At 70.5% G+C, this 52515-nt stretch carries 69 protein-coding genes (2 of these 69 running past the window's edge); 9 read left to right on the top strand and 60 right to left on the bottom strand.

Features of this window, described 5'->3' with window-relative positions; all coding sequences use genetic code 11:
• The 3 genes from ABT048_RS05295 to groES form a co-directional block, all read right to left on the bottom strand.
• Nucleotides 1-152: the start of a LysR family transcriptional regulator gene (locus ABT048_RS05295; RefSeq protein WP_350519939.1), read on the bottom strand. Its footprint begins 847 nt before the window's first position; 152 of the gene's 999 nt are visible here — the first part of the coding sequence; the start codon lies at nucleotides 150-152; the stop codon falls past the left edge of the window.
• Between the two features lie 154 nt (nucleotides 153-306).
• Nucleotides 307-1938, bottom strand: coding sequence for a chaperonin GroEL (gene groL, locus ABT048_RS05290; RefSeq protein ID WP_350519938.1), 1632 nt, complete (start codon nucleotides 1936-1938; stop codon nucleotides 307-309).
• A gap of 135 nt (nucleotides 1939-2073) precedes the next feature.
• A complete protein-coding gene (gene groES, locus ABT048_RS05285; protein WP_014136232.1) occupies nucleotides 2074-2379 on the bottom strand; it encodes a co-chaperone GroES in 306 nt (101 codons plus the stop codon).
• Between the two features lie 249 nt (nucleotides 2380-2628).
• Between groES and ABT048_RS05280 the strand changes: the two genes are divergently transcribed.
• Both ABT048_RS05280 and ABT048_RS05275 read left to right on the top strand, forming a co-directional pair.
• Complete coding sequence (locus tag ABT048_RS05280) at nucleotides 2629-2940, top strand: hypothetical protein (RefSeq protein ID WP_350519937.1); 312 nt, start codon at nucleotides 2629-2631, stop codon at nucleotides 2938-2940.
• Nucleotides 2941-3034: 94 nt separating this feature from the next.
• On the top strand, nucleotides 3035-4216 hold the full coding sequence (locus ABT048_RS05275; RefSeq protein ID WP_350519936.1) for a THUMP-like domain-containing protein: 1182 nt from the start codon (nucleotides 3035-3037) through the stop codon (nucleotides 4214-4216).
• Here ABT048_RS05275 and ABT048_RS05270 read toward each other — a convergent pair.
• The 5 genes from ABT048_RS05270 to tsaB form a co-directional block, all read right to left on the bottom strand.
• Nucleotides 4213-5121, bottom strand: a complete 909-nt coding sequence (locus tag ABT048_RS05270) for a polysaccharide deacetylase family protein (RefSeq protein WP_350519935.1) — start codon at nucleotides 5119-5121, stop codon at nucleotides 4213-4215. The two genes, ABT048_RS05275 and ABT048_RS05270, sit on opposite strands and share 4 nt — an antisense overlap.
• 81 nt (nucleotides 5122-5202) lie before the next feature.
• Entirely contained in the window at nucleotides 5203-5481 is a 279-nt protein-coding gene (locus tag ABT048_RS05265) for a hypothetical protein (protein WP_350519934.1), read from the bottom strand.
• Entirely contained in the window at nucleotides 5478-6584 is a 1107-nt protein-coding gene (gene tsaD, locus ABT048_RS05260; protein WP_350519933.1) for a tRNA (adenosine(37)-N6)-threonylcarbamoyltransferase complex transferase subunit TsaD, read from the bottom strand. The genes ABT048_RS05265 and tsaD overlap by 4 nt, the downstream gene beginning before the upstream one ends.
• Nucleotides 6577-7065, bottom strand: a complete 489-nt coding sequence (gene rimI, locus ABT048_RS05255; RefSeq protein ID WP_350520093.1) for a ribosomal protein S18-alanine N-acetyltransferase — start codon at nucleotides 7063-7065, stop codon at nucleotides 6577-6579. The genes tsaD and rimI overlap by 8 nt, the downstream gene beginning before the upstream one ends.
• A 23-nt stretch (nucleotides 7066-7088) precedes the next feature.
• Complete coding sequence (tsaB, locus tag ABT048_RS05250) at nucleotides 7089-7745, bottom strand: tRNA (adenosine(37)-N6)-threonylcarbamoyltransferase complex dimerization subunit type 1 TsaB (protein WP_350519932.1); 657 nt, start codon at nucleotides 7743-7745, stop codon at nucleotides 7089-7091.
• Between the two features lie 153 nt (nucleotides 7746-7898).
• Here tsaB and ABT048_RS05245 point away from each other — a divergent pair, with 153 nt between their 5' ends.
• Entirely contained in the window at nucleotides 7899-8465 is a 567-nt protein-coding gene (locus tag ABT048_RS05245; RefSeq protein ID WP_350520092.1) for a hypothetical protein, read from the top strand.
• Between the two features lie 7 nt (nucleotides 8466-8472).
• Here ABT048_RS05245 and ABT048_RS05240 read toward each other — a convergent pair whose 3' ends face one another.
• The 5 genes from ABT048_RS05240 to ABT048_RS05220 all read right to left on the bottom strand — a co-directional run bounded on the left by ABT048_RS05240 (nucleotide 8473) and on the right by ABT048_RS05220 (nucleotide 13521).
• Nucleotides 8473-8667 carry a hypothetical protein gene (locus ABT048_RS05240; RefSeq protein WP_350519931.1) on the bottom strand — a complete coding sequence of 65 codons (195 nt, stop codon included), beginning with the start codon at nucleotides 8665-8667 and terminating at the stop codon, nucleotides 8473-8475.
• A gap of 110 nt (nucleotides 8668-8777) precedes the next feature.
• Entirely contained in the window at nucleotides 8778-9284 is a 507-nt protein-coding gene (gene tsaE / locus ABT048_RS05235) for a tRNA (adenosine(37)-N6)-threonylcarbamoyltransferase complex ATPase subunit type 1 TsaE (RefSeq protein WP_350519930.1), read from the bottom strand.
• Nucleotides 9285-9413: 129 nt separating this feature from the next.
• A complete protein-coding gene (locus ABT048_RS05230) occupies nucleotides 9414-10685 on the bottom strand; it encodes an alpha/beta fold hydrolase (protein WP_350519929.1) in 1272 nt (423 codons plus the stop codon).
• The gene (gene alr / locus ABT048_RS05225) at nucleotides 10682-11881 is read right to left on the bottom strand and encodes an alanine racemase (protein WP_350519928.1); all 1200 of its coding nucleotides are present in this window, start codon (nucleotides 11879-11881) and stop codon (nucleotides 10682-10684) included. The genes ABT048_RS05230 and alr overlap by 4 nt, the downstream gene beginning before the upstream one ends.
• 164 nt (nucleotides 11882-12045) lie before the next feature.
• Complete coding sequence (locus ABT048_RS05220) at nucleotides 12046-13521, bottom strand: NAD(P)H-hydrate dehydratase (protein ID WP_350519927.1); 1476 nt, start codon at nucleotides 13519-13521, stop codon at nucleotides 12046-12048.
• Nucleotides 13522-13693: 172 nt separating this feature from the next.
• Here ABT048_RS05220 and ABT048_RS05215 point away from each other — a divergent pair, with 172 nt between their 5' ends.
• A complete protein-coding gene (locus ABT048_RS05215) occupies nucleotides 13694-14251 on the top strand; it encodes a Uma2 family endonuclease (RefSeq protein WP_350519926.1) in 558 nt (185 codons plus the stop codon).
• A gap of 42 nt (nucleotides 14252-14293) precedes the next feature.
• On the opposite strand, the gene glmS is transcribed toward ABT048_RS05215, so the two are convergent.
• The gene (gene glmS, locus ABT048_RS05210) at nucleotides 14294-16150 is read right to left on the bottom strand and encodes a glutamine--fructose-6-phosphate transaminase (isomerizing) (protein ID WP_350519925.1); all 1857 of its coding nucleotides are present in this window, start codon (nucleotides 16148-16150) and stop codon (nucleotides 14294-14296) included.
• Between the two features lie 99 nt (nucleotides 16151-16249).
• Between glmS and coaA the strand changes: the two genes are divergently transcribed.
• Complete coding sequence (gene coaA, locus ABT048_RS05205) at nucleotides 16250-17245, top strand: type I pantothenate kinase (RefSeq protein ID WP_350519924.1); 996 nt, start codon at nucleotides 16250-16252, stop codon at nucleotides 17243-17245.
• 72 nt (nucleotides 17246-17317) lie between these two features.
• On the opposite strand, the gene glmM is transcribed toward coaA, so the two are convergent.
• The 37 genes from glmM to ABT048_RS05020 all read right to left on the bottom strand — a co-directional run bounded on the left by glmM (nucleotide 17318) and on the right by ABT048_RS05020 (nucleotide 41914).
• Nucleotides 17318-18682 (bottom strand): phosphoglucosamine mutase, encoded by a 1365-nt coding sequence (gene glmM / locus ABT048_RS05200; RefSeq protein ID WP_350519923.1) that lies wholly within the window; start codon nucleotides 18680-18682, stop codon nucleotides 17318-17320.
• 163 nt (nucleotides 18683-18845) lie between these two features.
• Nucleotides 18846-19349, bottom strand: coding sequence for a 30S ribosomal protein S9 (gene rpsI, locus ABT048_RS05195; protein ID WP_350519922.1), 504 nt, complete (start codon nucleotides 19347-19349; stop codon nucleotides 18846-18848).
• A gap of 45 nt (nucleotides 19350-19394) precedes the next feature.
• Nucleotides 19395-19838, bottom strand: coding sequence for a 50S ribosomal protein L13 (gene rplM, locus ABT048_RS05190; RefSeq protein ID WP_030055846.1), 444 nt, complete (start codon nucleotides 19836-19838; stop codon nucleotides 19395-19397).
• A gap of 232 nt (nucleotides 19839-20070) precedes the next feature.
• On the bottom strand, nucleotides 20071-21729 hold the full coding sequence (locus ABT048_RS05185; RefSeq protein WP_350519921.1) for an ABC-F family ATP-binding cassette domain-containing protein: 1659 nt from the start codon (nucleotides 21727-21729) through the stop codon (nucleotides 20071-20073).
• A gap of 41 nt (nucleotides 21730-21770) precedes the next feature.
• Nucleotides 21771-22682 (bottom strand): tRNA pseudouridine(38-40) synthase TruA, encoded by a 912-nt coding sequence (gene truA / locus ABT048_RS05180; RefSeq protein ID WP_350519920.1) that lies wholly within the window; start codon nucleotides 22680-22682, stop codon nucleotides 21771-21773.
• A gap of 91 nt (nucleotides 22683-22773) precedes the next feature.
• On the bottom strand, nucleotides 22774-23253 hold the full coding sequence (gene rplQ / locus ABT048_RS05175; RefSeq protein ID WP_350519919.1) for a 50S ribosomal protein L17: 480 nt from the start codon (nucleotides 23251-23253) through the stop codon (nucleotides 22774-22776).
• Between the two features lie 127 nt (nucleotides 23254-23380).
• A complete protein-coding gene (locus tag ABT048_RS05170) occupies nucleotides 23381-24403 on the bottom strand; it encodes a DNA-directed RNA polymerase subunit alpha (RefSeq protein WP_030055844.1) in 1023 nt (340 codons plus the stop codon).
• 149 nt (nucleotides 24404-24552) lie between these two features.
• Nucleotides 24553-24960: a 30S ribosomal protein S11 gene (gene rpsK / locus ABT048_RS05165; protein WP_030232513.1), complete on the bottom strand. Its 408-nt coding sequence runs from the start codon at nucleotides 24958-24960 to the stop codon at nucleotides 24553-24555.
• 72 nt (nucleotides 24961-25032) lie between these two features.
• Nucleotides 25033-25413, bottom strand: coding sequence for a 30S ribosomal protein S13 (gene rpsM, locus ABT048_RS05160; RefSeq protein WP_030259703.1), 381 nt, complete (start codon nucleotides 25411-25413; stop codon nucleotides 25033-25035).
• A 176-nt stretch (nucleotides 25414-25589) separates the two neighbouring features.
• Nucleotides 25590-25703, bottom strand: a complete 114-nt coding sequence (gene rpmJ / locus ABT048_RS05155) for a 50S ribosomal protein L36 (protein WP_003956441.1) — start codon at nucleotides 25701-25703, stop codon at nucleotides 25590-25592.
• 33 nt (nucleotides 25704-25736) lie between these two features.
• Nucleotides 25737-25958 (bottom strand): translation initiation factor IF-1, encoded by a 222-nt coding sequence (gene infA, locus ABT048_RS05150; protein ID WP_003956442.1) that lies wholly within the window; start codon nucleotides 25956-25958, stop codon nucleotides 25737-25739.
• Between the two features lie 194 nt (nucleotides 25959-26152).
• A complete protein-coding gene (gene mscL, locus ABT048_RS05145) occupies nucleotides 26153-26578 on the bottom strand; it encodes a large conductance mechanosensitive channel protein MscL (protein WP_350519918.1) in 426 nt (141 codons plus the stop codon).
• Between the two features lie 134 nt (nucleotides 26579-26712).
• Nucleotides 26713-27552: a type I methionyl aminopeptidase gene (gene map, locus ABT048_RS05140; RefSeq protein ID WP_350519917.1), complete on the bottom strand. Its 840-nt coding sequence runs from the start codon at nucleotides 27550-27552 to the stop codon at nucleotides 26713-26715.
• A gap of 116 nt (nucleotides 27553-27668) precedes the next feature.
• Nucleotides 27669-28322, bottom strand: a complete 654-nt coding sequence (locus ABT048_RS05135; protein ID WP_350519916.1) for an adenylate kinase — start codon at nucleotides 28320-28322, stop codon at nucleotides 27669-27671.
• The gene (gene secY / locus ABT048_RS05130; RefSeq protein WP_350519915.1) at nucleotides 28322-29632 is read right to left on the bottom strand and encodes a preprotein translocase subunit SecY; all 1311 of its coding nucleotides are present in this window, start codon (nucleotides 29630-29632) and stop codon (nucleotides 28322-28324) included. The genes ABT048_RS05135 and secY overlap by 1 nt, the downstream gene beginning before the upstream one ends.
• A 288-nt stretch (nucleotides 29633-29920) precedes the next feature.
• Nucleotides 29921-30373, bottom strand: a complete 453-nt coding sequence (gene rplO, locus ABT048_RS05125) for a 50S ribosomal protein L15 (RefSeq protein WP_030280790.1) — start codon at nucleotides 30371-30373, stop codon at nucleotides 29921-29923.
• Nucleotides 30374-30375: 2 nt separating this feature from the next.
• Complete coding sequence (gene rpmD, locus ABT048_RS05120) at nucleotides 30376-30558, bottom strand: 50S ribosomal protein L30 (RefSeq protein WP_030055835.1); 183 nt, start codon at nucleotides 30556-30558, stop codon at nucleotides 30376-30378.
• A complete protein-coding gene (rpsE, locus tag ABT048_RS05115; RefSeq protein WP_030393306.1) occupies nucleotides 30558-31178 on the bottom strand; it encodes a 30S ribosomal protein S5 in 621 nt (206 codons plus the stop codon). The genes rpmD and rpsE overlap by 1 nt, the downstream gene beginning before the upstream one ends.
• Nucleotides 31179-31226: 48 nt before the next feature.
• Nucleotides 31227-31610: a 50S ribosomal protein L18 gene (gene rplR / locus ABT048_RS05110; RefSeq protein ID WP_030280785.1), complete on the bottom strand. Its 384-nt coding sequence runs from the start codon at nucleotides 31608-31610 to the stop codon at nucleotides 31227-31229.
• A 3-nt stretch (nucleotides 31611-31613) separates the two neighbouring features.
• A complete protein-coding gene (gene rplF, locus ABT048_RS05105; protein WP_350519914.1) occupies nucleotides 31614-32153 on the bottom strand; it encodes a 50S ribosomal protein L6 in 540 nt (179 codons plus the stop codon).
• A gap of 22 nt (nucleotides 32154-32175) precedes the next feature.
• Complete coding sequence (gene rpsH, locus ABT048_RS05100; protein ID WP_033213994.1) at nucleotides 32176-32583, bottom strand: 30S ribosomal protein S8; 408 nt, start codon at nucleotides 32581-32583, stop codon at nucleotides 32176-32178.
• 265 nt (nucleotides 32584-32848) lie between these two features.
• On the bottom strand, nucleotides 32849-33034 hold the full coding sequence (locus tag ABT048_RS05095) for a type Z 30S ribosomal protein S14 (protein WP_030055830.1): 186 nt from the start codon (nucleotides 33032-33034) through the stop codon (nucleotides 32849-32851).
• 4 nt (nucleotides 33035-33038) lie between these two features.
• Complete coding sequence (gene rplE / locus ABT048_RS05090; RefSeq protein WP_350519913.1) at nucleotides 33039-33608, bottom strand: 50S ribosomal protein L5; 570 nt, start codon at nucleotides 33606-33608, stop codon at nucleotides 33039-33041.
• Entirely contained in the window at nucleotides 33608-33919 is a 312-nt protein-coding gene (gene rplX, locus ABT048_RS05085) for a 50S ribosomal protein L24 (protein WP_030232484.1), read from the bottom strand. Before rplX ends, rplE begins: the two co-directional genes overlap by 1 nt.
• 15 nt (nucleotides 33920-33934) lie before the next feature.
• Nucleotides 33935-34306 (bottom strand): 50S ribosomal protein L14, encoded by a 372-nt coding sequence (gene rplN / locus ABT048_RS05080; protein ID WP_030232481.1) that lies wholly within the window; start codon nucleotides 34304-34306, stop codon nucleotides 33935-33937.
• Between the two features lie 102 nt (nucleotides 34307-34408).
• Nucleotides 34409-34681, bottom strand: coding sequence for a 30S ribosomal protein S17 (rpsQ, locus tag ABT048_RS05075; protein WP_030280777.1), 273 nt, complete (start codon nucleotides 34679-34681; stop codon nucleotides 34409-34411).
• Nucleotides 34681-34905, bottom strand: coding sequence for a 50S ribosomal protein L29 (gene rpmC / locus ABT048_RS05070; RefSeq protein WP_030232478.1), 225 nt, complete (start codon nucleotides 34903-34905; stop codon nucleotides 34681-34683). The genes rpsQ and rpmC overlap by 1 nt, the downstream gene beginning before the upstream one ends.
• The gene (rplP, locus tag ABT048_RS05065; RefSeq protein WP_030232476.1) at nucleotides 34905-35324 is read right to left on the bottom strand and encodes a 50S ribosomal protein L16; all 420 of its coding nucleotides are present in this window, start codon (nucleotides 35322-35324) and stop codon (nucleotides 34905-34907) included. The genes rpmC and rplP overlap by 1 nt, the downstream gene beginning before the upstream one ends.
• Before the next feature lie 5 nt (nucleotides 35325-35329).
• Nucleotides 35330-36154 (bottom strand): 30S ribosomal protein S3, encoded by an 825-nt coding sequence (gene rpsC, locus ABT048_RS05060; protein WP_030055823.1) that lies wholly within the window; start codon nucleotides 36152-36154, stop codon nucleotides 35330-35332.
• The gene (gene rplV, locus ABT048_RS05055) at nucleotides 36154-36501 is read right to left on the bottom strand and encodes a 50S ribosomal protein L22 (protein WP_030280773.1); all 348 of its coding nucleotides are present in this window, start codon (nucleotides 36499-36501) and stop codon (nucleotides 36154-36156) included. The genes rpsC and rplV overlap by 1 nt, the downstream gene beginning before the upstream one ends.
• Nucleotides 36502-36559: 58 nt before the next feature.
• The gene (gene rpsS, locus ABT048_RS05050) at nucleotides 36560-36841 is read right to left on the bottom strand and encodes a 30S ribosomal protein S19 (RefSeq protein ID WP_030280772.1); all 282 of its coding nucleotides are present in this window, start codon (nucleotides 36839-36841) and stop codon (nucleotides 36560-36562) included.
• An 11-nt stretch (nucleotides 36842-36852) separates the two neighbouring features.
• Complete coding sequence (gene rplB / locus ABT048_RS05045; protein WP_030232466.1) at nucleotides 36853-37689, bottom strand: 50S ribosomal protein L2; 837 nt, start codon at nucleotides 37687-37689, stop codon at nucleotides 36853-36855.
• A 46-nt stretch (nucleotides 37690-37735) separates the two neighbouring features.
• On the bottom strand, nucleotides 37736-38053 hold the full coding sequence (gene rplW, locus ABT048_RS05040) for a 50S ribosomal protein L23 (RefSeq protein ID WP_030280768.1): 318 nt from the start codon (nucleotides 38051-38053) through the stop codon (nucleotides 37736-37738).
• The gene (rplD, locus tag ABT048_RS05035; protein ID WP_350519912.1) at nucleotides 38053-38730 is read right to left on the bottom strand and encodes a 50S ribosomal protein L4; all 678 of its coding nucleotides are present in this window, start codon (nucleotides 38728-38730) and stop codon (nucleotides 38053-38055) included. The genes rplW and rplD overlap by 1 nt, the downstream gene beginning before the upstream one ends.
• Before the next feature lie 4 nt (nucleotides 38731-38734).
• Nucleotides 38735-39382: a 50S ribosomal protein L3 gene (rplC, locus tag ABT048_RS05030; RefSeq protein WP_207810335.1), complete on the bottom strand. Its 648-nt coding sequence runs from the start codon at nucleotides 39380-39382 to the stop codon at nucleotides 38735-38737.
• A gap of 14 nt (nucleotides 39383-39396) precedes the next feature.
• Nucleotides 39397-39705 carry a 30S ribosomal protein S10 gene (gene rpsJ, locus ABT048_RS05025; RefSeq protein WP_012785157.1) on the bottom strand — a complete coding sequence of 103 codons (309 nt, stop codon included), beginning with the start codon at nucleotides 39703-39705 and terminating at the stop codon, nucleotides 39397-39399.
• Nucleotides 39706-40099: 394 nt separating this feature from the next.
• The gene (locus ABT048_RS05020; protein ID WP_350519911.1) at nucleotides 40100-41914 is read right to left on the bottom strand and encodes a hypothetical protein; all 1815 of its coding nucleotides are present in this window, start codon (nucleotides 41912-41914) and stop codon (nucleotides 40100-40102) included.
• Nucleotides 41915-42248: 334 nt separating this feature from the next.
• On the opposite strand from ABT048_RS05020, the gene ABT048_RS05015 reads away from it, so the two are divergent.
• Nucleotides 42249-43460 (top strand): acyltransferase family protein, encoded by a 1212-nt coding sequence (locus ABT048_RS05015; protein ID WP_350519910.1) that lies wholly within the window; start codon nucleotides 42249-42251, stop codon nucleotides 43458-43460.
• Between the two features lie 83 nt (nucleotides 43461-43543).
• On the opposite strand, the gene ABT048_RS05010 is transcribed toward ABT048_RS05015, so the two are convergent.
• The 8 genes from ABT048_RS05010 to rfbB all read right to left on the bottom strand — a co-directional run bounded on the left by ABT048_RS05010 (nucleotide 43544) and on the right by rfbB (nucleotide 50033).
• Nucleotides 43544-43915, bottom strand: coding sequence for a DUF2304 domain-containing protein (locus ABT048_RS05010; protein WP_350519909.1), 372 nt, complete (start codon nucleotides 43913-43915; stop codon nucleotides 43544-43546).
• Nucleotides 43912-44601 carry a glycosyltransferase family 2 protein gene (locus ABT048_RS05005; RefSeq protein ID WP_350519908.1) on the bottom strand — a complete coding sequence of 230 codons (690 nt, stop codon included), beginning with the start codon at nucleotides 44599-44601 and terminating at the stop codon, nucleotides 43912-43914. Before ABT048_RS05005 ends, ABT048_RS05010 begins: the two co-directional genes overlap by 4 nt.
• Nucleotides 44602-44649: 48 nt before the next feature.
• Complete coding sequence (locus ABT048_RS05000) at nucleotides 44650-45543, bottom strand: glycosyltransferase family 2 protein (protein ID WP_350519907.1); 894 nt, start codon at nucleotides 45541-45543, stop codon at nucleotides 44650-44652.
• Between the two features lie 7 nt (nucleotides 45544-45550).
• Nucleotides 45551-46330 (bottom strand): glycosyltransferase family 2 protein, encoded by a 780-nt coding sequence (locus ABT048_RS04995; protein WP_350519906.1) that lies wholly within the window; start codon nucleotides 46328-46330, stop codon nucleotides 45551-45553.
• Complete coding sequence (locus ABT048_RS04990) at nucleotides 46327-46707, bottom strand: DUF2304 family protein (protein WP_350519905.1); 381 nt, start codon at nucleotides 46705-46707, stop codon at nucleotides 46327-46329. Before ABT048_RS04990 ends, ABT048_RS04995 begins: the two co-directional genes overlap by 4 nt.
• A 121-nt stretch (nucleotides 46708-46828) precedes the next feature.
• Complete coding sequence (locus ABT048_RS04985) at nucleotides 46829-48148, bottom strand: hypothetical protein (RefSeq protein ID WP_350519904.1); 1320 nt, start codon at nucleotides 48146-48148, stop codon at nucleotides 46829-46831.
• Nucleotides 48145-49059: a dTDP-4-dehydrorhamnose reductase gene (gene rfbD, locus ABT048_RS04980; RefSeq protein WP_350519903.1), complete on the bottom strand. Its 915-nt coding sequence runs from the start codon at nucleotides 49057-49059 to the stop codon at nucleotides 48145-48147. Before rfbD ends, ABT048_RS04985 begins: the two co-directional genes overlap by 4 nt.
• Nucleotides 49056-50033 (bottom strand): dTDP-glucose 4,6-dehydratase, encoded by a 978-nt coding sequence (gene rfbB / locus ABT048_RS04975; RefSeq protein ID WP_350519902.1) that lies wholly within the window; start codon nucleotides 50031-50033, stop codon nucleotides 49056-49058. Before rfbB ends, rfbD begins: the two co-directional genes overlap by 4 nt.
• A gap of 83 nt (nucleotides 50034-50116) precedes the next feature.
• Between rfbB and rfbA the strand changes: the two genes are divergently transcribed.
• Both rfbA and rfbC read left to right on the top strand, forming a co-directional pair.
• Nucleotides 50117-50992, top strand: a complete 876-nt coding sequence (gene rfbA / locus ABT048_RS04970) for a glucose-1-phosphate thymidylyltransferase RfbA (RefSeq protein ID WP_350519901.1) — start codon at nucleotides 50117-50119, stop codon at nucleotides 50990-50992.
• The gene (gene rfbC, locus ABT048_RS04965) at nucleotides 50989-51594 is read left to right on the top strand and encodes a dTDP-4-dehydrorhamnose 3,5-epimerase (RefSeq protein ID WP_350519900.1); all 606 of its coding nucleotides are present in this window, start codon (nucleotides 50989-50991) and stop codon (nucleotides 51592-51594) included. The genes rfbA and rfbC overlap by 4 nt, the downstream gene beginning before the upstream one ends.
• Nucleotides 51595-51655: 61 nt before the next feature.
• Here the strand turns inward: rfbC and ABT048_RS04960 are convergent, their stop codons facing one another.
• Nucleotides 51656-52093: a GtrA family protein gene (locus ABT048_RS04960; protein WP_350519899.1), complete on the bottom strand. Its 438-nt coding sequence runs from the start codon at nucleotides 52091-52093 to the stop codon at nucleotides 51656-51658.
• A 101-nt stretch (nucleotides 52094-52194) separates the two neighbouring features.
• Here ABT048_RS04960 and ABT048_RS04955 point away from each other — a divergent pair, with 101 nt between their 5' ends.
• A protein-coding gene (locus ABT048_RS04955; protein ID WP_350519898.1) for a DUF2142 domain-containing protein crosses the window boundary here: on the top strand, nucleotides 52195-52515 show its 5' portion. Its footprint extends 1248 nt past the window's final position; 321 of the gene's 1569 nt are visible here — the first part of the coding sequence; the start codon lies at nucleotides 52195-52197; its stop codon lies off the right edge, out of view.

The raw sequence follows: 52515 nt of genomic DNA, 5'->3' as shown, positions 1-52515 counted from the left end.
CGGACCACCAGCGGGGTGTCCACGGACTTCTCCAGGGCCTTCATCTGCTGGCTGATGGCGGGCTGGGTGCACCCCAGCTCACGAGCGGCGGCGGAGAAGGAGCCGGTGCGGGCGACGGCACGCAGGACGCGCAGGTGGCGGGCCTCGATCATGCCTTAGTTATAAGGCAATCTTTGCGTTCTGCAAAATTCTACTGATGGTTGAAGCGGCCACGACCCGGCGGACGACCGGGCGGACGACGGCCGGAGGCCCGGCCCGCGTCCCCTCGCGGGGTGCGGACCGGGCCTCCGGTCAGTCGTTCGGGCCTCAGTGCGAGTGGCCGTGACCGTGGGAGTGGCCGTGACCGTTGTCGGCCTCCTCCTCCTTCTTCTCCACCACGAGGGTCTCGGTGGTGAGCAGCAGGGAGGCGATCGAGGCGGCGTTCTCCAGGGCGGAGCGGGTGACCTTGACCGGGTCGATGACGCCGGCCTTCACCAGGTCGCCGTACTCGCCGGTGGCGGCGTTGTAGCCCTGGCCGATCTCCAGCTCGGAGACCTTGGAGGTGATGACGTAGCCCTCCAGGCCGGCGTTCTGGGCGATCCAGCGCAGCGGCTCGTGCAGCGCCTTGCGGACCACGGCGACACCGGTGGCCTCGTCACCCGACAGGCCCAGGCCCTCGTCCAGCACCTTGGCGGCGTGGACCAGGGAGGCGCCACCGCCGGCGACGATGCCCTCCTCGACCGCGGCGCGGGTCGCCGAGATGGCGTCCTCCAGGCGGTGCTTGCGCTCCTTCAGCTCCACCTCGGTGGCGGCGCCGACCTTGATGACGCAGACGCCGCCGGCCAGCTTGGCCAGGCGCTCCTGCAGCTTCTCGCGGTCCCAGTCGGAGTCGGTGGCGGCGATCTCGCCCTTGATCTGGGCGACGCGGCCGGCCACGGCCTCGGCGTCACCGGCGCCGTCGACGACGGTGGTCTCGTCCTTGGTGATGGTCACGCGGCGGGCGGTGCCCAGCACGTCCAGGCCGACCTGGTCGAGCTTGAGGCCGACCTCCTCGGAGATGACCGTGCCGCCGGTCAGGGTGGCCAGGTCGCCCAGGATCGCCTTGCGGCGGTCACCGAAGCCCGGGGCCTTGACGGCGACGGCGTTGAAGGTGCCGCGGATCTTGTTCACGACCAGGGTCGACAGCGCCTCGCCGTCGACGTCCTCGGCGATGATCAGCAGCGGCTTGGAGGCACCGCCCTGCAGGATCTTCTCCAGCAGCGGCAGCAGCTCCTGGATGGAGGAGATCTTGCCCTGGTTGATCAGGATGTACGGGTCCTCCAGGACCGCCTCCTGCCGCTCCGCGTCGGTGACGAAGTACGGCGACAGGTAGCCCTTGTCGAACTGCATGCCCTCGGTGAAGTCCAGCTCCACGCCGAAGGTGTTCGACTCCTCGACGGTGATGACACCGTCCTTGCCGACCTTGTCGATCGCCTCGGCGATCAGCTCGCCGACCTGGGTGTCCTGGGCGGAGAGGGACGCGACGGCGGCGACGTCGTCCTTGCCCTCGATCTCGCGGGCGACGGACAGCAGGTGCTCGGAGACGGCGGCGACGGCCTTGTCGATGCCCTTCTTCAGGGCGGCCGGGCCGGCACCGGCGGCGACGTTGCGCAGACCCTCGTTGACCAGGGCCTGGGCCAGCACGGTGGCGGTGGTGGTGCCGTCACCCGCGACGTCGTTGGTCTTGGTGGCGACCTCCTTGACGAGCTGCGCGCCAAGGTTCTCGTACGGGTCGTCCAGCTCGACCTCACGGGCGATGGTGACACCGTCGTTGGTGATGGTCGGGGCGCCGAACTTCTTGTCGATGACGACGTTGCGGCCCTTGGGGCCGATGGTCACCTTGACGGTGTCGGCCAGCTTGTTGACACCGCGCTCCAGCGAGCGGCGGGCGTCCTCGTCGAACTGCAGGATCTTCGCCATGTTCCCTATTCCCTCGGGGCTGCGGCCGGCCCACCGGCCGCCGAACTACGTGAACCAACAACCACGCCCCGGGCCCCTGTCACTTGGGACACGGATCCGGGGCGGGTCGGAACGACTTACTTCTCGATGCTGCGTTTACTTCTCGATGATGGCGAGAACGTCACGAGCCGAGAGGACGAGGTACTCCTCGCCCTGGTACTTCACCTCGGTGCCGCCGTACTTCGAGTACAGGACGATGTCACCGACGGCGACGTCGAGCGGCAGACGCTGGCCGTCCTCGAAGCGGCCCGGGCCGACGGCCAGGACGACGCCCTCCTGGGGCTTCTCCTTGGCGGTGTCCGGGATGACCAGGCCGGAGGCCGTGGTCGTCTCGGCGTCGAGCGGCTGGACCACGATGCGGTCCTCAAGCGGCTTGATGGCAACCTTGCTGCTGGTGGTCACGTCCGAGCTCCCCTTCGGAGATTACGGGGTTTTCTAACGGGTAGGGGCGAGCCTGCGGGTCTGCCGTCGCGGGGGTCAGACACACGTCTTCGCGTTAGCACTCCCCCGGTGGGGAGTGCCAAGGACGACCATAGGGCCGTGTTAGCACTCAGTCAACCAGAGTGCCAACGGCGCGCCCGGACAGCCCCGGCCGAGGGATGAGTACCCGTACTCATGTGCGACCGTCGGCGCCCTCGGCACACTCGTGCCATGACCGACACCCCGGTACGCCTCGGCCCGTCCGACGCGCAGGACGCCGTGCTCGCGGTGGCACTCCTGCCCGTACTGGCCGCCCTCCCGCTCGGCGCCTTCTGGCTGGGCGCAGCGGTGGCCGAAGCCTTCGGCTCCGACAGTGGCGGCTGCGTCGCCTACGGCGCGCTCTGCGCCCTGGTCATCGGCTGGGGCGTGCCGGTCGCCGTCGCCGTGCTCGGCGAACGGGCCGACTACCGGCTGCTGCCGATCTCCGCCGCGGTCGCCCCCTTCGCCCTGCCCGTCGTGCTCTGCCTGGCCGCCCTCGGATGAGCACGCCGCCCGCCGTCCGCGGGGCCCGAGCCGGGCTCCGCCCGCTCGCGCCCGCCCCGGGCACGGCGCCGCGCCGACCGGCGAGAATGACCCCGTGGACACCGAGAACCTCCAGCCCCTGCTGACCCCCGAGGGCCAGGCCCTGCTCGCCGAGCTGCGCGAGTTCACCCCCGAGGAGGAGCTCGCGCTGGCCACCCGGCTGCGGCGGGAGCACCCGGCGGAGCTGGTGTCGGCGGCCTTCGGGCAGGCGCGGCTGCGGCAGCGGGCGCGCGCGAAGTTCGGGGCGGACGCCGACCTGATGTACTTCACGCCCAACGGGGTCGAGCAGTCCACCCGGCGCAGCGTGGCCGAGTGGCGGGCGCGACGGTTCGCCGAGCTGGGCGTACGGCGGCTGGCGGACCTGTGCTGCGGCATCGGCGGGGACGTGCTGGCGCTGGCCCGGGCGGGCATCGAGGTGCTGGCCGTCGACAAGGACCCGGCGGCCTGCGCCGCCACCGCCGCGAACGCCGCCGCGCTGGGCCTGGCCGAGCTGGTCGAGGTGCGCTGCGCGGACGTCGCCGAGGTGGACGTCGCCGGCTACGACGCGGTGTTCACCGACCCGGCCCGACGGACCTCGCGCGGCCGGGTGTTCGACCCCGAGGCGTACGCCCCGCCGCTCTCCTGGGCGATCGAGGCCGGCCGGCGCACCCCGATCGGGGCGCTGAAGGTCGCACCGGGCATCCCGCACGAGGCCGTCCCGGCGGACGCCGAGGCCGAGTGGGTCTCCGACCACGGCGACGTCAAGGAGGCGGTGCTCTGGTTCGGCACCAGGGCCGCCGGCCCGCACCGCGCCACCCTGCTGCCGCACGGCGACAGCCTCACCGGCGGCGATCTGCCCGACCCGCCGGCCGGCCCGGTCGGGCGCTACCTGTACGAGCCGGACGGCGCGGTGATCCGGGCGCACCTGGTGGCCGAGGTGGCCGAGCAGGTCGGCGGCCGGCTGATCGACCCGAAGATCGCCTACCTGACCTCGGACGAGCTGGTCGCCACCCCGTACGCGCACGCCTTCGAGCTCACCGACGTGATGCCCTTCCACATCAAGAAGCTGAAGGCGCTGCTGCGCGAGCGCGGGGTCGGCACGGTGGTGATCAAGAAGCGCGGGATGGCGATCACCCCGGAGGAGCTGCGCCGCCAGCTCAAGCCCTCCGGGCCGAACACCGTCACGGTGATCCTCAGCCGCACCGACCACGGCCCGCTGATGATGCTGGGGCAGCCGGTCCGGGCCTCCGGGGCCTAGGAGGCGGGGGCCTGGATGTAGTCCTCCAGCCGCGCCACCGAGAAGCCCTGCTCCTGGATCCGGGCCAGCAGGTCGCCGAACATCTGGGTCATCGTGGCGCCCTTGAGCTCCTTGGGGCCGCGGAAGTGCGCCAGGATGATGTCGCCGGGCTTCAGCTTCTTGTCCCCCGCCTGGTACTGCATGTCGTGGATCTGCATCGACTCGCGCCACAGCACGACCGCGCGCGGGCCGCACTGCTGCACCGCGGTGTTGAGCGTCGGGGTGTTGGCACCGTCGCCGAACGGCGGGCGGAACAGCAGCGGCGCGGTGCCGTACTGCTGGGTGAGCGCGGCCTGGTCGTCGCAGACCTCGGACTTCTGCTTGTCCGGCGACAGCTTGCTCATCACCGGGTGGTCCACGGTGTGGTTCTGGATGTGGTTGCCGAGCGCCTGGAGCGGCTTGAAGTAGCCGTAGTCGTTCTTGACGATGTCCTTGGTCAGGAACATCGAGATCGGCACCTTGAGGTCGGTCAGCATCTCGACGAACTTCGGGTCCTTCTCGGCGCCGTCGTCGATGGTGATGAAGACCACCTTGTCGGTCGTCTTCACGTCGCTGAACACCGGTACCGGGCCGGTCCGTTCGAGCTTGATGGGCTTGTCGGCGGGCGGCGCCGGGGCGGGCGGGAGCGGGGTGAGGTTCCACTTCGCCCAGGCCGCCGCGTTCGCGCCCGCCGGGGCGGCCCCCGGGGTGGCGGCCGCGCTGCTCGGGGCTGCCGCGGCCGGCTGGGGCGTGCCCGACGCCGCCGACGTGCCGGCCGGCGCGGTCGTGCCGCCGCCTCCGTTGTCGCCGCACGCGGTGGCGAAGGCCAGCAGGGCCAGCGCCCCCGCCGCGTACGTCCTGGTCCTGCTCCGCCCGTCCCTGCTCACCGCACCGCGCTCCCGGTTCCCGTTCAGCTTTCTATCAGCTGATTCACGGTAGCGGCCGGGGTCGCGGTTCCCGGTGACGACCTATTCGACCTGTTCGACCTGTTCGACGTGCTCGCTGGTGAAGGACCAGCGGTGCACCGGCCGGCCGAGCAGCTCGGCCGGCGGGTCGGCGACCGGCACCGGCACGCCGCTCCACCAGGTGATCAGGAGCACCCGCTCGCCCGGGGCGGAGAACACTTCGAGGCGCTCAAGACCGGCCGTGCCGCGCACCGCGGGCAGCACCGACTCCCGCACCCAGGCGGCGAGTTCGGCCCCGCGGCCGTCCGCCGCCCGGGCCTCCCACATCGCGGCGACGGTCATCCGGCGCCGCCGCCCAGGGCGTCGTAGGCCTGTCCGTGGACGTCCCCGTGCCCGAAGCCCGCGGCCGGCACGTGGACCTCGGTCACCGGCAGCGAGGAGTCGGCGGACAGCTCGAACGCGGACGGCGCACGGTCGCGCCACACCATCTCGGAGCCCAGCGCCGCCACCATCGCGCCGTTGTCGGTGCACAGGCCCGGCCGCGGCACCCGCAGTCGGATGCCGGCCCGGTCGCAGCGCTGCTGGGCCATCTCGCGCAGTCGCGAGTTTGCCGCCACGCCGCCGCCGATCATCAGGTGGTCGACGCCGTTGTCCTTGCACGCCTTGACGGCCTTGCGGGTGAGCACGTCGGTGACCGCCTCCTGGAAGGACGCCGCCACGTCGGCGATCGGCACCTCCTCGCCGGCCCGGCGCTTGGCCTCCACCCAGCGGGCGACGGCGGTCTTCAGACCGGAGAACGAGAAGTCGTACGCGGGGTCGTTCCGGCCGCTCAGGCCGCGCGGGAAGGCGATCGCCTTCGGGTCGCCCTCGCGCGCCCTCCGGTCGACCACCGGGCCGCCGGGGAAGCCCAGGCCGAGCACCCGGGCGACCTTGTCGAACGCCTCGCCGGCCGCGTCGTCGATGGTCGCGCCGAGCGGGCGGACATCGCTCGTGATGTCCTCGCTGAGCAGCAGCGAGGAGTGCCCGCCGGAGACCAGCAGGGCCATCGTCGGCGAGGGCAGCCGGCCGTGCTCCAGCTGGTCGACGCAGATGTGCGAGGCGAGGTGGTTGACCCCGTACAGCGGCTTGTCCAGCGCCCAGGCGTACGCCTTCGCGGCGCTGACGCCGACCAGCAGCGCGCCGGCCAGGCCGGGGCCGGCCGTGACGGCGATGCCGTCCAGGTCGCTCGCCTTGATCCCGGCGGTGTCCAGGGCGCGCTGGATGGTCGGGACCATCGCCTCCAGGTGGGCGCGGCTGGCGATCTCCGGGACGACGCCGCCGAAGCGGGCGTGGTCGTTGACGCTGGAGGCGACCGCGTCGGCCAGCAGCGTGGTGCCGCGCACGATGCCGACGCCGGTCTCGTCGCAGGAGGTCTCGATGCCGAGGACGAGCGGTTCGTCAGCCATGGCGGGTGTCCTCAATGTCCTTCGGGTCAGTGCTGTCAGTGCTGGGGTGGTCGAGGCGCATCACCAGCGCGTCGACGTTGGCGGGCTGGTAGTAGCCGCGCCGGATGCCCACCGGTTCGAAGCCGTGGCGCTCGTACAGCCGCTGGGCCCGCGGGTTGTCCACCCGCACCTCCAGCAGCAGTTCGGCGCAGCCGCGCCGGGCGGACTCCCGGATCAGGTCGGTGAGCAGCGCCGTGCCGAGGCCGGCGCCCTGGTGCCGGTCGTCGACGGCGATGGTCTGGACGTCGCCCTCGCCGGCGATCGCCATCAGGCCGGCGTAGCCGACGACCGAACCGTCGGCGGCGGTGGCGACGGTGTAGTGGCGGGTGCCGCCGGGGTGGGTCTCGGCCAGCTCGGACCAGAACATCCCGGTGGACCAGGCGTCCTCGGGGAACAGCCGCAGCTCCAGCTCCATCACCGGCGCGATGTCCCACCAGCGCATCGGGCGCAGGGTGGTGCCGTGGTTCACGCCGGGAGCACCGCCTTGTAGCCGGCCGGCACCTGGGCATCCGGGCGGCGCAGGTACAGCGGCACGTTCGGCAGCAGCTCGCGCCCGGCGGCCAACTCGGCGGCGGCGAAGCCGGCCAGGGCCCCGGCGGACACGTGCTCCGGGCCGTGCGCGCCCGGGAAGGCGTCCGGGTAGAGCAGCGCGCCGGCGCCGACCGAGCGCGGCGGCGCGGTCAGCTCGGCCGGGCGGTCCACGCCCGGGCCCTCGGTGCGGCGGCCCTCGGCGTCGTACGAGGCCCAGTAGACCTCCTTTCGGCGCGCGTCGGTGGCCACCGTGAACGGCTGCCCCGCCAGCCCCTCGGCGCGGGCCTGGAAGGCGATCGCGTCCAGGGTGCAGACGCCGTGCACCGGCAGCCCGAGGGCGTGACCGAGCGCGGCGGCGGTCACCAGGCCGACCCGCAGACCGGTGTACGGGCCCGGGCCGACCCCGACCGCGATGCCGGTCAGCCGGTGCTTGTCCACCCCGGCCGTACGCAGCACCCCGTCGATCGCGGGCAGCAGCAGTTCGCCGTGGCGCCGGGCGTCGACCTGGTGGGTCTCGGCCAGGACGGCGGTTCCGTCGTGGACGGCGGCGGTGACGGCGGGGGTAGCGGTGTCGAACGCGAGCAGCAGCACGGGTCAAGGTTAGACCGACGTTGGGCCGACCGGACGATCGGCCGGACGTGCCAACCGGGAACACACATCCGAGGCGCTGCGACCCGGACGGACGGACCTGGCACGATAAGCCCGTACGAAAAGGGACGGCAGCGGGAGCGGCACGTGGCGAAGATGGGTCCTGGAGTGGTGGTCACGGGGCTGACCCTGGGGGCCCTGGCGGTGGTGAGCCTGCTGGCCTTCCAGGCCAACGGCGCCCAGGACCGGGCCGGCGGCGCCAAGCCGACCCCCACCATCACGGCGACGGGCACGGCCACCGCCGCGGCGCCGACCGCCTCGGCCACCCCGACCGTCCCGCCGCTGCCGGCCACCTCGGGCACCGGCATCCGGGTGGTCTACTCGGTGAGCAGCCACTACGTCTGGCTGGTCGACCCGAAGAAGGCCCCGCAGGTCGCGGCGGCCTTCCCGGTCAGCCCGGGCACGGTCGAGCCCGCCCCGGGCAGCTACGCGGTGTACAGCCGCACGGCGACGGCCACCGGCACGGACGGCCGGCAGATCGAGCACGTGGTGCGCTTCGCGCAGCAGAGCGGCGTGGTGTTCGGCTTCAGCGCGGCGGTGGACGGCACGACCCCGTCGGCCGACCCGAAGACCAAGACCGGCGGCATCCGCAGCGGCCGCACGGACGGGCAGCTGCTCTGGGACTTCGCGCCGAAGGACACCAAGGTGGTCGTGGTCGCCTGAGGCGGCCTCACGCGGCCCGGGGTGCCTGCGCCTCGGGCTCCTCGGCCTGCCCGGGCTCGGGTCCGGGCGGGGTGGACACCGCCTCGGCGGCCGCGCGGGCGGCCAGCAGTGCCCGCATCGGCTCCCCCGGAGCGCAACGGGCGGACTCTCCGGCCCCGGCGGCGCGGACGGCGCGCTCCGGGGCGGGGGTGGTGCTCGACATGGCGCCTCCCTAGTTAGGCAGACCTAACCGCAGCACCCATCCCACCACGCCCGGCACTCCGCCCGCAACATCTTGCCGACAGTCTGTCGGCAAGTCGCCGCGACCCGCCGCTACTCCTGCCCCGCCAGCTTCGCCAGCGCCACGTCCGCCCAGCGCGGACCGATGCCGGTCAGCAGCACCCGGCGCGGATCGTGGTCGTCCCCGTCGGCGGTGTCGCCCAGGGCGCGCTCGATCCGGACCTCCAGCCGGTCCTCGGACAGCCGCTCGACCTTGCCCTCGCCCCACTCGACCACGACCACCGACTCCGGCAGCGAGACGTCCAGGTCGAGGTCCTCCATCTCGTCCAGGTCACCGCCCAGCCGGTACGCGTCCACGTGCACCAGCGCCGGGCCGCCGACCAGCGAGGGGTGCACCCGGGCGATCACGAAGGTCGGCGAGGTCACCGCCCCGCGGACCTGCAGCCCCTCCCCCAGGCCCCGGGTCAGCGTGGTCTTCCCCGCCCCCAGCTCGCCGGAGAGCAGCACCAGGTCCCCCGGCCGCAGCAGCGCGGCCAGCTCCCGGCCGAGCCGGCCCATCCGCTCCGGGGTGGGAACGGTGAGAGTGGCGTGCGAGCCCATGCGCGTGTCTTGCCCTTCGGTCCGTACCGGCGCACCGACCACCGGCCGCCACCGCTACCGTGCCACATCGCCGCCCCCGGGTGCGCCGGACGGGTGCCGGGCCGGGCGTCGGCGGGCGCCAGGCGGGCGTCAGGCGGGGTCGACGACCGGTTCGGCGGCCGGTCCGGCAGCCGTGCCCGCGGCCGTGCCCCCGGCAGGCTCGCGGGTCAGGTCGAGGACGGCCGCGGGCAGCGGCGCGGCCCCCGCGAAGTCGGCGGCCCGGCGCAGCAGCAGCGCCAGCTCGCGGTCGACCAGCTCCGGCCGCTCCAGCATCACCAGGTGCCCGGCGCCCTCGGCCAGCACCAGCTCGGCGCCCGGCAGCCGCTCGGCCATCGCCTCGCTGTGCGCCGAGGGCGTCAGGAGGTCCTTCGTCCCGGCCAGCACCAGGACCGGCAGGCCGCGCAGGGCGGCCAGCGCCTCGTACTTCTCGTGCGCGCCGAACACCGGGTAGAACTCGGCGACCACGTCGATCGGGGTGGCGTCCAGCAGCTGCTCGGCGAAGCGCACCACGCCGGGGTCGACGTCCCGGCCCCCGAAGGAGAACTTCCGGTAGAAGACGGCGGTCAGGTCCGACCCCAGCCGCCGGGTGGCCTCGACCAGGTCGACCTGACGGCCCAGCAGCTTCACCATCCCGGGCGCGACCTTCTTGAACAGCTTCGCGCCGGCCTTGGGCAGGCCGAGGCTGACGTCGTCCCAGTCGCCCGCGAGCGTGCCGATCAGGGCGACCCCGGCGACCCTCTCCCGGAACAGGTCCGGGTACTGGTCGGCCAGCGCCATCACCGTCATGCCGCCCATCGAGTGGCCCACCAGCACCAGCGGCCCGGTCGGCGCGACGGCGTCGATCACGGCCTTCAGGTCGCCGCCCAGCTGGTCGATGCCGGCCGGCTCGCCGGCCAGGTACGAGCGGGAGCGCTCCGAGCGGCCGTGGCTGCGCTGGTCCCAGAAGACCAGCCGCATGCCCTCGCGCAGCGCGGCCCGCTCGAAGTGCCAGCTGTCCTGGTTGAGGCAGTAGCCGTGGCAGAACACCACGGTCAGCGGTTCGGCGCCGGAGCCGTCGCCGTCCGGCTCGGCCCAGCCGGTGCCGTCCAGCTCCACGTACAGCTCGGTGCCGTCCGGCGCGGCCACCGTCCTCGGACGCCCGCGCAGCGAGCCGTACGGGGCGCTCGCGTCCAGCTCGGCCCGGGCCCGGCGGCGCATCGCCCGCCCGACGGTCAGCCGCTCGATCGCCACCCCGGCGGCGGCCCCCGCCGCCAGCACACCGACCGAGATCCCGATCACGCCCGCCCGGCTCACCCCGGAGGCCGCGCCGGCCGCCTTGGCGACCGCCGCGACCGTTCCGTCCCCGGTCGGCGCGTCGGTCATGCCGGCGTGTCCCCGGTGTGGCTGCCGCCCAGGTAGCGGCGCGGCACCCGGGCGCCGATCCGGGTGACGATCTCGTACGCGATGGTCCCGCAGGCGCGGGCCCAGTCCTCGGCGGTCGGCTCGCCGCGCTCGCCGCTGCCGAACAGCAGCGCCTCGTCGCCGATCGCGGGGGCGTCCCCGCCGAGGTCCACGACGAACTGGTCCATCGCGACCCGGCCGGCCACCGTGCGCCACTTGCCGCCGATCTGCACCGGGCCGGTACCGCTGGCGTGCCGGGGGACGCCGTCGCCGTAGCCGAGCGGGACCAGGCCCAGGGTGGTCGGGCCGGGCGTCGTGTAGTGGTGGCCGTAGCTGACCCCGTGCCCGCCGGGGACCTCCTTGACCAGCGCCAGCCGCGCCGCGAGCGACATCACCGGGCGCAGCCCGAAGTCGGCCGGCGAGCCCACCTCGGGCACCGGCGAAAGCCCGTACGCGGCCAGGCCGGTACGGACCAGGTCGAAGTGCGACTCGGGCAGCAGCAGGGTGGCCGGCGAGTTCGCCAGGTGCCGCACCTCGGGGCGCAGCCCGGCCGCCTCGGCCTCGGCCAGCGCGGTGCGGTAGGAGTCCAGCTGGGCCTGGATCGACGGGTGGCCGGGCTCGTCGGCGGCCGCGAAGTGCGACCAGACGCCGACCACGGTGAGCAGCCCCTCCGCCTCGGCGCGCCGGGCTGCGGCCACCAGCCGGGGCCAGTCGTGCGGCTGGCAGCCGTTGCGGCCGAGGCCGGTGTCGGCCTTCAGGTGCACGCGCGCCGGGATGCCGGTCTCGCGTACGGCCGGGAGCAGTTCGTCCAGCGCCCACTGGCCGCTGACCGAGATGTCCAGGCCGGCCCGGAGCGCCTCGCGCCACGGCCCGCCGGGCGTCCACAGCCAGCACAGGATGCGGGCGTGCTCCGGGCGGATGCCCGCGGCCCGCAGCGCCAGCGCCTCGTCGGGCGTCGCGCAACCGAGCCAGCCGACCCCGTTCGCGACCGCCTCGCGGGCACACTCGACCGCGCCGTGGCCATAGGCGTTCGCCTTGACCGCGAGCATCACCGCCGCGCCGCCGACGCGCTCGCGCAGCGCCGCGAGGTTGCCGCGCAGGGCGCCGAGATCGATGGTCGCCTCGGCCCGTACGCCGTCGGTCAGGGTGGCGGTGCCGATCGTGTTCGCAGTTGTCATCAGGGTCAGTCTCCCAGACGTCCCGGAGTCCTCGCCGAACGGCCCATCGGCGCGGCGGCCGACGACCGGGCCCCTCCCGCCGCACCACCCCGCGGCGAACCGCTCGTCACCCCCTCTCGGACGCGGCCGGCGGAGCCTTCGGTTCCGCTCCCGGCCGCGGCCCGCTACCCCGCGCGGACCGCCCGCCACACCGCCGGCAGCGCCTCCGCCACCGCCAGGGCGGTCACCGGTGCGCCCGGGTCCCCCGCCGCCTCGCGGCCGGCCAGGCCGTGCAGGTAGGCGGCCACCGACGCGGCGTCCAGCGGCGGGAGTCCCGCCGCCAGCAGCGAGCCCGCCAGCCCGGCCAGGACGTCGCCGCTGCCCGCGGTGGCCAGCCAGGAGGTGCCGGTGGGGTTCACCCGGACGGCCCCGCCCGGGTCGGCGACCACCGTCGTGGAGCCCTTGAGCAGGACGGTCGCGCGGTAGGCCGCCGCCAGCCGTCGGGCCGTGGCCAGCCGGCTGGCGGCCAGGTCGTCGGCGGCCGGCGGCGCGGTGCCCTCGGCGCCGGCGAGCAGCCGGGCGGCCTCGCCGGTGTGCGGGGTCAGCAGGGTGGGTGCGGTGCGGCCGGCCAGCGCCTCCGGGCCGAGTCGGCCCAGCTCGGTCAGGCCGTCCGCGTCCACCAGCACCGGGACGTCGCCGGCCAGCGCCTCGGCCAGTGCCTGCCGCGCCCCCTCGCCGCCGCCCGGCCCGACCACCCAGGCCTGCACCCGGCCGGCCCCGGCCGGCCCGCCCTCGGTGACCAGCGTCTCCGGGAAGCGCCGCACCACCTCCTCGGCCGCCGTGCCCACGTACCGGACGGCGCCCGCACCGCCGCGCAGCGCCCCGGCGACCGCCAGCAGCGCCGCCCCCGGGTAGGTCGCCGACCCGGCCGCCACGCCGACCACGCCGCGCCGGTACTTGTCGCTCTCCGCGCCCGGCCGCGGCAGCAGCGCCGCCACGTCCGCGTGCTGCAGGGCCGTCACGCCCGCCTCCGGCAGCTCCAGCCCGATGCCGACCAGTTGCACGGCGCCCGCGTACGACGCCCCCGGGTCGACCAGCAGGCCGGGCTTGTACGTGCCGAAGCAGACCGTGACGTCCGCGCGCAGCGCCGCGCCCGGCACCTCGCCGGTGTCGGCGTCCACCCCGCTGGGCAGGTCGACCGCGACCACCACCCCGCGCCGCCCGGCCTCCGCGTACGGCCGGGCCCCGGGGCGCAGCCCGCCCCGGCCGCCGATGCCGACGATCCCGTCCAGCACCAGGTCCGCGCGCGAGAAGTCGGCCAGGCCGACGGCCTGCTCCGCCGTCACCCGTCCGCCGGACGCCCGCAGCGCGGCCAGCCCGCCCTCGTGCGCCCGTTCCGGCGCGAGCAGCACCGCCGTCACCCGCGCCCCGCGCCGGGCCAGCGCGGCCCCGGCGTACAGGGCGTCACCCCCGTTGTCCCCGCTGCCGGCCAGCACCACCACCCGGCTGCCGTACACCCGCCCCCGACGCCGGGTCAGCAGCCGCGCGCACGTCGCCGCCAGCCCCGCGGCCGCCCGCTGCATCAACGTCCCCTCCGGCAGCCGCGCCATCGACGCGGCCTCGGCGGCCCGGACGGTTTCCACAGGGTGTGCATGACGCATGGCGGGGCTCCTCCGGCCGTCGACGTACGGACGACGCTAGCCCGCGTCACCGCCCCGCGGGAGCCGGGCCTGCGGCACACTTTCGAGTGACAACCACTTCGATCCCCCCACCAGTGCCGGTCCGTGCGCCTACCTTGTGGCCCGGCACGGACCCACAGGAGGGAGAAGGGCCATGGTCGCCATGCCGGCAATCGAGCACCCGCTGGGCGAGGACAGCCTCCTCCAGGCGTTTCTGGAGCTGGACACCCCGCCGGGCAGCAAGGCCGAATTCATCGAAGGGGAGATCGTAGTGACGCCACCGCCGGACGGTGATCACGAGGACGCGATCGCCCGGTTCGCCCGGGCTGTGGCGCGTGAAGCAGCCGAGGAGCTGTACGTCAGCGGCGGAAAGGGACTGATCACCCCGAGGGGCCGGTTCATCCCTGACGCCACCGTTGCCCCCGTCGGCCACTTCCGCGCCCAGGATTCGTGGTCGTCCGCCGTAGGAGTCGAACTGGTCCTCGAAGTGACGTCAACCAATCCGGTCAAGGACCGCGAGTCCAAGCGCCTTGGCTACGCCGCTGCCGGCGTTCCGTGCTACCTGCTCATCGACCGGAGCGAAGGAACGGTGACGCTGTTCACCGACCCGAAGGACGGGGACTACGCGACCCTCCACGAGACCGAGTTCGGCAGGCGGATCAAGCTGCCCGCCCCGTTCTCCTTCACGCTCGACACGGCGCCCCTGCGGTAGGACGCAGCCACCGCAGGGGCGCCGTTGCCGACGGGCGTGGAACTACTCGACGGTGACCGACTTCGCCAGGTTGCGCGGCTGGTCGACCTCGTGGCCCTTGGCCGTGGCCAGCTCGCAGGCGAAGACCTGGAGCGGCACGGTGGAGACCAGCGGCTGGAGCAGGGTCGGGGTGACCGGGATGCGGATCAGGTGGTCCGCGTACGGCACGACGGCCTCGTCGCCCTCCTCGGCGATCACGATCGTGCGGGCGCCACGGGCCCGGATCTCCTGGATGTTGGAGACGATCTTGTCGTGCAGGATCGACCGCCCGCGCGGCGAGGGCACGACCACCACGACCGGCAGCCCCTCCTCGATCAGCGCGATCGGGCCGTGCTTGAGCTCGCCCGCCGCGAAGCCCTCGGCGTGCATGTACGCCAGCTCCTTGAGCTTGAGCGCGCCCTCCAGGGCCACCGGGAAGCCGACGTGGCGGCCGAGGAACAGCACCGAGCGGGCGTCGGCCAGCGAGCGGGCCAGCTCGCGCACCGGCTCCATGGTCTCCAGGACCTGCTCGACCTGCTTCGGCGCGTCGCCGAGCTCCTTGATGACGGCGAAGATCTCGTCGCCCCACTTGGTGCCGCGCACCTGGCCCAGGTAGAGGGCGACCAGGTAGCAGGCGACCAGCTGGGTCAGGAACGCCTTGGTCGAGGCGACCGCGACCTCCGGACCGGCGTGCGTGTACAGCACGGCGTCCGACTCGCGCGGGATGGTGGAGCCGTTGGTGTTGCAGATCGCCAGCACCTTGGCGCCCTGCTCACGGGCGTGCCGCAGGGCCATCAGGGTGTCCATGGTCTCGCCGGACTGCGAGATGGCGATGACCAGCGTGCCCGGGCCCATGATCGGGTCGCGGTAGCGGAACTCGGAGGCGACCTCGACCTCGCAGGGGATGCGGGTCCAGTGCTCGATCGCGTACTTGGCGATCATGCCGGCGTGGAAGGCGGTGCCGCACGCGACGATGACGACCTTGTCGACCGACCGCAGGTCGGCGTCGGAGATCCGCAGCTCGTCGAGGGTGAGCCGGCCGTCGGTGCCGATCCGGCCGAGCAGGGTGTCGGCGACGGCCTTCGGCTGCTCGGCGATCTCCTTGAGCATGAAGTAGTCGTAGCCGCCCTTCTCGGCGGCGGAGGCGTCCCAGTCGACGTGGTACTCGCGCACGTCGGCGGGGGTGCCGTCGAAGTTCGTGACGGTCACGCCGTCCTTGCGCAGCTCGACGACCTGGTCCTGGCCCAGCTCGATCGCCTCGCGGGTGTGCGCGATGAAGGCGGCGACGTCCGAGGCGAGGAAGTTCTCGCCCTCGCCGCGGCCGACGACCAGCGGCGAGTTGCGGCGGGCACCGACGACGACGTCCGGCGCGTCGGCGTGCACGGCGACCAGGGTGAAGGCACCCTCCAGCCGACCGCAGACCGCCCGCATGGCCTCGGCGAGGTCGCCCTGGTAGGCCTCGCCCAGCAGGTGGGCGACGACCTCGGTGTCCGTCTCCGACCGGAGGGTGTGGCCGCGCTCGGCGATCTCGGCGCGCAGCTGCGCGAAGTTCTCGATGATGCCGTTGTGCACCACGGCGACCCGCAGGTCGTCGTCCAGGTGGGGGTGGGCGTTGGCGTCCGTCGGGCCGCCGTGGGTGGCCCAGCGGGTGTGGCCGATGCCGGTGGTGCCGCCGGGCAGAGGGGACTCGGCGAGCGACTTCTCCAGGTTGGCGAGCTTTCCGGCCCGCTTGTCGGTCGACAGGCTCCACTGCCCGTCGGAGTCCTGAACCTGCACCGCGACACCGGCCGAGTCGTAACCCCGGTACTCCAGGCGCTGCAGGCCTGCGATTACTACGTCGAGGGCGGACTGCGCGCCCACGTATCCAACAATTCCGCACATGCGTGCCAGCATAAGGGCGGTTCTGTGGCCGTATTCCCGCCTCCCGCGAACGCTGCGTGACCGACACCACAACCACCGTGAACGCCGCTACGGCTCACAATGGAGCATGTGCTGACCGAACTCTGTACGCGGGGCGCCGCCACGCCCGGCCCGTCCCCGTCCCCCTACGTGGATCTCAGCCGGGCCGAATGGAGCGCGCTGCGCGAGCGCACGCCGCTGCCGCTGACCGCCGAGGAGGTGGAGCAGCTGCGCGGCCTCGGCACCGCCCTCGACCTCGACGAGGTGCGTGACGTCTACCTGCCGCTGTCGCGGCTGCTGAACCTGTACATCCACGCGACGCACGAACTGCGCGGCGCCGTGGGCACGTTCCTGGACACGCCGGACACCGAACGCACCCGGACCCCGTTCATCATCGGGGTGGCCGGATCGGTCGCGGTCGGCAAGTCGACCACCGCGCGCCTCCTCCAGGCGCTGCTCGCCCGCTGGCCCGAGCACCCCCGGGTCGAACTGGTCACCACCGACGGCTTCCTGCTCCCCAACGCCGAGCTGCGCCGGCGCGGCCTGATGGCCCGCAAGGGCTTCCCCGAGTCGTACGACCGCCGGGCGCTGATGCGCTTCGTCGCGGACGTGAAGGCGGGCAAGGAGCGCGTCAGCGCGCCGGTCTACTCGCACCTGGTGTACGACATCGTGCAGGACGAGCGGCTGACCGTGGAGCGCCCGGACATCCTGATCGTCGAGGGCCTGAACGTGCTCCAGCCGGCCCTGCCCGGCACCGACGGCCGCACCCGCCTCGCGGTCGCCGACTACTTCGACTTCTCGATCTACGTCGACGCCCGGACCGACGACATCGAGCACTGGTACCTGGACCGCTTCAGGAAGCTGCGTCAGACCGCCTTCCAGGACCCGAACTCGTACTTCCGCCGCTTCACCGAGGTGCCGGAGGAGGAGGCGATGGAGTACGGCCGGCAGGTCTGGCGCACCATCAACAAGCCGAACCTGCTGGAGAACGTGCTGCCGACCCGCGGCCGGGCCACCCTGATCCTGCAGAAGGGCCAGGACCACAAGGTCCGCCGGGCGCTGCTGCGCAAGCTCTGAGCGCACGACGGAGGGCCCCCGCCGCAGCGGCGGGGGCCCTTCGCACGTCCGGGCCCGGCCCGGGGTCCGGGCTCAGCCCAGGTGGGTGCGCACGGCCTCGGCCAGGGTCTGCGCGACCGCCTCGGCCTGCACCGGGTCGGCGGCCTCGACCATCACGCGGACCAGCGGCTCGGTGCCCGACGGGCGCAGCAGCACCCGGCCGGTGGAGCCCAGCTCGGCCTCGGCCGCGGCGACCGCGGCGGCCAGCTCGGTGCTCGTCCTCACCCGGGACTTGTCGACGCCCTTGACGTTGATCAGGACCTGCGGCAGCCGGGTCATCACGGCGGCGAGGTCGGCCAGCGGCTGCTTGGTGGCGGCCAGGCGGGCGCCCAGCATCAGGCCGGTCAGGGTGCCGTCGCCGGTGGTGGCGTGGTCCAGCAGGATGACGTGGCCGGACTGCTCGCCGCCCAGTGCGAAGCCGTGCTCCTTCATGGCCTCCAGCACGTAGCGGTCGCCGACGGCGGTCTCGACCAGCTCGATGCCCTCGCGCTCCATCGCCAGCTTGAAGCCGAGGTTGGACATCACGGTGGCCACCGCGGTGTTGCCGCGCAGGGTGCCGGCCTCCTTCATGGCCACGGCGAGGATGGCGATGATCTGGTCGCCGTCCACCTCGTCGCCGTCGGCGTCGGCGGCCAGGCAGCGGTCGGCGTCGCCGTCCAGGGCGATGCCGAGGTCGGCCTTGTGCTCCTTCATCGCGGTGCGCAGGCGGTCCAGGTGGGTGGAGCCGACGCCGTCGTTGATGTTGAGGCCGGTGGGCTCGGCCCCCAGGGTGTGGACGACCTCGGCGCCGGCCCGGGCGAAGGCCTCGGGGGCGACGTAGGCGGCCGCGCCGTGGGCGCCGTCGATGACGACCTTGACGCCGTCCAGGCGGTTGGGCAGTACGCCGATCAGGTGGGCGACGTACTTGTCGAAGCCCTCGGTGTACTCGCGGACCCGGCCGACGGCGGCGCCGGTCGGGCGCTTCCAGTCCTCCTCGCCGACCGTGTGCTTGCGGTAGTGGGCCTCGATCGCGTCCTCGATCCGGTCGTCCAGCTTGTGGCCGCCCCGGGCGAGGAACTTGATGCCGTTGTCCGGCATGGCGTTGTGGCTGGCGGACAGCATCACGCCGAAGTCGGCGCCGAGCGCGCCGGTGAGGTACGCCACGGCCGGGGTGGGCAGGACACCGACCCGCAGGACGTCGACTCCGGCGCTCGCCAGACCGGCGATGACGGCGGCCTCCAGGAACTCGCCCGAGGCACGCGGGTCACGGCCGACCACCGCGACCGGCCGGTGGCCGTCGAAGGCGCCGGCCTCTCCGAGCACGTGCGCCGCGGCGACGGACAGCCCGAGCGCGAGCTCCGCCGTCAGTCCCTCGTTGGCCACCCCGCGTACGCCGTCCGTACCGAAGAGTCGTCCCACTGTCCCGTCCTCCATCACCACTGCTCGGAACCACCGATGATCCCGGCCGCCGCACAGTAGCCGGGGAACACGTCGCCCCGGAGTACGCGTGGTACTCCGGGGCGACGGTTGTGCGCATCCAGGGGGTGCGCCGCCAGGGCGGACCGCACCCCCTGGGACGCGATTAGCGCTTGCTGTACTGCGGCGCCTTGCGGGCCTTCTTCAGACCGGCCTTCTTGCGCTCGACGGCGCGGGCGTCACGGGTCAGGAAGCCGGCCTTCTTCAGCGCGCCGCGGTTGTTGTCCACGTCGGCCTCGTTCAGGGCACGGGCGACGCCGAGGCGCAGCGCGTAGGCCTGGCCGGACACGCCGCCACCGCTGATGCGGGCGACGACGTCGTAACGGCCGTCCAGCTCCAGGAGCTTGAAGGGCTCGTTCACGGTCTGCTGGTGCACCTTGTTGGGGAAGTAGTCCTCAAGGGTGCGACCGTTGATCTTCCACTGGCCGGTGCCGGGGACGATGCGCACGCGGGCGATCGCCTCCTTGCGACGGCCCAGGCCGGCGCCGGGGACGGCCTCGCCGAAGCGGCCGGCCAGCGACTCGGAGGTGTAGCTCTCCTCGGAGGTGTACTCGCCCTCGACGACGGTCTCGTCGAAGTCGACCTCAAGGGTTTCAGTGGTCTCGGCCACGGTGTTCCTCAGCTCTTTTCAGTGTTGGGGGGCTTGGTGGCCGAATTACTGCGCGACCTGGGTGATCTCGAACGGCACCGGCTGCTGGGCAGCGTGCGGGTGCTGGTCGCCCGAGTAGACCTTCAGCTTGGAGAGCATCTGACGGCCCAGGCTGTTCTTGGGAATCATGCCCTTGATGGCCTTCTCGACGGCCTTCTCCGGGTTGTTCGCCAGCAGGTCGTCGTAGCGCACCGAGCGCAGACCGCCCGGGAAGCCCGAGTGGCGGTAGGCCAGCTTCTGGGTCTTCTTGTTACCGGACAGGTGCACCTTGTCGGCGTTGATGATGATGACGAAGTCACCAGTGTCAACGTGCGGCGCGTAGATCGCCTTGTGCTTGCCCCGGAGGAGGTTGGCGGCCTGGGAAGCCAGGCGGCCGAGCACGACGTCGGTCGCGTCGATGACGTGCCACTGACGCTGGACGTCGCCGGGCTTGGGGCTGTACGTACGCACGGTCGTAGCCTTCGCTTTTCAGTGAGTGAGTCCTGACAGGAGCACCCGGACGGAAGATCAGCCTGGTCAACCTTGGACGCAATTCAAGGGGGACCGCTGGTCGTCGACCTGATGTCTCCGGCGTACCGACCTCTCACGTGAGATAGAGCGAGCCAATACGCACATCAAGCGTCCAGGTTACCGGCACGATCCTGAGGGGTCAAAAATCGCCGTGGACCCCCCTGGCCGTCACTCAGCGTTCGCGCTCCACCCGGGTCACGTCCCAGACCGGATCCGACGACTCGAACACCTTGCCGTCGGCCCCGAAGACCAGGAAGCGGTCGAAGGTCTTGGCGAACCAGCGGTCGTGGGTCACGCACAGCACGGTGCCCTCGAAGGCCTCCAGCCCGGCCTGCAGCGCCTCGGCGCTCTCCAGGTCCAGGTTGTCGGTCGGCTCGTCGAGCAACAGGGCCGTCACACCGGAGAGTTCGAGCTTGAGGATCATCAGCCGGGCCTGCTGCCCACCGGACAGCGACTCGAACTTCTGCTCCTCCTGGCGGTCCAGCTCGTACCGCCGCAGCGCACCCATCGCGGCGCCGCGGCTGAGCGCGTGCTCCTCCTCCACGATCGAGCGGACGGTACGGCCGAACAGCTCCGGATGGGCGTGGGTCTGCCGGAAGTGGCCGGGGACGACCCGGGCGCCGAGCTTCCAGTCGCCGGTGTGCTCGACCGTCGTGTCGCCGGCCAGCAGCCGCAGCAGGTGCGACTTGCCGGCGCCGTTGGCCCCCAGCACGCCGACCCGCTCGCCGTAGAAGACCTCCAGGTCGAAGGGCTGCATCAGCCCGGTGAGCTCCAGCCGCTCCATGGTGAAGGCGCGCACGCCGGTGCGCCCGCCCTTGAGCCGCATGGTGATGCTCTGCTCGCGCGGCGGCGCCTCGGGCGGGCCGGCGTCCTCGAACTTCTTCAGCCTGGTCTGGGCGGCGGAGTAGCGGGAGGCCATGTCGTGGCTGACGGAAGCGGCCTGGCGCAGGGTGACGACCAGCTTCTTGAGCTTGGCGTGCTCCTCGTCCCAGCGGCGGCGCAGTTCCTCGAAGCGCTCGAAGCGGGCCTTGCGGGCCTCGTGGAAGGTGTCGAAGCCGCCGCCGTGCACCCAGACGCTGCTGCCGGCCGCGCCCGACTCGACGCTGATGATCTTGTCGGCGGTGCGGGAGAGCAGCTCGCGGTCGTGCGAGATGTACAGGACGGTCTTCGAGGTGGCCTTGATGGCCTCCTCCAGCCAGAGCTTGGCGGGGACGTCCAGGTAGTTGTCGGGCTCGTCGAGGAGCAGCACCTCCTCCGGCCCGCGCAGCAGCGCCTCCAGCACGAGCCGCTTCTGCTCGCCGCCGGAGAGGGTGTTCAGGCCGCGCCACTGGGCCTTGTCGAAGGGCATGCCGAGGGCCGCCATGGTGCAGACGTCCCAGTCGGTCTCGTAGTCGTAGCCGCCGACGTCGGCCCAGTCGGACAGGGCCTGGGCGTAGCCCATCTGGGTCTTCTCGTCGTCCTGGGCGATCATCGCCAGCTCGGCGGCGTCCACCGCGCGGGCGGCCACCGCGATCCGCTCGGGGGCGACCGACACCAGCAGGTCGCGCACGGAGGCGTCGGCCGGCAGCGCGCCCGGCGTGGACTGCTGGTCCTCGCGGCCGGTGGTGCCCACGAACTGGCGCATCACGCCGAGCCCGCCGCTGATCGTCACCGAGCCGCCGTGCGGCTGGAGGTCCCCAGCGATCATCCGCAGCAGGGTGGTCTTGCCCGCGCCGTTCGCGCCGACCAGGGCGACCGCGGCTCCCTCGCCGACCCGGAAGGACGCGTCGTCGAACAGCACCCGCCCGTCCGGCAAGTAGTACTCAAGGTGCGAAATCTCGACGTGTCCCATGAGGAGGATTGTCCCAAGCGGGCGCCCCCGGCCAAAACGGATTACGTCACAGCGGGCTGCCCCGGGAGGGTGCGCATCCGCCGGGCCGCCCGGTTGCGCTCGGCCAGCTGGTCGTCCGGCGGGTAGCCGACCTCCTCCAGCGTCAGCCCGTACGGCCGGATCACGTTGACGGCGGAGTTGCGCACCCCGCCGGCCAGCACCTCACCGGGGAACTCCACCGGCCGGTGCCCGTCGCCGACCAGCAGCATGGCGCCGACCAGCGCCCGGACCATGTTGTGGCAGAAGGCGTCCGCCCGGACGGTGGCGACCGCGAGCGAGCCCTCCTGGGCGGCGTACGGGTCCACCGGGACGCGGTCCCAGTGCAGCTCCAGCAGGGTGCGGATGGTGGTGGCGCCCTCGCGCTTCTTGCAGTACGCGGCGAAGTCGTGCTCGCCGAGCAGCAGCTCCGCCGCGGCGTTCATCCGGTCCAGGTCCAGCGGGCGGTCGTGCCAGAGCACGTGCCCGCGCAGCAGCGGGTCCACCCCGCCCGGGTGGTCGGCGACCCGGTACGCGTACCGGCGCCAGACCGCCGAGAAGCGGGCGTCGAACCCGGCCGGCGCTTCGCCGACCCGGTAGATCCGGACGTCCCCGGGGAGCCGGCCGGCCAGCCGGCGCAGCAGCTTCTCCCGGTGGGCCTCCCACAGCTCCGCCGGCAGGTCGACGTGCGCGACCTGGCCGCGCGCGTGCACCCCGGCGTCGGTGCGGCCGGCCACGGTCAGCGGGAACAGCTCCGGGCTGCGGGTGACGATCTGCAGCGCGGTCTCGATCTCCTCCTGGACCGTCCGGCGGCCGCCCTTCTGGCGGGCCCAGCCGGAGAACTCGGCGCCCTGGTAGGCGAGGTCGAGCCGGACCCGGACGTGCCCGTCCGCCGGACCGTCCTTCACCGGCGGCTGCTCGGCGCAATCGTTGACCACTGCTTCTCTTCTCCCGGGAACCTCGCGCGGACAGGCAACGGGCCCGCTCCCCCATCGCTGGGAGAGCGGGCCCGCTTCACACCTGGAGGTGTCAGGCCTGCTCGGCGGCCTCGGCCTCGTCGGCCTTGGTCTCGACGGCGGCGGCCTCGTCGGCCTCCTTGACGGCACGCTTGGTGGCGGCCTCGGCCTCACCCACGGCGGTCTGCGCGACGGTCAGCGCCTCGACCAGCTCGATCACGGCCATCGGGGCGTTGTCGCCACGACGGGGACCGATCTTGGTGATACGGGTGTAACCACCCGGGCGGTTCTCGTAGCGCGGCGCGATCTCGGTGAAGAGGGTGTGCAGCACGGCGATGTCGGTGATCGTCTTGCGAACCAGGCGACGGTTGTGGATGTCGCCCTTCTTCGCCTTGGTGATCAGCTTCTCCGCCAGCGGGCGCATCCGACGGGCCTTGGCCTCGGTCGTGGTGATGCGGCCGTACTGGAACAGCTCCCGGCACAGACCGGCGAGCAGCAGCGGCTCGTGGTGCGGGCCGCCGCCGAGGCGGGCACCCTTGGTGGGACGCGGCATGGATTTACTCCTCGAATCTCCGACTGCGGCCGTACCAGGTACCGCAGCGGGCGTGCGGGCACTGTGCCCGCACGACTTTCACGACGACGGAGGCGGTTCCGGGGAACCGCCCCCGCGGTCAAGTCTTTCAGTACTGCTCGGTCTCCGCGTAACCCGCGTCGTCCAGGTCGTCGGCGCCGAAGGCGTCGGCGGCGGCGGTCGGGTCGAACCCGGGCGGGCTGTCCTTGAGGGCCAGGCCCATGCCGGCCAGCTTCGCCTTGACCTCGTCGATCGACTTCGCACCAAAGTTGCGGATGTCGAGCAGGTCGGCCTCGGAGCGGGCGACGAGCTCACCCACGGTGTGGATGCCCTCGCGCTTGAGGCAGTTGTAGGAGCGGACCGTGAGCTCCAGCTCCTCGATCGGCAGCGCCAGGTCGGCGGCCAGGGCGGCGTCCGTCGGGGACGGGCCCATGTCGATGCCCTCGGCGTCGATGTTCAGCTCGCGGGCGAGACCGAACAGCTCCACCAGGGTCTTGCCGGCCGAGGCCATGGCGTCGCGCGGACGCATGGCGGGCTTGGTCTCGACGTCGACGATCAGCTTGTCGAAGTCGGTCCGCTGCTCGACACGGGTGGCCTCGACCTTGTAGGTGACCTTCAGCACGGGGCTGTAGATCGAGTCGACCGGGATGCGGCCGATCTCCTGGCCGGAGGCCTTGTTCTGGACGGCGGAGACGTAGCCGCGACCGCGCTCGACGGTCAGCTCCATCTCCAGCTTGCCCTTGCCGTTGAGCGTGGCGAGGACCAGCTCGGGGTTGTGCACCTCGACACCCGCCGGCGGGGCGATGTCGGCGGCGGTGACGACACCCGGACCCTGCTTGCGCAGGTACATCACTACCGGCTCGTCGTGCTCCGAGGAGACGACCAGCTGCTTGATGTTGAGGATGAGGTCGGTCACGTCCTCCTTGACGCCCGGCACGGTGGTGAACTCGTGCAGGACGCCGTCGATGCGGATGCTGGTGACAGCGGCACCCGGGATCGACGACAGGAGCGTGCGGCGCAGGGAGTTGCCGAGGGTGTAGCCGAAGCCCGGCTCCAGCGGCTCGATCACGAACCGCGAGCGGAACTCGTCGACGACCTCTTCGGTCAGCGAGGGACGCTGAGCGATAAGCATGGGGGATGTTCCTCCAGTTGTCTTCGGCACCCACTATTTGATGCCGACAGGACCAAGCGTACGGGCTCCCGCAGGAAGCGACGAATCACTGTGTGTGGGAGCCCGTACGAGGTTTCAAGCAGTACTACCGAGTGCCCGAAGGCGCTGCGTCAGACGCGGCGGCGCTTCGGCGGACGGCAGCCGTTGTGCGGGGTGGGGGTGACGTCCTGGATCGAGCCGACCTCCAGGCCGGTGGCCTGGAGCGAACGGATCGCGGTCTCGCGGCCGGAGCCCGGACCCTTCACGAAGACGTCGACCTTGCGCATGCCGTGCTCCTGCGCGCGACGGGCAGCGGCCTCGGCGGCCATCTGCGCGGCGAACGGGGTGGACTTGCGCGAGCCCTTGAAGCCGACGTGGCCGGCGGAGGCCCAGGAGATCACGTTGCCCGCGGGGTCGGTGATCGAAACGATGGTGTTGTTGAACGTGCTCTTGATGTGCGCGTGGCCGTGAGCGACGTTCTTCTTTTCCTTGCGGCGGATCTTCTTCGCGCCGGCAGCCTGACGACCCTTGGGGGGCATAAGTCTGTTCTCCTACTGAGGTGGTCGGTCCGCTGACCCGCGGGCCGGAGGGATGTCCGGTTACGGGACGGACTACTTCTTGCCCGGCTTCTTCTTGCCGGCGATCGCGCGACGCGGGCCCTTGCGGGTACGCGCGTTGGTGTGGGTGCGCTGGCCGCGGACCGGCAGGCCACGGCGGTGACGCAGACCCTCGTAGCAGCCGATCTCGACCTTGCGGCGGATGTCGGCGGCCACCTCACGGCGGAGGTCACCCTCGACCGTGTAGTTGGCGTCGATGTACTGGCTCAGCTTGACCAGGTCTTCCTCGGTGATGTCGCGAACGCGGACATCCGGGTTGACGCCGGTCTCGGCGAGGGTCTGCTGGGCGCGGGTACGGCCGATGCCGTACACGTAGGTGAGGGCGATCTCGATCCGCTTCTCACGGGGGAGATCAACGCCGGCGAGGCGTGCCATTCAAGGCTCCTGTGCTTTTTCAGAGGTCTTGCGTGCTACCTACTCCGACACCTCACGGTGAGGGAGCCCCGGCCTCTGACCGGGGGCGGCAGTCCGTTCCGGACGGAACGGATCGGGTAGCCAGCTCATGACGTTTTCGCGTCGCGCGAAGTACTACGAGAAATGCTGGGGAGAGATCAGCCCTGGCGCTGCTTGTGGCGCAGGTTGTCGCAGATCACCATGACCCGGCCGTGACGGCGGATCACCTTGCACTTGTCGCAGATCTTCTTGACGCTCGGCTTGACCTTCATGTTTCAGGTTCTCCGGGTCTAGATCTGACGTTCTTACTTGTAGCGGTAGACGATCCGGCCGCGCGTGAGGTCGTAGGGGCTGAGCTCCACGACGACCCGGTCGTCCGGCAGGATGCGGATGTAGTGCATGCGCATCTTGCCACTGATGTGCGCGAGGACCTTGTGACCGTTCTGCAGCTCGACCTTGAACATCGCGTTCGGAAGAGACTCGATCACGGTGCCCTCGATCTCAATGGCGCCTTGCTTCTTAGCCATGAACTGCGAGATCCACCTTCCGGGACCGGCTACCGTATGCGGAACGCTCGTGCGAACCTGGGTTCACCCCGTCCCCGAGGGGAAGAGGGCGTGCTGAAGCACGCTACGAGTGAGCCGACGGTCCATCCTACGCCAGCGCGTCCGGTGGACCAAAACGGGGGTCCCGGAAAGCGGTACCCGTCACATCTGCTACGTCAGACCCCCGCGGACACCGTCAGCGGCTCGACGTGCGCGGTGCAGGCCGAGCAGCGGCGGGCGGCCTGGGGGATCTCGGTGAGGCACTCGGGGCACGGGCGCTTCGCGACCTTCGGCTTCTTCGGCAGGTAGCGCTCGGTCGCCTTGGTGACCGGCAGCACCACGCAGAAGTACAGCACCGCGGCGGTCATGACGAAGGCGATCACGACGTTGAGGAACTGGCCGTACGGGAAGGTGACCCCGGCCACCGTCGCCTTGTACGAGCTGAAGTCGCCGGCCGCGCCGACCACCACGCCCACCAGCGGGGTGAGGAAGGCGGACACGAAGCCGGTCACCACCCCTGTGAACGCGGCACCGATGACCACACCGACGGCCATGTCGACGACGTTGCCGCGCATCATGAAGTCGCGGAATCCCTTGAGCACGTGCTCTCTCCTGCTCGCTCGCAAACCGGTACTGCTGACCACTACCAGCCGATAAAAATAGGACAAAAGCCCTGGAGGTCCAAACCTCCAGGGCTCTGATCCCTTGTCAGCGGCGGCGGTCCGGGCCGCCGCGACTACGCGAGCGGGTCCGGAGCTGCGGTGATGCCCAGCTTCGCCAGTTCGGCCTTGCCGCCGTCGAAGGCGGTCAGGACCAGCGGGCCCTGCTCGGTCACGGCCACCGAGTGCTCCCAGTGCGAGGCCCAGGTGCCGTCGTTGGTGACGACCGTCCACTCGTCGTCCAGGACGGTGGTGTGCGGGGTGCCCAGCGAGACCATCGGCTCGATCGCCAGCACGGTGCCGGGGATCAGCTTCGGGCCCTTGCCGCGGCCGCGCTCGACGTAGTTCAGGACGTGCGGCTCCATGTGCATCGCGGTGCCGATGCCGTGGCCGCCGTAACCCTCGGTGATGCCCCACTTGCCCTTCGGCGGCAGCGGCTGGCGGCGGATGAAGCCCTCGATCGCCTTGGAGACGTCGACCAGGCGGTTGCCCTTCTTCATCTGGGCGATGCCGGCCCACATCGAGCCCTCGGTGACCCGGCTCAGCATCTCGACCTCGGGGCGGACCTCGCCGACCGCCACGGTGATCGCCGAGTCGCCGTGCCAGCCGTCCAGGATGGCGCCGCAGTCGATCGAGATGATGTCGCCCTCCTGCAGCGCCCGGTCGCCGGGGATGCCGTGCACGACCTCGTTGTTCACCGAGGCGCAGATCACGCCCGGGAACCAGAGGCCGCCGTGGTGGGCGCGGAAGTTCGAGGTGGCGCCGTGGTCCGTGATGACCTTGTCCGCGACGTCGTTGAGCTCCTGGGTGGTCACCCCCGGAGCGACCGCCTCGCGGCAGGCCTTGAGGGCCTCGGCGACGACCAGCCCGGCCGCTCGCATCTTCGCGATCTGCTCGGGGGTCTTGATCTCCACCATCTGGTCACGCCTTCCAAGTCCGGATTACCACTGCCTACAACCGTACGACGCCGAAACGGCCGGGCCACCCGCTGGGCGGGCGACCCGGCCGTACCGTCGTACGTTCGCCGAGAGACTCAGCTGTCCTGCTTCAGCGCCTCGATCGCGCGGGCGGTGACCTCGTCCACCTTGCCGAGGGCCGGGATGGTCACCAGGAGACCCTGCTCCTTGTAGTAACCGATGATCGGCTCGGTCTCCGTGTGGTAGACCTCCAGGCGCGTGCGCACCTTGTCCTCGGTGTCGTCCGAGCGCTGGTACAGCTCGCCGCCGCACTCGTCGCAGACGCCCTCGGCCTTCGGCGGGTTGTAGTCCACGTGGAACACGTGGCCACCGTCGTTGCGGCACAGGCGGCGGCCGGCGATCCGGCGGACGACCTCGTCCTCGGGGACCTCCAGGTCCAGCACGCCGTCCAGGTTGATGCCCTGCTCGGCGAGGAACTCGTCCAGCGCCTTGGCCTGGCCCAGGTTGCGGGGGAAGCCGTCGAGCAGGAAGCCGTTGGCGGCGTCCTCCTGGAGCATGCGGTCCTTGGCCATCCCGATGGTGACCTCGTCCGGTACCAGACGGCCCGCGTCCATGTAGCTCTTGGCCTCAAGCCCCAGCGGGGTGCCCTGGCCGATGTTGGCGCGGAAGAGGTCGCCGGTGGAGATGTGGGGAATGGACAGGGTCTTGGCGAGCAGGTGCGCCTGAGTACCCTTCCCGGCCCCGGGAGGACCAACGAGGACGATACGCATCAGCGGAGGAACCCTTCGTAATTGCGCTGCTGGAGCTGGCTCTCGATCTGCTTAACAGTTTCGAGTCCGACGCCGACGACGATGAGAACGCTGGTGCCGCCGAACGGGAAGTTGGTCTGCTGTCCGAAGGCGACCAGGGCGATCATCGGGATCAACGCGATCAGGCCCAGGTAGAGCGAACCCGGCCACGTGATTCGGGTCAGCACGTAGTTCAGGTACTCGGCCGTCGGCCGGCCGGCCCGGATACCCGGGATGAACCCACCATACTTCTTCATATTGTCGGCAACTTCTTCGGGGTTGAAGGAGATGGCGACGTAGAAGAACGCGAAGAAGACGATCAGCAGGAAGTAGGTGGCCATGTAGATCGGGTGGTCACCCTTGACGAAGTTCGTCCGGATCCACGTGGCCCAGCCCGCCTGGCTGTTGGTCAGCTGGACCACCAGGGCGGGGATGTAGAGCAGCGACGAGGCGAAGATGACCGGGATGACACCGGCCTGGTTCACCTTGAGCGGGATGTAGGTCGAGGTGCCGCCGAACGCCCGGCGGCCGATCATCCGCTTCGCGTACTGGACCGGGATCCGGCGCTGGGCCTGCTCGACGAAGATGACGAGCATCACGACGACGATGCCGACCGCGACCACGGACAGGAACTCGACCCAGCCGTCGCCGATGGTGCCGGACTGCTTGATCGCCCACATCGAGGACGGGAACTGGGCCGCGATCGAGGTGAAGATCAGCAGCGACATGCCGTTGCCGATGCCGCGGTCGGTGATCAGCTCGCCCAGCCACATGATCACCGTGGTGCCGGCGGTCATCGTGAGGACCATGACGGCGATCCGGAAGACGCCGGTGTCCGGGACGATCTGGTTGGCCAGCGGGCAGCCGGAGAACAGCGCACCGCTGGAGGCCGTCGCGACGATGCCGGTGCCCTGGAGCACGGCGAGCGCGATGGTCAGGTAGCGGGTGTACTGGGTGATCTTGGCCTGGCCGGCCTGGCCCTCCTTCTTCAGCATCTCCAGTCGCGGGATCACGACGGTGAGGAGCTGGAGGATGATGCTCGCCGTGATGTACGGCATGATGCCGAGGGCGAAGATCGTCAACTGGAGGAGCGCGCCACCGCTGAACAGGTTGACGAGCCCGAAGAGGCCGCTGTTCTTGGTCTCCTTCACGCACTCGTTCACGGCGGTGAAGCTCACGCCAGGAATCGGAATGTGCGAGCCCAGCCGGAACAGCACCATGATGCCCAGCGTGAACAGCAGCTTCTTGCGCAGGTCGGGCGTCTGGAACGCCCGCGCGAACGCACTGAGCACGGTGCCTCCTGCGCCTCCCGCGCGTCGTCGGCGGGAGGGTCGGTCCTGAATGGGGAGTTTGCGGTTCGGGCCCCCGTACAGACGGCACAGGCGAGCCTACGCGCAGCCTACAAGGGAACTCCACGGACTCTAACAGTGCGCGGCCACTCCGAAGAAGCGCGTACGGCCCGTCCCCCACTCACGGGGTACGGGATGCCCGGATTTGCCACACAAAAAACGACCGGAAAATGGCACGGGCCCCGCACCTCCCGGAGGAGGTGCGGGGCCCGAAAGCGGTATTCAGCGGGCTCAGACGAGCTCGGTGACCGTACCGCCGGCGGCCTTGATCTTCTCGGCGGCCGAGCCGGAGACGGCGTCGACCGTCACCTGCAGCGCAACCGAGACCTCGCCGGTGCCGAGCACCTTGACGAGGGAGTTCTTGCGAACCGCGCCCTTCGCGACCAGGTCCTCGACCGTGACCTCGCCACCCTGCGGGTAGAGCTCGGCCAGCTTGTCGAGGTTCACGACCTGGAACGTGATCTTGAACGGGTTCTTGAAGCCCTTCAGCTTCGGCAGACGCATGTGGAGCGGCATCTGGCCACCCTCGAAGCGCTGCGGAACCTGGTAGCGGGCCTTGGTGCCCTTGGTACCACGACCGGCGGTCTTACCCTTGGAACCCTCACCACGACCCACGCGGATCTTGTCGGTCTTGGCACCCGGGGCGGGACGCAGGTTGTGGATCTTGATCGGGTTGTCGCCCATGATCAGTCCACCTCCTCAACCGTCACCAGGTGACGGACCGTGTGGGCCATCCCGCGGATCTCGGGACGGTCCTCCTTCACCACGACGTCGTGCATGCGCTTGAGACCAAGCGAACGCAGGGTGTCACGGTGGTTCTGCTTGCTGCCGATGTACGACTTGGTCTGCGTGATCTTCAGGCGAGCCATCAGGCGCTCACCCCAGCAGCACGCGCCCGCAGCAGAGCGGCGGGGGCCACGTCCTCCAGCGGCAGGCCACGACGGGCGGCGATCTCCTCGGGGCGCACGAGGCCCTTCAGAGCAGCCACGGTGGCGTGCACGATGTTGATCGCGTTGTCCGAGCCGAGCGACTTCGACAGGATGTCGTGGATGCCGGCGCACTCCAGGACGGCGCGCACCGGACCACCGGCGATAACACCGGTACCGGGGGCGGCGGGCTTCAGCAGCACGACGCCGGCGGCCTTCTCACCCTGGATGGGGTGCGGGATGGTGCCCTGGATACGGGGGACCTTGAAGAAGTTCTTCTTGGCCTCCTCAACACCCTTGGCGATGGCGGCCGGAACCTCCTTCGCCTTCCCGTAACCGACACCCACGGTGCCGTCACCATCGCCCACCACGACCAGCGCGGTGAAGGAGAAGCGACGACCACCCTTGACAACCTTGGCGACACGGTTGATCGCGACGACGCGCTCGACGTAAGCGGTCTTCTCGACGGCGGGGGCGTTGCCCCGGTCGTCACGCTTACGGTCACGCCGCTCGCCACCGGTGCCGCCGCCGGCGCCGCTACCGCGGCGCTGGGGTCCAGCCATTGGAATTACCTCTCTCGATTACGTCCGCCGACAGAGTCGACGAGCGGCTTAGAAGTCGAGCCCGGCCTCGCGAGCCGCGTCCGCCAGGGCGGCGATGCGGCCGGCGTACCGGTTGCCCGCGCGGTCGAAGACGACCGACTCGATGCCGGCGGCCTTGGCGCGCTCGGCGACCAGGCTCCCGACCTTCTTGGCCAGCTCGGTCTTGTCGCCCTCGGCGCCCTTGATGGACACGTCGAGGGTGGACGCCGACGCCAGGGTGTGACCCTTGGCGTCGTCGATGACCTGGGCGACCATGTGACGGTTCGAGCGCGTCACGACGAGACGCGGACGCACCTCGGTGCCGACGACGCGCTTGCGAACGCGGATCGCGCGGCGCTTGCGAGCGGCGCTCTTGTAGGCGTTGCCCTTGCCGATCTTGACAGAGACGCTCATCGCTTACTTACCACTCTTTCCGACCTTGCGGCGGATGACCTCGCCCGCGTACTTGACGCCCTTGGCCTTGTACGGGTCGGGCTTGCGCAGCTTGCGGATCTTCGCGGCGACCTCGCCGACCTTCTGCTTGTCGATGCCGTCCACGTGGAACTTGGTGGGCGACTCGACGACGAAGGAGATGCCCTCCGGCGCGGGGACCAGGATCGGGTGGCTGTAGCCGAGCGAGAACTCCATGTCGGAGCCCTTCGCAGCGACTCGGTAACCAACACCGCTGATCTCCAGCGACTTGCGGTAGCCCGCGGTCACGCCGGTGATCATGTTCGCCACCAGCGTGCGGGTCAGGCCGTGCAGGGCCTTCGACATACGCTCGTCGTTGGGGCGGGTGACAGCCAGAGTGCCGTCCTCGCCCTTGCCGATCTCGATCGGCGCGGCGACGACGTGGGTGAGGGTACCCTTCGGGCCCTTCACCGAGACCGTCTGGCCATCGATGGTGACGTCCACGCCAGCGGGGACCTGGATGGGCAGCCGTCCAATGCGCGACATTGCTGTACCTCCGTTTCCCGAATTACCAGACGTAGGCGAGAACTTCTCCGCCTACGCCCTTCTTGGCGGCCTGCTTGTCGGTCAGGAGGCCGGAGGACGTGGAGATGATCGCCACGCCCAGGCCGCCGAGAACCTTCGGCAGGTTGGTGGACTTTGCGTAAACGCGCAGACCCGGCTTGCTGATGCGCTTGATGCCGGCGATGGAGCGCTCACGGTTGGGGCCGAACTTGAGCTCGATGGTCAGCTTCTTGCCGACCTCGCCCTCGGTGGGCTCCTCAACCTTGTAGGAGGAGATGTACCCCTCCTGCTGCAGGATCTCGGCGACGTGCGCCTTGATCTTGCTGGCCGGCATCGCCACGGAGTCGTGGTACGCCGAGTTCGCGTTACGCAGACGCGTGAGCATGTCTGCGATGGGGTCGGTCATGGTCATGATGGCCTCAGGCCTCTCTCGCCGTGGTTTCTCCGCGCCAGGTCCCCCTTCCGCACTCTCGCGAGTTCGGCAGGGGCACAAGCGCAGGGGACCTGCGACGTAGTAAGACTGGGTGCGAGCCCCGGAGAGGGGCCACGGACGTCCATGGGGAAGCCGTGGCAGGGGGCCCGACCCCACTACCTTACGGGAATCCGTACGGCAGGCCCAAAACGGGCCGGTGTGGGATCGGGCACCTCTGCGTCGCTGTGTGCCTAGGGCGCCTGGATTACCAGGAGCTCTTGGTCACGCCCGGCAGCTCGCCGCGGTGCGCCATCTCACGGAGGCAGACACGGCACAGGCCGAACTTGCGGTACACCGAGTGCGGACGGCCGCAGCGCTGGCACCGGGTGTAGGCCCGGACGCCGAACTTCGGCTTGCGCTCGGACTTCGCGATGAGGGACTTCTTCGCCATTGGCTCACGCCTCCTTGAACGGGAAGCCCAGAGCGCGCAGGAGCGCCCGGCCCTCGTCGTCGGTCTGAGCGGTGGTCACGACGGTGATGTCCATACCGCGCTGACGGTCGACCTTGTCCTGGTCGATCTCGTGGAACATAACCTGCTCGGTCAGACCGAAGGTGTAGTTGCCACGGCCGTCGAACTGCTTCGGGGAAAGGCCGCGGAAGTCGCGGATTCGCGGCAGGGCCAGCGAAACCAGACGGTCCAGGAACTCCCACATGCGGTCACCACGGAGGGTGACGTGCGTGCCGATCGGCTGGCCCTCGCGCAGCTTGAACTGCGCGATGGACTTGCGGGCCTTGGTGACGGCCGGCTTCTGACCGGTGATCGCGGTCAGGTCCTTGATGGCACCTTCGATCAGCTTGCTGTCGCGGGCAGCCTCGCCGACACCCATGTTGACCACGACCTTGACCAGGCCGGGGATCAGCATGACGTTCTCGTACTTGAACTGCTCGTGCAGCTGGCCCTTGATCTCGGAGTTGTAACGCTCCTTGAGGCGGGGGGCCACCTTCTCAACAGTCGTCTCAGACATCAGATGTCCTCACCGGTTCGCTTGGCAACGCGGATCTTGTTGCCCTCGTCGTCGAAGCGGTAGCCAACGCGGGTGACGACCTTCTTGCCGTCCTTCTCCACGACCAGCTGGACGTTGGAGACGTGAACCGGGGCCTCGACGGTGACGATGCCACCCTGGGTGCCCGGACCCGGCTTGGTGTGCTTCTTGACCCGGTTCACACCCTCGACCAGGACCTTGTTCTCAGCCGGCATGGCCTGGATGACCTTGCCCTGCTTGCCCTTGTCCTTGCCGGTGATGACCTGAACCAGGTCACCCTTCTTGATCTTCATGCTGTTCGCCATGGGTTAGAGCACCTCCGGCGCCAGCGAGATGATCTTCATGAACTTCTTGTCGCGCAGCTCGCGGCCCACGGGGCCGAAGATGCGGGTGCCACGGGGGTCACCCTCGGTGTTCTTCAGCACGACAGCGGCGTTCTCGTCAAAACGGATGTACGAGCCATCCGGACGACGACGCTCCTTGACGGTGCGGACGACGACGCACTTGACGACGTCACCCTTCTTCACCGAGCCACCGGGGATCGCGTCCTTGACGGTCGCGACGATGACGTCCCCGATTCCGGCGTAGCGGCGACCGGAGCCACCGAGAACACGGATGCAAAGGATCTCCTTGGCACCAGTGTTGTCGGCAACACGCAGTCGCGACTCCTGCTGGATCACAGCTTTCTCCTGATCGTCAACGAGAGTCGACGGGCCGGCCGCTGCTCACACCGGCGTCCTGAACGGACCCGGTGCACATACGGCCGTACCTCATCGGCTTCGTTACTTGGCCTTCTCGAGGATCTCGACGACGCGCCAGCGCTTCGTCGCGGACAGCGGGCGGGTCTCCGCGAGGAGAACCCGGTCGCCCACGCCGCACGCGTTCTGCTCGTCGTGCGCCTTCAGCTTGTTCGTACGGCGGATGACCTTGCCGTACAGAGCGTGCTTGACGCGGTCCTCGACGGCGACGACGACGGTCTTGTCCATCTTGTCGCTGACGACGAGACCCTCACGGGTCTTGCGGAAACCGCGCGTCTCGTTGGTGTTCTCAGTCATCAGGCGTTCTCCACCGTCTCGATGCCCAGCTCGCGCTCGCGCATCAGGGTGTAGATCCGCGCGATGTCCTTGCGGACGAGCTTGAGCCGTCCGTGGTTGTCGAGCTGCCCGGTCGCCGCCTGGAAGCGGAGGTTGAACAGCTCCTCCTTGGCCTCGCGCAGCTTGGCAACGAGACCCTCGTTGTCCAGCGAGCGAAGCTCAGCAGCCTTGGTAGCGGCCGACATCAGCTCTCACCGTCCTCGCGCCGGACGATCCGGCACTTCATCGGCAGCTTGTGCGCGGCGCGGGTGAGCGCCTCGCGAGCAACCTTCTCGTTCGGGTACGACAGCTCGAACATGACCCGACCCGGGTGCACGTTCGCGATCCACCACTCCGGCGAACCCTTACCGGAACCCATGCGGGTCTCGGCCGGCTTCTTGGTGAGCGGGCGGTCCGGGTAGATGTTGATCCAGACCTTGCCGCCACGACGGATGTGACGGGTGATCGCGATACGAGCGGACTCGATCTGACGGTTCGTCACATAGGCCGGGGTCACGGCCTGGATGCCGAACTGGCCGAACGCCAGCTCGGTGCCACCCTTGGCAGCGCCACGGCGCTTCGGGTGGTGCTGCTTGCGGTGCTTGACCCGACGGGGGATCAGCATTGGGGTCAGGCCTCCGTTCCGGTGTTCTCGGCAGCCGGAGCCTCCGCGACCGGGGCCGCGGGGGCCTCGGCAGCGGCGGGACGGCGGCCACGGCCACCGCGCTCGCCACCACGGCGCTCGCCACCGCGGGCGGGACGACCACCCTCGGGACGGGCCGGGCGGTTGCCCGAGCGGGCAGCGGCGTTCTCAGCGCGGACCTCGGCGATGTTCTTGACGTCGCCCTTGTAGATCCAGACCTTCACGCCGATGCGGCCGAAGGTGGTCTTGGCCTCGAAGAAGCCGTAGTCGACGTTCGCACGCAGGGTGTGCAGCGGCACGCGACCCTCGCGGTAGAACTCCGAACGGCTCATCTCGGCGCCGCCGAGACGACCGGAGCACTGGACCTTGATGCCCTTGGCGCCGGACTTCATGGTGCCCTGCATCGACTTGCGCATGGCACGGCGGAAGGAGACGCGGGAGGACAGCTGCTCCGCGACGCCCTGAGCCACGAGCTGGGCGTCCAGCTCGGGGTTCTTGACCTCAAGGATGTTCAGCTGGACCTGCTTGCCGGTCAGCTTCTCCAGGTCGCCGCGGATGCGGTCGGCCTCGGTGCCACGGCGACCGATCACGATGCCGGGACGCGCGGTGTGGATGTCAACGCGGACGCGGTCGCGGGTGCGCTCGATCTCGACCTTGGAGATGCCGGCGCGCTCCATGCCCTTCGTCATCATGCGACGAATGGCGACGTCTTCCTTGACGTAGTCCTTGTACAGCTTGTCGGCGTACCAGCGGGACTTGAAGTCCGTGCTGATGCCGAGGCGGAACCCGTGCGGGTTAACCTTCTGGCCCATTACCGGGTCCCTTCCTTGCTGCTGACGACCACGGTGATGTGGCTGGTCCGCTTGCGGATCCGGTAGGCGCGGCCCTGGGCGCGCGGACGGAACCGCTTCAGGGTCGGGCCCTCGTCAACGTACGCCTCGGAGATGTAGAGGTCGTCCACGTTGGAGTGGTTGTAGTTGTGCGCGGCGTTGGCAATGGCGCTGTCGAGCACCTTGCCGACCGGCACGGTGGCTGCCTGCGGAGCGAAACGCAGGACGGCCTGGGCCTCCGTGGCATTCATGCCACGGATGAGGTCCACCACGCGGCGGGCCTTCATGGGCGTCACGCGGATGTACCGCGCCTGAGCCCTGGCTTCCATGGTTGTCCCCTTAATGGAGTAAGTCATTGAGTCGTTTTGGCGCGTCAAGCTCAGGCGCTTAGCGACGCTTCGACTTCCGGTCTTCCTTCACGTGACCACGGAAGGTGCGGGTCGGAGCGAACTCGCCGAGCTTGTGGCCGACCATCGACTCGGTGACGAACACCGGGACGTGCTTGCGGCCATCGTGGACCGCGATCGTGTGACCGAGCATGCTCGGCGAGATCACGGAACGACGGGACCAGGTCTTGATGACGTTCTGGGTACCCGCCTCGTTCTGAGCGTCCACCTTCTTGATGAGGTGGCCGTCGATGAAGGGGCCCTTCTTGAGACTGCGCGGCATCTGACCTGCTCCTAGCGCTTCTTGTTGGTCTTGCGGCGGCGCACGATGAGCTTGTCCGACGCCTTGTTCGGGCGACGGGTACGGCCCTCGGGCTTACCCCACGGCGAGACCGGGTGGCGACCACCGGAGGTCTTACCCTCACCACCACCGTGCGGGTGGTCGATCGGGTTCATGGCGACACCACGCACGGTCGGGCGGACGCCCTTCCAGCGCATACGGCCGGCCTTGCCCCAGTTGATGTTCGACTGCTCGGCGTTGCCGACCTCGCCGACGGTGGCGCGGCAGCGCGCGTCAACCAGGCGGATCTCACCGGAGGGCATGCGCAGGTGCGCCATCTTGCCCTCACGAGCCAGCAGCTGGATGCCGGAGCCGGCGGAGCGGGCCAGCTTGGCACCGCCACCGGGACGCAGCTCCACAGCGTGGATGGTGGTACCGACCGGGATGTTGCGCAGCGGCAGGTTGTTGCCCGGCTTGATGTCGGCGCCAGCGCCGTTCTCGATCCGGTCACCCTGCGCGATGCCGCGCGGCGCGATGATGTAGCGCTTCTCGCCGTCCGCGTAGTGCAGGAGCGCGATGCGCGCGGTGCGGTTCGGGTCGTACTCGATGTGCGCGACCTTGGCCGGCACGCCGTCCTTGTCGTGACGACGGAAGTCGATCACGCGGTAGGCGCGCTTGTGACCGCCACCCTGGTGGCGAGCAGTGACACGACCGGCGTTGTTACGGCCGCCCTTGCTGTGCAGGGGGCGAACCAGCGACTTCTCCGGCGTGGACCGCGTGATTTCTACGAAGTCGGCCACGCTGGAGCCACGACGGCCCGGCGTAGTCGGCTTGTACTTGCGGATGCCCATTTGGCTCTCTCGTCCTCGTCCTAATCGACGATCACGATCTCCCTATTCAGGAGACCGGACCACCGAAGATGTCGATGCGGTTGCCCTCGGCCAGCGTCACGATGGCGCGCTTGGTGTCCTTGCGCTTGCCAAAGCCCGTCTTGGACCGCTTGCGCTTGCCCTGACGGTTGATCGTGTTGACAGCCTCGACCTTGACCGAGAAGACCGCCTCGACGGCCTGCTTGATCTGGGTCTTGTTGGCGCCCGGCGACACGATGAACGTGTACTTGTTCTCGTCGAGAAGGCTGTAGCTCTTCTCGGAGATGACCGGCTTCACCAGGACGTCACGGGGGTCCGTGAACGTCTTGCTCGTAACGTCGCTCATCAGGCGGCGCTCCCTTCGAGCTCGCCCTCAGCGGCAACGGCCTTGGCGGACGCGACCGGACCGGCCACGAAACGCTCGAAGGCGGCCTGGGTGAAGACCACATCGTCGGAGACGAGCACGTCGTAGGTGTTCAGCTGACCGGCGTCCAGGATGTGGACGTGCGGCAGGTTGCGAGCGGACTTCAGGCCCAGCTCGTCCTCGCGCTCGACGACCAGGAGGACGTTCTTGCGCTCGGTGATCTTGCCGAACAGGCTCTTCGCGGCCTTGGTCGACGGCGCCTCGGTCGCGGTCACGCCGGTGACGACGTGAATGCGGTTGTGGCGGGCCCGGTCGGTGAGCGCACCGCGCAGGGCGGCGGCGATCATCTTCTTCGGGGTCCGCTGCGAGTAGTCGCGCGGCACGGGACCGTGCACGACGCCACCGCCGGCGAACTGCGGCGCACGGGTCGAGCCCTGACGGGCGCGGCCGGTGCCCTTCTGGCGGTACGGCTTCTTGCCGCCACCGCGGACCTCGCCGCGAGTCTTGGTCTTGTGGGTGCCCTGACGGGCCGCAGCGAGCTGCGCCACGACGACCTGGTGCATCAGCGGAACGCTGACCTTCGCGTCGAAGATCTCGGCCGGCAGCTCGACGCTGCCGGTCTTGTCGCCAGCCGGCGACAGGATGTCAATGGTGCTCATTTCCTCACAGCCCCTTCGCCGCGGTGCGGACGAGGACGAGGCCGCCGTTCGGGCCCGGGACGGCGCCCTTGATGAGCAGCAGACCCTTCTCCGCGTCGACCGCGTGCACGGTCAGGTTCTGGGTGGTCACACGCTCGTGGCCCATCCGACCAGCCATGCGCAGGCCCTTGAACACACGGCCCGGGGTGGCGCAGCCACCGATGGAACCGGGCGAACGGTGCTTGCGCTGGGTGCCGTGACCGGCGCCGAGACCCTTGAAGTTGTGACGCTTCATGACACCGGCGAAGCCCTTGCCCTTGGAGGTGCCGGTCACGTCGACCTTGACACCCGCCTCGAACAGCTCGGCGGTGATCTCCTGGCCCAGGGTGTACTCGGACGCGTCCGAGGTACGGATCTCGACCAGGTGGCGGCGCGGGGTGACACCGGCCTTGGCGAAGTGGCCCGCGAGGGGCTTGTTCACCTTGCGGGGGTCGATCTCGCCGAAGCCGAGCTGGACGGCGCTGTAGCCGGCCGGGCTGTCGGCGGTGTGGACCTGGGTCACGACATTGGGCCCAGCCTTGACGACGGTCACCGGGACAACCCGGTTGTTCTCGTCCCAGACCTGGGTCATGCCGAGCTTCTCGCCCAGGATGCCCTTAATCTGCTTAGCCATCTTCGGTGCGCCTCTCAGAGCTTGATCTCGATGTCGACGCCCGCCGGCAGGTCGAGACGCATGAGCGAGTCAACCGTCTTCGGCGTGGGGTCGAGGATGTCGATCAGACGCTTGTGAGTACGCATCTCGAAGTGCTCGCGCGAGTCCTTGTACTTGTGCGGCGAGCGGATGACGCAGTACACGTTCTTCTCAGTGGGCAGCGGCACCGGGCCTGCGACCTGCGCACCAGTACGGATCACCGTCTCGACGATCTTCTTCGCCGAGGAGTCGATGACCTCGTGGTCGTAGGCCTTGAGCCGGATGCGGATCTTCTGTCCCGCCATGGCTACTCAGTAGTCCTTTGTCCTTAGTCACTGCACGACTCCCCCTCCGACCCCCGCGCTCGGGCGTGTCGCCTTCGCGCTTGCAAAAAACCGGCGAAATACTTCGTCGGTTTCGAACTTTCGGGGTGAGGGGTGCCGGATCGAGGCCCCGCACACGCTTCCCGGAAGATTCCCGTACTTTCGCCCCGCAGCTGCCGTGGCGTAGAACTCACGCTTGACGGCCATCACGGGAACGACGAGTAGATGGGACTCGCTTCCAGTCCTCCCGGCGGGAGGCGCGCAGCATCGGCAACTCAACCGAGCAACTTGGACATACTGCCACATGGAGCAGCACGGATGCCAATCGGGGCCGGTGAGGCGTACCTCACCGGCCCCGACGGGGTGATCCCGCAGGTCAGTTCTTGGGCGGGCGCCCGCAGGTGGCGTCCACGTCCTTCGAGGTCGTGTTGGCGCACCACAGGTGGCCCTGGTCCGGACCGAAGGTGTACTCGGCCAGGTCCATGTTGACCGGGTTGCAGGCCTGCTTGCCCTTGTACGGCGAGTACTTGGGGCAGTCCCCGTTGTCGAGCTGCTGCAGGTGGGCGCGCAGCGCGTCCAGGCCCATGTCCTCGACGCCCGGGTTGGTGGACGGCATGAAGCGGTTCGCCGACCAGGAGCCGCCCATGGTGGCGAACAGGGCGAGCGCGCACACCAGGCCGGCAGCCAGCTGCGACATCACCCGCGGCGAGATCCGCGCGGCCCGGCTCGGGGCCACCTCGCGCAGCGTGTCGCGGACCCAGCCGAAGCCGCGCTCGTAGGTCAGCATCACGCCCATGACCGCCAGGATCATCAGGCAGTAGAGGATGATCCAGGTCGTCCGCGGGTACAGCTGGACGGCCTGGTTGTGCTCCATGTGGGAGGCGAACCAGAAGCGCAGCAGCCAGGCGCCGGCGAGGACGAAGCCCGCCGTGCGGACCACCATGTTGCGCAGGCCCAGGCCGACGCCGATGCCCAGGGCGACCAGCAGCAGGATGCCGAAGCCGGTCTGCCCGGCGATGTCACCGTTGCCCGGCCAGTTGTGGTAGGTCAGGTCGCCGGTGCGGTCCGACGCCCAGCCCATGACGTAGGCCGGGTCGATGTAGGTGTTGATGTAGGCGTACCGGTCCATCGTGGAGGCGCCCAGGCGGGCCAGCTGGTACAGCAGCGGGGCGCCGATCACGCCGGCGGTGACCAGCATGGTCGCCAGGAAGACCAGCGCGCGCTTGAGGGCCGTCCGGCCGCGGCGCCACGGGAAGAGCATCAGCACGAGGATGAACGAGCCCGGCGCCGCCCAGAGGTACCAGCCCGAGTACCAGAGGAACATCACGCCGAACGCGGCACCGAAGCCGAGGCCGCGCAGCACCGCGGAGCGGGTCGACAGCTCGCCGGCCCGGCGGATCTCGCGGAAGCAGGCCGCCAGCAGCGGCAGCAGCACCAGCATGGAGCCGTGGCTGTACGGACGGATCGGGTCGAGGAAGACGATCGACGTCGGCACCGCGACCGCCATCGCCCAGAACGGGCGCAGCAGCATCCGCCAGGAGAGGTAGGCCATCGGCCCGACCAGCGCGCTGAGGATCAGCTGCAGGTCCTTGAGGGCGTGGCCCACGCCGGCGATGCCGTTGTGGAAGAACTTGGCCCAGACGGCGAGCAGGGCGGGGAACAGCGGGGGATACACCCCGGGCAGGCCCTGGCCGCGCAGCATGTCGTTGGCCATGCCCATGAGGTTGCCGGGGTCGCCCTCCTGGCCGCCGAGGCCCCAGGGGGTGCCGTGCAGGGCGACCACGATGCCGCCGGCCACGACGCCGGTGCCTAGGCCCGCGACGGCGGCGCACGCCAGACGCTGGGCGACCCGGTAGTAGCGCAGCGTCCCGCGGTAGGCGAGCAGCAGCAGCACCGCGAGGACGGGGATGCCGAGCAGGGCGGCGTACTGCTGGATCTTGGCGAGGCCGCTGACCTGGCCGATCCTGGTGGTCGGGTTGACGCTGATGTGGGTGCACAGCAGCATGAAGCCGACCGCGACGCCGACGCTGACCACGGCCTCGGCCAACGGGAGGAACCAGCGCTTCTCGGTCCACCGTGAGAAGCGGTCGGCCCGGCGGCCGCTCGGCGATCCGTCGGAGGACGCCGTGGTCGCCTCGTCGTCGGGTGCGTTGGCACGGCCGCCGACGACGTCCGGGGCCAAATCCGTCATGTCTCTTCGCTTCCGTGAAGCGGCACACTGCCGCGGGTCGGACCGACTCGCCGGATGCGGGCGAGCTCTGCGGGCGGCGGCCGGGCGCCCGATCGGCACAGGTCGGCCGAAACTCCTGAAGTGCTGTGGGCGTCCGGCGGATCGATCATCGCCCTCGGCGGTGCCGGGCCCGGGCCGGGACTCATGGTAATCGCACCGCGAAGAGCGTGTCATGGCGTGCCGCCGGGCCGTCACGGGCCCCTTCCCGCCCCGGGGGGAGCGGGACCCCGGCGGATAGGGTGAGCTGCGCTCAGTCCTCGTCCGCCCAAGACCACCGGCCCGGAGTCCCCCGCCCATGTCGCACACCGCACGCAAGAGATCGGTTCTGACGGCCAGTCCGCCCCTGGCCGAGGCCCTCGGACGGAAGAACGGCTTCGGCCTCCTGCGGCTCGTCCTCGCCCTCGCCGTGATCTTCGCCCACGCGATGCCGCTCGGGCTCGGCAAGCCCGACCTGGGGCTGCTGGAGAGCCGCGGTCAGACCAACGTCGGCGCGATCGCGGTGAGCGGCTTCTTCGTGCTCTCCGGGCTGCTGATCACCCGCAGCGGCATGCGGTTGAGCCCGGCCCGCTTCCTGTGGAACCGGGCGATCCGCATCCTCCCCGGCCTCTGGGCCTGCCTGCTGCTGACGGCGTTCGTGGTCGCCCCGGTCGTCGCGTACCACCAGGGCCGGCTGGCCGGCTTCTGGTCGCACCCGCAGGGCCCGCTGGCGTACCTGGAGGCCAACTGGTCGATCGGAGTGAACCAGTGGGGGATCTCCGGGCTGCTCGACCACGTGCCGCACCCCACCGCCTTCAACGGCTCGGTGTGGTCGCTGGCGTACGAGGTGCTCTGCTACCTGCTGGTGGTCTCGCTGGCCGCGGTCGGCGTGCTGCGGCGGGCGCGCTGGGCGGTCGCCCTGATGGTCCTCGGGCTGTACGGGTACCTGGTCCACCTGGCGTCCGGCTTCCACCTGCTGCGGGCCCCCGAGTACGCGCCGACCGGCCTGACCGGCTGGCAGCTGCCGTTCCTCGGCCCGATCAGCCTGGACATGTTCATCCCGCTGACCTTCATGTTCGGCCTCGGCGCGCTCGCCGAGCTGTACAAGAAGCGCCTGCCGATCAACGACCCGGCCGGCGTGCTGGCCGCGGTGGTCTTCCTCGGCACCGCGCGGTTCGGCGGCTTCACCCTGTTCGGCCTGCCCGCCTTCGCCTACCTGCTGATCTGGCTCGCCTGCCGGATGCCCGGCCCGCTGACCAAGGTCGGCACCAAGGTCGACCTGTCGTACGGGGTCTACATCTACGCGTTCCCGATCCAGCAGTGCCTCGCCCTCTGGGGCGTCGAGAAGCACGGCTACTGGGCCTACACGGCGGCCTCGGTGGCGCTCTCGGTCACCGCGGCGTTCTGCTCCTGGTACGCCGTGGAGAAGCCCGCGCTGAAGCTGAAGGACCTGGGCCTGCGCAAGCCGCCGCGGCAGGAGCAGCCGCCGGCCGCCGAGCCGGCCCGGCCCCTGTCGCAGGTCTCGACCTGATCCGCCCCCGCAACGGATCCGGGCCCGGTACGCAGTGCGCGTACCGGGCCCGGTCCGTTCGGTCCGCCGGGGACCGCCGGGAGCTAGCCGGAGACCTTCTCGTCGAAGCGCTCCTGGTTGAGCCGCGCGCCCTCGGTGATGGCGACGGTACGGGCCATGTCGGTGAGCTTCTTCTCCAGGGAGCGGAAGCGCAGGTAGGTGTTGAGCGCCAGGAAGGCCAGCGCCAGGACCATCAGGTACAGCACCAGGTCGGTGCCGCGGCCGACGCCGAACCGGTTCGCGACCCAGGTGACGTCGTTCGGACGCAGCACCGCGTAGATGTTCGCGAGCACGAACAGCACGAAGGCGATGCGCTTCCAGGCCCTGGTGTTGGTCCGGTCCCAGCGCCGGATGAAGATGAGCGCCGCGGTGCCGGCGCCCAGCACCAGCACCAGTTGGATCCAGAAGTACTTCATCGCCGGCCACGCTCCCGGAGCGAGATGTCGAAGAGGATGTTGACGCCGTTGATCAGGGACTGGCCCTTGGCGCGTGAGTAGTCGGTGTAGAGGATGTCCACGGGGACCTCCACCACACGCAGCGAGGACTTCGCCAGCAGACCGACGATCTCCGAGGCGTGGGCCATCCCGTTCATGGTGATCCGCAGCTGGGAGGCCGCCTCGCGGTTGATCACGCGCAGCCCGTTGTGCGAGTCGGTGAGCTTCAGCTTGCGGGCGGTCGGGCTGACCGCGGCCGCCGTGCGGAGCACCACGCGCTTGATCATCGGGACCTGCTCGGACTGCTCGATGAAGCGGGAGCCGAGGACGACGTCCGCGGTCCCGTCGCGCAGCACGGCGACCATCTTCTCGACGTCGTGCGTCTGGTGCTGGCCGTCCGCGTCGAAGGTGGCGAAGTACTGGGCGCCGGGCTGCTGCAGTGCGTAGGAGAGCCCGGTCTGCAGGGCGGCGCCCTGGCCGAGGTTGACCGGGTGCCGCACCAGGTGGGCACCCGTGGTCATGATGTGCTCGGCCGAGCCGTCGGTGCTCCCGTCGTCGACCACGACGATGTTCGGGAACGTCTTGCGGGCGTTCTCCACCACATCGGCGATCACCTGGCCTTCGTTGTAGGCGGGGATCACCAGCCAGACGTCGTCGTATTGGGACATGGTCGCTTCCTGGGCGCTGGGACGGGATTGCTGGAGGGGTCTCACGGGTCAGGCCCGGCGGCCGGCCACATGGCTCAGCATCGCCCCGACACCCCGCAGGCCCGCCTTGCGGCCGGCCGCGGGGATCATGCTGAGCGCGTGCAGCCGCGAGGAGACGAAACGGCGGGAGATGGTGGCCGCCCGGTGCCAGCCGTGGCCGTCCAGCCGGTCCGCGGTCTCCCGGAAGAAGCGGCGGGCCTCCTCGAAGCGCTTGCCCGTGAAGGCGGTGACCGAGGACTCGCTGACGGCGTGCCGCCGGTAGCTGAAGCACACCTCGGGCACGACCGCCAGGGAGACGTCCGCGAGGAGCAGGTCGACGATGATCGCGAGGTCCTGGATGACGCCCAGGTCCGCGCGGAAGCTCGTCGCCTGCATGTCCTTGGTGCGCCAGCACACGGACGGGAAGTACAGCCAGTCGCCGCGCATCAGGCTCATCGCGAGCGGCTCGCCGGACATCAGCAGCGGGCCCGGGTCCTTCGGCGCGTACAGCCGGCGCTTGACGGTGTCGGCGAGGCTGCCGACCGGGTTCCCGTCGGCGCCGATGACCAGCACGCCGGGCTGGACCATGCCCGCCTCCGGGAAGCGCTCCAGCGCGTCCCGGACCACCTTCAGGTAGTTGGGGTGCATCAGGTCGTCGCAGCCCATGAGCACGAGGTAGTCGTACTCGGCGAGCTGGACGCAGCGGTTGAAGTTGCCGCTGACGCCGAGGTTGGACTCGTTGCGCAGGTACCGGACCCGCGGGTCCGCGAGGGACTCGAACCAGCCGGGGACGTCCGGCTCCTTGCCGTCGTCGACGACCGTGAGGCGCCAGTCGTCGCCGTCCTGGGCCAGCACGCTGCGGACCGCGTCCTGCATCAGCCGGACGTCGCCGTAGTACGGCATCAGGATCTCGAAACGGGACATCGGGTACCTAGACCTTGCCAATGAGCTCGGGCCGGCGGGCGGCGGCGCGGGTGGCGGGCTCGATCGCCTTCACGTTCGCCGGCATACGGCGGATGAGGGCGAGCAGCAGCACCAGGCCGGCCCGGGCCAGGTAGATCGTCGCCTTGATCGGGGAGGCGGAGGGCGTGCCGGTGGTCCGCTCGCGCATCGCGACCGGGACCTGGCGGATGACGAAGCCGCAGCGGGCGGCGCCCACCATGCTCTCGATGGTGTCGCCCAGGTACTCGACCGGGTACCAGTGCGAGAAGAACTCGATCATCGGCTTGTTGCAGGCCTTGAAGCCCGAGGTGGTGTCGGTGAGCCGGGTCTTGGCGACCCGCGACAGCACCACCGAGAGCAGCTTCATCGCCCAGGAGCGCGGGCCGCGCACCTTGTACGAGCCCTCGCCGGCGAAGCGGGCGCCGATGACCAGGTCGGCCTCGTCGCGGAGCTTCTCCAGCAGCGCGGGCACGTAGGCCGGGTCGTGCTGGCCGTCGGCGTCGCACTGGATGGCGACGTCGTAGTCGTGCAGGTGCGCGTAGCGGTAGCCGAAGCGCATGGCGCCGCCGACACCGAGGTTGTACGGCAGCTGCGCGACCCGGGAGCCGCAGGCGGCGGCGACGGCGGCGGTGCTGTCCGTCGAGCCGTCGTCGACGACCAGGGTGTCCACGCCGGGGAGCTTCTGCTGGATCTCGCGGAGGATCTTCGGCAGGCCCTCGGCCTCGTTCCAGGCGGGAAGGATGATCAGTACGCGCTTGCCGTCGATCATGCCTTCACCTCGGGGTCGTTCACGTCGCTGCCCGAGCGGGCAATCGGGAAGTCGTGGTGCTCGGCGAGGTGGGCGCGCATCATCGCGACGTCCTCGGCCAGCGTGCGGGTCTCGGCCTCCAGTCGGCTGGTCTCCCAGCTGAGGTGCACGCAGACCAGCAGGACCAGCACGAAGCCGGCGAACAGCACGAGGCTGACGCCGGAGGCGACCCCGAGCCGCCGTGCGGTCGAGTCCAGCAGCCGCGGGAAGAAGCCCAGCGGGGCGATCACCACGCCGATGGCGAGCCAGAGGGCCGCGTACTTCTCCCGGAGCTGCTGGCGGCGCAGCAGCTCCAGGATCCACACGAGCACCAGCACGCCGGTGATCGAAGTCAGCACACTCAGCTGCACGATGGGTCTCGCCTTTCACGCGTCGGTGAGGCATGGGGGTGAATGGGGCACATGCTAGGGGCTCCGGTACCGCGGGACGGCCGCGGGGGGAGCGCTGACGACATCGTGATCAGCTCGCGGAGACCGCGTCGGGAGAGACCGTGACCTGCGCGGTGTCCGTACCGGCGCCGCGCACGCTACCGTCGCCGCGCAGCGCCAGCAACATGACCACGAGCACCACCAGCGGACCGACGGTGTACGCGGCCTCGACCCTGGTCGCCGGGGCGCCCGGCAGGCAGGTGATCAGCAGCAGCGCGGCGGTGCCGAGCACCCACCCGAGCAGCTGCCGGCGGTGGTGGCCGCGGGCGATGACGGCCTGGCCGACCACCGTGGCGAGCAGGTAGGCGAGCGTGCCCACCGAGAGCCAGAGGAAGTCCACCGGGCCCAGAGCATGCCGGTCCGCGTTGAACGCGACGTGAATCATCCATGGCCCCAGGACCACGGCGGGCACCCCGCCGAGGACCCCGAGGGCGGTCACGATGGCGCAGGTCTTGGTGAGGAGCTTGCGGAAGCCGACCCGGTCGCCGGTCGACGCGGCCGTCGACAGCCCCGACATCAGCGAGGCCTGCAGCGCGCCGAAGACGAACAGCGGGACCCGGCTGAGCACCATCGCGCCGGTGATCGCGCCGACCAGGACGGCCTGCGAGGGCGCCAGCACCTTGATGCTGAGCACCGCCGCGTTGGCGACGAACTGCGCCAGCAGGAAGGAGACGGTCAGCAGGCCCAGCCCGCTGCACAGCTCCCGCCAGCCGATGGCCGGACCGGGCAAGGCGATCCGCAGCGTCCGCGGCAGGCTGACGAGCATGGCCAGCACCGGGGAGACGGCCAGGACCAGGCTGTACGCGAGCGCCGAGTGCACACCGGCCACCAGCAGGCCGACCGAGAGGGCGATCCGCAGGACGCCGTCCAGGCCGAGCTGGAGGCCGTACGCACCGAAGTGTCCGAGACCGGCCAGCACCCCGCGGGTCAGGTAGCAGGCGGCCGGGCCGACGAAGGCGGCGGCCAGGGCCACCACCAGGCTCCGGTCGCCGTGGAAGAACGTGTCCGCGAGCGGGCGGGAGAACGCCCCCAGCGCGGCGAGCACCACGAGCAGCAGCCCGCCGGTCAGCACGGTCGCCTTGCGCAGCACCGGGGCCGCGCCCTCGCCCCGGGCGGCACGGGCGGCGATCACCCGGGTCAGCTCCTGCTCGACCGGGAAGAACAGTCCGAGGGCGAACGCCATGGCGATCGTCCACAGGACGTTGACGTCGGCGATCGCCTGGCGGTCGAGCGCGTGCCCGGCCACCCCGAGGTGCACGTACGAGGCGCCCCCGAGGGTGACCGTCCCGACGCCGACCGCCAGCAGTCCCGGCGGCAGCGCGCGCGTCAGTCGGCCGAGCACGCCGCTCACCGCTCCGCCGCGGTGCGCAGCGCCCGGAAGGCCGGGCGCTCCAGGGCGTCGGCCAGCATGGCCCGCCACTCGGGCAGCGGCGCCAGCCCGGCGGCGGCCCAGCGGTCGTGGCCCAGCACGCTGAAGGCGGGGCGGACGGCCGGGCGGACGAACGCCTCCGAGGTGGTCGGCCGGATCCGCTCCGGGTCGAGCCCGCTCAGCGCGTAGGTCTCGCGGGCCAGCCCGAACCAGGTGGTCCGGCCGCTCGCGGTGCCGTGGTAGACCCCGGCCGGGGCCCATCCGCCGAGCGCGGCCCGGCCGAGCCCGACCAGGCGGACGGCGAGCGCGTACGACCAGGTGGGCTGGCCGTGCTGGTCGTCGACCACGTCCAGGGTGTCCCGCTGGGCGGCCAGCTTGAGCATGGTGGCCACGAAGTTCGGGCCGTGCTCGCCGTACAGCCAGGCGGTGCGCACGACGTAGCCGCGCTCGGGGAGCAGCTCGGCGACGGCCTGCTCCCCCACCAGCTTGCTGCGGCCGTAGGCGTTGACCGGTGCGGTCGGGGCGTCCTCCGGGCAGGGCTCGGTGGCGTCGCCCGGCAGGACGTAGTCGGTGGAGACGTGCAGCAGCCTGGCACCGGTCTTGGCGCAGGCCGCGGCGAGGTGCCGCACGCCGGTGCCGTTGACGGCGGTGGCGGCCTCCTCCTCGGTCTCCGCACCGTCGACGTCCGTCCACGCGGCGCAGTTGACCACGATGTCGTGGCCCTCGACGGCGGCCAGTACGGCCGCCGCGTCGGTGATGTCGAGGTCCGCCCGGCGCAGCGCGGTGATCTCGGCGGTCGGGTCGGCGGCCAGCACCGACAGCAGGTCCTGCCCGAGCATCCCGGCCGCGCCGGTGACCAGCCAGCGGACCCGGCCGGTGGCGTTCGCGGTCACTTCGCCAGGGCCGCCTTCTGCTTCAGCGGCTCCCACCAGGCGCGGTTCTCGCGGTACCAGGCGATGGTCGCGGCGAGGCCGTCCGGGAAGGACACCTGCGGCTCGTAGCCGAGCTCCTCGCGGATCTTGCTGATGTCCAGGGAGTAGCGCAGGTCGTGGCCCTTGCGGTCCTCGACGTACTCGACCATGTCCCAGCCGGCGCCCGCGGCCTCCAGCAGCAGGCCGGTCAGCTCCTTGTTGGTGACCTCGGTGCCGCCGCCGATGTTGTAGACCTCACCGGCCCGGCCGCCGCGCATGACCAGCTCGATGCCGCGGCAGTGGTCCGCCACGTGCAGCCAGTCGCGGATGTTGCCACCGTTGCCGTACAGCGGCACCTTCTTGCCGTCGATCAGGTTGGTGGTGAACAGCGGGATGACCTTCTCCGGGAACTGGTAGTGCCCGTAGTTGTTGGAGCAGCGGGTCACCACGACGTCCATGCCGTGGGTGCGGTGGTACGCGAGCGCCAGCAGGTCGGAGCCGGCCTTGGAGGCCGAGTAGGGGGAGTTCGGGGCCAGCGGCCAGGTCTCGGTCCAGGAGCCCTCGCTGATCGAGCCGTAGACCTCGTCGGTGGAGACGTGGACGAAGCGGCCGACGCCGTGCTTGCGGGCGGCGTCCAGCAGGACCTGGGTGCCGAGCACGTTGGTGACGACGAACGGGCCCGCGCCGGCGATCGAGCGGTCCACGTGCGACTCGGCGGCGAAGTGCACCACCACGTCGTGGCCCGGCATGACCTGGTCGACGGCGTCCGCGTCGCAGATGTCGCCCTGGACGAAGGTGTAGCCCTGGTGGTCGGCCACCGGGGCCAGGTTCTCCAGGACGCCCGAGTAGGTGAGCTTGTCAAAGACGGTGATCCGGGCGCTCTCGTCCGCTCCGAGGAGCTGACGGACGAACTCCGAACCGATGAATCCGGCGCCGCCGGTCACGAGGATGCGCATAATGCGCGTAGTCTACCGTCGCCGATCGGCCCCCTCGAACGGCCCAGGACAGGGCCCGTCCGACTCTCACTTAAGCTGCTCGCATGCGTGGAATCCTCCTGGCCGGCGGGACCGGCTCGCGCCTGTGGCCACTCACCCGGGCGGTCTCGAAGCAGCTGCTCCCGGTCTTCGACAAGCCGATGATCTACTACCCGCTGTCCACCCTGGTGATGGCGGGCATCAGCGAGATCCTGATCATCACCACCCCGGCCGACCGCGAGCAGTTCGAACGCCTGCTGGGCGACGGCTCGCAGCTCGGCCTCAAGCTGGAGTACGCCGTCCAGGAGAAGCCCGAGGGCATCGCCCAGGCCTTCGTGCTCGGCGCGGACTTCATCGGCGACGAGTCCGTCGCCCTCATCCTCGGCGACAACATCTTCCACGGCAGCGGCCTCGGCACCCGGCTCGCCGAGCACACCGACGCCCCCGGCGGCCGGGTCTTCGCCTACCCGGTGGCCGACCCGACCGCGTACGGCGTGGTCGAGTTCGACGAGCACGGCCAGGCGATCTCCATCGAGGAGAAGCCCGAGAAGCCGAAGTCCCGCTACGCCGTCCCCGGTCTCTACTTCTACGACAACCAGGTCGTGGAGATCGCCCGCGGCCTGAAGCCCAGCGCGCGCGGCGAGCTGGAGATCACCGCGGTCAACGACGCCTACCTGCGCAAGGGTGAGCTGAACGTCACGATCCTGGACCGCGGCACCGCCTGGCTGGACACCGGCACCTTCGTCTCGATGGTGCAGGCCTCGGAGTTCGTCCGGGTCATCGAGGAGCGCCAGGGCTTCAAGATCGGCTGCATCGAGGAGGCCGTCTGGCGGGCCGGCCTGATCAGCTCCGAGCAGCTGCGCGAGCTCGCCGAGCCGCTGCTGAAGAGCGGTTACGGACAGTACCTGCTGGCCCTGCTGGACGAGGAGAACGCCCGGTGAAGTTCCGCGAACTGAGCATCGAGGGCCTGATCGAGATCACCCCTCAGCTGCACGGTGACCCGCGCGGCATGTTCACCGAGTGGTACCGCTTCGACCGCCTCGCCGAGGTCGTCGGCCACCCGCTGCGGCTGGCGCAGGCCAACCTGTCGGTCTCCTCGCGCGGCGTCGTGCGCGGCATCCACTTCGCCGACGTGCCGCCCGGCCAGGCCAAGTACGTGACCTGCGTGCGCGGCGCCGTGCTCGACGTCATCGTGGACCTGCGGGTCGGCTCGCCGACCTTCGGCCGCTGGGAGGGCGTGCGGCTCGACGACGTGGAGCGCCGCGCGGTCTACATCCCGGAGGGCCTCGGTCACGGCTTCTGCGCGCTGAGCGACGACGCCACGCTCTCGTACCTCTGCTCCGAGACGTACAACCCGACCGGCGAGCACTCGGTCCACCCGCTCGACCCCGACCTGGGCATCGAGTGGCCGGCCGAGGAGCCGCTGCTGTCGGCCCGGGACGAGGCCGCGCCGTCGCTGGCGGAGGCGATCTCCTCCGGCCTGCTGCCGACGTACGAGACCTGCAAGGCGTTCACCGAGAGCCTGCGCACCCAGCAGGACTGAGGTCCCGCGAGGACGCACGAAGGCCCGGCCGGATCCCTCCGGCCGGGCCTTCGTCCTTCCGTCACTTGTCCCGGAACACCCAGTACTTGTAGCCGAAGTAGTTCACGACCGAGAGGATGACCAGCGCGAGCGCACGGGCCAGCAGGTAGAAGAGGCCCAGCTTCACGAAGCCGCCGACCAGCAGCACGGTGCCGACCCAGTTGCCGCCCGCCATCACCATGTAGCGGGCGGTCTGCTTGCCGACCGGCGAGGAGCTCTCGAAGGCCCAGATCCGGTTCAGCACGAAGTTCGTCGTGAAGCCGGCCAGCACGGCGACGAGGGTGGACACCGCCAGCGGCAGGCCGAGCACGCCGTGCAGGAGGTACAGCAGGCCCATGTCGACCGTGGTGCTGGTGACGCCGGCGGCCAGGAACCGCACCGCGCTATGGCCCAGAAGTCCGGCGATCCGGCCCTTCGCGGTGGATCCGGACACTTCCGAGGGCGATTCCAGTTGAGTCACGGGGGAATCGTAAGTGCAACGCCGGGCGGGCACACAGCCGCCCGGTCCGACCGAAATCGGCCACCCGTTATCTTGGTCGCGTGTCCTCATACCCCCCCGCCGTGACCTCCCCTCCCCCGGCCGCCGCGAGCAGGGCCGGCGACAGCTCCGGCCGACCGGGCCGCCTGCTGTTCCGGCGGACCTGGTGGACCGCGTTCATCGGGTTCTTCCTCGTCTGCGCGGGCTGGGCGCTCGCCTCGCCGTACGACGCGAGCCCGGACGAGCGGGAGCACATCGTCCGCGCGGTCGGGGTGGCCCGGGGCGAGTTCGCGCCCAAGCCCGAGGCGGCCGGCGGCGGCACCGGTGCCTTCCAGCACGTGCCGGCCTCGATCGTCCGGGACAACTGCTGGTGGTTCGACCCCACCAAGTCGGTGGCCTGCGCC

The sequence above is a fragment of the Kitasatospora sp. NPDC096140 genome (assembly GCF_040303045.1).
GTDB lineage: Bacteria > Actinomycetota > Actinomycetes > Streptomycetales > Streptomycetaceae > Kitasatospora.
This window is presented reverse-complemented; position numbering and strand designations above follow the sequence as displayed.

What these genes read in the sequence shown, in the direction of transcription:
- ABT048_RS05005 (WP_350519908.1), bottom strand. Translation starts at nt 44,601, where the DNA reads ATGTCCCAATACGACGACGTCTGGCTGGTGATCCCCGCCTACAACGAA.
- ABT048_RS05230 (WP_350519929.1), bottom strand. Translation starts at nt 10,685, where the DNA reads ATGACCGACGCGCCGACCGGGGACGGAACGGTCGCGGCGGTCGCCAAG.
- ABT048_RS05010 (WP_350519909.1), bottom strand. Translation starts at nt 43,915, where the DNA reads ATGAAGTACTTCTGGATCCAACTGGTGCTGGTGCTGGGCGCCGGCACC.
- ABT048_RS05215 (WP_350519926.1), top strand. Translation starts at nt 13,694, where the DNA reads ATGGTCGCCATGCCGGCAATCGAGCACCCGCTGGGCGAGGACAGCCTC.
- rplX (WP_030232484.1), bottom strand. Translation starts at nt 33,919, where the DNA reads ATGAAGATCAAGAAGGGTGACCTGGTTCAGGTCATCACCGGCAAGGAC.
- rpmC (WP_030232478.1), bottom strand. Translation starts at nt 34,905, where the DNA reads ATGTCGGCCGCTACCAAGGCTGCTGAGCTTCGCTCGCTGGACAACGAG.
- rpsQ (WP_030280777.1), bottom strand. Translation starts at nt 34,681, where the DNA reads ATGACTGAGAACACCAACGAGACGCGCGGTTTCCGCAAGACCCGTGAG.
- ABT048_RS05185 (WP_350519921.1), bottom strand. Translation starts at nt 21,729, where the DNA reads ATGGGACACGTCGAGATTTCGCACCTTGAGTACTACTTGCCGGACGGG.
- rplV (WP_030280773.1), bottom strand. Translation starts at nt 36,501, where the DNA reads ATGGAAGCCAGGGCTCAGGCGCGGTACATCCGCGTGACGCCCATGAAG.
- rplE (WP_350519913.1), bottom strand. Translation starts at nt 33,608, where the DNA reads ATGTCTGAGACGACTGTTGAGAAGGTGGCCCCCCGCCTCAAGGAGCGT.
- rpsE (WP_030393306.1), bottom strand. Translation starts at nt 31,178, where the DNA reads ATGGCTGGACCCCAGCGCCGCGGTAGCGGCGCCGGCGGCGGCACCGGT.
- rplB (WP_030232466.1), bottom strand. Translation starts at nt 37,689, where the DNA reads ATGGGCATCCGCAAGTACAAGCCGACTACGCCGGGCCGTCGTGGCTCC.
- ABT048_RS05220 (WP_350519927.1), bottom strand. Translation starts at nt 13,521, where the DNA reads ATGCGTCATGCACACCCTGTGGAAACCGTCCGGGCCGCCGAGGCCGCG.
- rpmJ (WP_003956441.1), bottom strand. Translation starts at nt 25,703, where the DNA reads ATGAAGGTCAAGCCGAGCGTCAAGAAGATCTGCGACAAGTGCAAGGTG.
- ABT048_RS05245 (WP_350520092.1), top strand. Translation starts at nt 7,899, where the DNA reads ATGGGTCCTGGAGTGGTGGTCACGGGGCTGACCCTGGGGGCCCTGGCG.
- rplP (WP_030232476.1), bottom strand. Translation starts at nt 35,324, where the DNA reads ATGCTGATCCCCCGTCGGGTCAAGCACCGCAAGCAGCACCACCCGAAG.
- ABT048_RS05280 (WP_350519937.1), top strand. Translation starts at nt 2,629, where the DNA reads ATGACCGACACCCCGGTACGCCTCGGCCCGTCCGACGCGCAGGACGCC.
- groL (WP_350519938.1), bottom strand. Translation starts at nt 1,938, where the DNA reads ATGGCGAAGATCCTGCAGTTCGACGAGGACGCCCGCCGCTCGCTGGAG.
- rimI (WP_350520093.1), bottom strand. Translation starts at nt 7,065, where the DNA reads ATGCGCTGGTGGGACATCGCGCCGGTGATGGAGCTGGAGCTGCGGCTG.
- rplO (WP_030280790.1), bottom strand. Translation starts at nt 30,373, where the DNA reads ATGGGCGACAACCCGATCAAGATCCACAACCTGCGTCCCGCCCCGGGT.
- infA (WP_003956442.1), bottom strand. Translation starts at nt 25,958, where the DNA reads ATGGCTAAGAAGCAAGGCGCCATTGAGATCGAGGGCACCGTGATCGAG.
- ABT048_RS05265 (WP_350519934.1), bottom strand. Translation starts at nt 5,481, where the DNA reads ATGACCGTCGCCGCGATGTGGGAGGCCCGGGCGGCGGACGGCCGCGGG.
- rpsC (WP_030055823.1), bottom strand. Translation starts at nt 36,154, where the DNA reads ATGGGCCAGAAGGTTAACCCGCACGGGTTCCGCCTCGGCATCAGCACG.
- rplW (WP_030280768.1), bottom strand. Translation starts at nt 38,053, where the DNA reads ATGAGCGACGTTACGAGCAAGACGTTCACGGACCCCCGTGACGTCCTG.
- alr (WP_350519928.1), bottom strand. Translation starts at nt 11,881, where the DNA reads ATGACAACTGCGAACACGATCGGCACCGCCACCCTGACCGACGGCGTA.
- rpsM (WP_030259703.1), bottom strand. Translation starts at nt 25,413, where the DNA reads ATGGCACGCCTCGCCGGCGTTGATCTCCCCCGTGAGAAGCGGATCGAG.
- tsaE (WP_350519930.1), bottom strand. Translation starts at nt 9,284, where the DNA reads ATGGGCTCGCACGCCACTCTCACCGTTCCCACCCCGGAGCGGATGGGC.
- rpsH (WP_033213994.1), bottom strand. Translation starts at nt 32,583, where the DNA reads ATGACCATGACCGACCCCATCGCAGACATGCTCACGCGTCTGCGTAAC.
- ABT048_RS05095 (WP_030055830.1), bottom strand. Translation starts at nt 33,034, where the DNA reads ATGGCGAAGAAGTCCCTCATCGCGAAGTCCGAGCGCAAGCCGAAGTTC.
- ABT048_RS05020 (WP_350519911.1), bottom strand. Translation starts at nt 41,914, where the DNA reads ATGACGGATTTGGCCCCGGACGTCGTCGGCGGCCGTGCCAACGCACCC.
- tsaD (WP_350519933.1), bottom strand. Translation starts at nt 6,584, where the DNA reads ATGGCTGACGAACCGCTCGTCCTCGGCATCGAGACCTCCTGCGACGAG.
- rplQ (WP_350519919.1), bottom strand. Translation starts at nt 23,253, where the DNA reads ATGCCGCGTCCCACCAAGGGTGCCCGCCTCGGCGGCGGCCCGCACCAC.
- rpsS (WP_030280772.1), bottom strand. Translation starts at nt 36,841, where the DNA reads ATGCCGCGCAGTCTCAAGAAGGGCCCCTTCATCGACGGCCACCTCATC.
- rpsJ (WP_012785157.1), bottom strand. Translation starts at nt 39,705, where the DNA reads ATGGCGGGACAGAAGATCCGCATCCGGCTCAAGGCCTACGACCACGAG.
- rfbA (WP_350519901.1), top strand. Translation starts at nt 50,117, where the DNA reads ATGCGTGGAATCCTCCTGGCCGGCGGGACCGGCTCGCGCCTGTGGCCA.
- rpmD (WP_030055835.1), bottom strand. Translation starts at nt 30,558, where the DNA reads ATGGCTCGCCTGAAGATCACGCAGACCAAGTCGTACATCGGCAGCAAG.
- ABT048_RS05170 (WP_030055844.1), bottom strand. Translation starts at nt 24,403, where the DNA reads ATGCTTATCGCTCAGCGTCCCTCGCTGACCGAAGAGGTCGTCGACGAG.
- rplF (WP_350519914.1), bottom strand. Translation starts at nt 32,153, where the DNA reads ATGTCGCGCATTGGACGGCTGCCCATCCAGGTCCCCGCTGGCGTGGAC.
- ABT048_RS04995 (WP_350519906.1), bottom strand. Translation starts at nt 46,330, where the DNA reads ATGATCGACGGCAAGCGCGTACTGATCATCCTTCCCGCCTGGAACGAG.
- rpsK (WP_030232513.1), bottom strand. Translation starts at nt 24,960, where the DNA reads ATGCCCCCCAAGGGTCGTCAGGCTGCCGGCGCGAAGAAGATCCGCCGC.
- rfbB (WP_350519902.1), bottom strand. Translation starts at nt 50,033, where the DNA reads ATGCGCATCCTCGTGACCGGCGGCGCCGGATTCATCGGTTCGGAGTTC.
- map (WP_350519917.1), bottom strand. Translation starts at nt 27,552, where the DNA reads ATGGTGGAGATCAAGACCCCCGAGCAGATCGCGAAGATGCGAGCGGCC.
- coaA (WP_350519924.1), top strand. Translation starts at nt 16,250, where the DNA reads ATGGAGCATGTGCTGACCGAACTCTGTACGCGGGGCGCCGCCACGCCC.
- ABT048_RS05000 (WP_350519907.1), bottom strand. Translation starts at nt 45,543, where the DNA reads ATGTCCCGTTTCGAGATCCTGATGCCGTACTACGGCGACGTCCGGCTG.
- ABT048_RS05135 (WP_350519916.1), bottom strand. Translation starts at nt 28,322, where the DNA reads ATGCGTATCGTCCTCGTTGGTCCTCCCGGGGCCGGGAAGGGTACTCAG.
- rplC (WP_207810335.1), bottom strand. Translation starts at nt 39,382, where the DNA reads ATGGCTAAGCAGATTAAGGGCATCCTGGGCGAGAAGCTCGGCATGACC.
- ABT048_RS05240 (WP_350519931.1), bottom strand. Translation starts at nt 8,667, where the DNA reads ATGTCGAGCACCACCCCCGCCCCGGAGCGCGCCGTCCGCGCCGCCGGG.
- glmS (WP_350519925.1), bottom strand. Translation starts at nt 16,150, where the DNA reads ATGTGCGGAATTGTTGGATACGTGGGCGCGCAGTCCGCCCTCGACGTA.
- rplR (WP_030280785.1), bottom strand. Translation starts at nt 31,610, where the DNA reads ATGAGCGTCTCTGTCAAGATCGGCAAGGGCAACGCCTACAAGAGCGCC.
- rplD (WP_350519912.1), bottom strand. Translation starts at nt 38,730, where the DNA reads ATGAGCACCATTGACATCCTGTCGCCGGCTGGCGACAAGACCGGCAGC.
- ABT048_RS05015 (WP_350519910.1), top strand. Translation starts at nt 42,249, where the DNA reads ATGTCGCACACCGCACGCAAGAGATCGGTTCTGACGGCCAGTCCGCCC.